60 protein-coding genes (1 of these 60 running past the window's edge) are annotated in these 54,209 nt (G+C 67.7%); 25 read left to right on the top strand and 35 right to left on the bottom strand.

The window, feature by feature from the left end:
* A protein-coding gene (locus I8J34_RS19240; RefSeq protein ID WP_214363258.1) for a GMC family oxidoreductase crosses the window boundary here: on the top strand, positions 1 to 1,031 show its 3' portion. 589 nt of this gene lie to the left of the window's left edge; only the last 1,031 of its 1,620 coding nucleotides appear in the window; the start codon falls outside the window, past its left edge; its stop codon occupies positions 1,029 to 1,031.
* A gap of 143 nt (positions 1,032 to 1,174) precedes the next feature.
* Here I8J34_RS19240 and I8J34_RS19235 read toward each other — a convergent pair whose 3' ends face one another.
* Entirely contained in the window at positions 1,175 to 1,516 is a 342-nt protein-coding gene (locus I8J34_RS19235; RefSeq protein ID WP_214363257.1) for a zinc ribbon domain-containing protein YjdM, read from the bottom strand.
* Positions 1,517 to 1,615: 99 nt separating this feature from the next.
* Between I8J34_RS19235 and I8J34_RS19230 the strand changes: the two genes are divergently transcribed.
* The 4 genes from I8J34_RS19230 (at position 1,616) to I8J34_RS19215 (ending at position 3,017) form a co-directional block, all read left to right on the top strand.
* A complete protein-coding gene (locus I8J34_RS19230) occupies positions 1,616 to 1,852 on the top strand; it encodes a VF530 family protein (protein WP_214363256.1) in 237 nt (78 codons plus the stop codon).
* An 11-nt stretch (positions 1,853 to 1,863) separates the two neighbouring features.
* Positions 1,864 to 2,061 carry a hypothetical protein gene (locus tag I8J34_RS19225; protein ID WP_214363255.1) on the top strand — a complete coding sequence of 66 codons (198 nt, stop codon included), beginning with the start codon at positions 1,864 to 1,866 and terminating at the stop codon, positions 2,059 to 2,061.
* Between the two features lie 307 nt (positions 2,062 to 2,368).
* On the top strand, positions 2,369 to 2,731 hold the full coding sequence (rbp, locus tag I8J34_RS19220) for an RNA-binding regulator (protein ID WP_214363254.1): 363 nt from the start codon (positions 2,369 to 2,371) through the stop codon (positions 2,729 to 2,731).
* A gap of 106 nt (positions 2,732 to 2,837) precedes the next feature.
* The gene (locus tag I8J34_RS19215; protein WP_214363253.1) at positions 2,838 to 3,017 is read left to right on the top strand and encodes a hypothetical protein; all 180 of its coding nucleotides are present in this window, start codon (positions 2,838 to 2,840) and stop codon (positions 3,015 to 3,017) included.
* Between the two features lie 17 nt (positions 3,018 to 3,034).
* On the opposite strand, the gene I8J34_RS19210 is transcribed toward I8J34_RS19215, so the two are convergent.
* A complete protein-coding gene (locus I8J34_RS19210) occupies positions 3,035 to 3,763 on the bottom strand; it encodes a S1 family peptidase (RefSeq protein ID WP_214363252.1) in 729 nt (242 codons plus the stop codon).
* 86 nt (positions 3,764 to 3,849) lie between these two features.
* On the opposite strand from I8J34_RS19210, the gene arfB reads away from it, so the two are divergent.
* The gene (arfB, locus tag I8J34_RS19205) at positions 3,850 to 4,257 is read left to right on the top strand and encodes an alternative ribosome rescue aminoacyl-tRNA hydrolase ArfB (protein ID WP_214363251.1); all 408 of its coding nucleotides are present in this window, start codon (positions 3,850 to 3,852) and stop codon (positions 4,255 to 4,257) included.
* Positions 4,258 to 4,260: 3 nt separating this feature from the next.
* Here the strand turns inward: arfB and fghA are convergent, their stop codons facing one another.
* A complete protein-coding gene (fghA, locus tag I8J34_RS19200; protein ID WP_214363250.1) occupies positions 4,261 to 5,106 on the bottom strand; it encodes an S-formylglutathione hydrolase in 846 nt (281 codons plus the stop codon).
* 13 nt (positions 5,107 to 5,119) lie between these two features.
* A complete protein-coding gene (locus I8J34_RS19195) occupies positions 5,120 to 6,235 on the bottom strand; it encodes an S-(hydroxymethyl)glutathione dehydrogenase/class III alcohol dehydrogenase (RefSeq protein WP_214363249.1) in 1,116 nt (371 codons plus the stop codon).
* A gap of 157 nt (positions 6,236 to 6,392) precedes the next feature.
* On the opposite strand from I8J34_RS19195, the gene I8J34_RS19190 reads away from it, so the two are divergent.
* On the top strand, positions 6,393 to 6,671 hold the full coding sequence (locus I8J34_RS19190; protein ID WP_214363248.1) for a hypothetical protein: 279 nt from the start codon (positions 6,393 to 6,395) through the stop codon (positions 6,669 to 6,671).
* A complete protein-coding gene (locus I8J34_RS19185; RefSeq protein ID WP_214363247.1) occupies positions 6,668 to 7,087 on the top strand; it encodes a hypothetical protein in 420 nt (139 codons plus the stop codon). The genes I8J34_RS19190 and I8J34_RS19185 overlap by 4 nt, the downstream gene beginning before the upstream one ends.
* Here I8J34_RS19185 and I8J34_RS19180 read toward each other — a convergent pair.
* Together I8J34_RS19180 and I8J34_RS19175 are read right to left on the bottom strand one after the other, a co-directional pair.
* A complete protein-coding gene (locus I8J34_RS19180; RefSeq protein WP_214363246.1) occupies positions 7,057 to 7,764 on the bottom strand; it encodes a P-loop NTPase family protein in 708 nt (235 codons plus the stop codon). The genes I8J34_RS19185 and I8J34_RS19180 overlap by 31 nt on opposite strands.
* 63 nt (positions 7,765 to 7,827) lie before the next feature.
* Positions 7,828 to 8,463, bottom strand: a complete 636-nt coding sequence (locus I8J34_RS19175) for a LysE family translocator (RefSeq protein WP_214363245.1) — start codon at positions 8,461 to 8,463, stop codon at positions 7,828 to 7,830.
* Between the two features lie 156 nt (positions 8,464 to 8,619).
* On the opposite strand from I8J34_RS19175, the gene I8J34_RS19170 reads away from it, so the two are divergent.
* Both I8J34_RS19170 and I8J34_RS19165 read left to right on the top strand, forming a co-directional pair.
* Positions 8,620 to 9,762, top strand: coding sequence for a 2-methylaconitate cis-trans isomerase PrpF family protein (locus tag I8J34_RS19170; RefSeq protein ID WP_214363244.1), 1,143 nt, complete (start codon positions 8,620 to 8,622; stop codon positions 9,760 to 9,762).
* 76 nt (positions 9,763 to 9,838) lie between these two features.
* Positions 9,839 to 10,705, top strand: a complete 867-nt coding sequence (locus I8J34_RS19165; protein WP_214363243.1) for a dienelactone hydrolase family protein — start codon at positions 9,839 to 9,841, stop codon at positions 10,703 to 10,705.
* Here I8J34_RS19165 and I8J34_RS19160 read toward each other — a convergent pair.
* The 4 genes from I8J34_RS19160 to rapZ all read right to left on the bottom strand — a co-directional run bounded on the left by I8J34_RS19160 (position 10,693) and on the right by rapZ (position 14,604).
* Positions 10,693 to 12,753: an AsmA family protein gene (locus I8J34_RS19160; protein WP_214363242.1), complete on the bottom strand. Its 2,061-nt coding sequence runs from the start codon at positions 12,751 to 12,753 to the stop codon at positions 10,693 to 10,695. The two genes, I8J34_RS19165 and I8J34_RS19160, sit on opposite strands and share 13 nt — an antisense overlap.
* Before the next feature lie 87 nt (positions 12,754 to 12,840).
* A complete protein-coding gene (locus tag I8J34_RS19155; RefSeq protein ID WP_214363241.1) occupies positions 12,841 to 13,368 on the bottom strand; it encodes a Gx transporter family protein in 528 nt (175 codons plus the stop codon).
* Positions 13,349 to 13,738, bottom strand: a complete 390-nt coding sequence (locus I8J34_RS19150) for a NusG domain II-containing protein (RefSeq protein ID WP_214363240.1) — start codon at positions 13,736 to 13,738, stop codon at positions 13,349 to 13,351. The genes I8J34_RS19155 and I8J34_RS19150 overlap by 20 nt, the downstream gene beginning before the upstream one ends.
* Positions 13,735 to 14,604, bottom strand: coding sequence for an RNase adapter RapZ (gene rapZ, locus I8J34_RS19145; RefSeq protein ID WP_214363239.1), 870 nt, complete (start codon positions 14,602 to 14,604; stop codon positions 13,735 to 13,737). Before rapZ ends, I8J34_RS19150 begins: the two co-directional genes overlap by 4 nt.
* Positions 14,605 to 14,837: 233 nt before the next feature.
* On the opposite strand from rapZ, the gene I8J34_RS19140 reads away from it, so the two are divergent.
* The 9 genes from I8J34_RS19140 to I8J34_RS19100 all read left to right on the top strand — a co-directional run bounded on the left by I8J34_RS19140 (position 14,838) and on the right by I8J34_RS19100 (position 27,131).
* Positions 14,838 to 15,938, top strand: coding sequence for a substrate-binding domain-containing protein (locus tag I8J34_RS19140; protein ID WP_230411918.1), 1,101 nt, complete (start codon positions 14,838 to 14,840; stop codon positions 15,936 to 15,938).
* Positions 15,939 to 16,186: 248 nt separating this feature from the next.
* Positions 16,187 to 18,259: an ATP-binding protein gene (locus I8J34_RS19135; protein WP_214363238.1), complete on the top strand. Its 2,073-nt coding sequence runs from the start codon at positions 16,187 to 16,189 to the stop codon at positions 18,257 to 18,259.
* Between the two features lie 24 nt (positions 18,260 to 18,283).
* Entirely contained in the window at positions 18,284 to 19,420 is a 1,137-nt protein-coding gene (locus I8J34_RS19130) for an HD-GYP domain-containing protein (RefSeq protein WP_214363237.1), read from the top strand.
* Positions 19,421 to 19,687: 267 nt separating this feature from the next.
* Positions 19,688 to 21,595 carry a TonB-dependent receptor plug domain-containing protein gene (locus I8J34_RS19125; protein WP_214363236.1) on the top strand — a complete coding sequence of 636 codons (1,908 nt, stop codon included), beginning with the start codon at positions 19,688 to 19,690 and terminating at the stop codon, positions 21,593 to 21,595.
* The gene (locus tag I8J34_RS19120) at positions 21,592 to 22,134 is read left to right on the top strand and encodes a YfiR family protein (protein WP_214363235.1); all 543 of its coding nucleotides are present in this window, start codon (positions 21,592 to 21,594) and stop codon (positions 22,132 to 22,134) included. Before I8J34_RS19125 ends, I8J34_RS19120 begins: the two co-directional genes overlap by 4 nt.
* Positions 22,131 to 23,399 (top strand): diguanylate cyclase, encoded by a 1,269-nt coding sequence (locus I8J34_RS19115; protein ID WP_214363234.1) that lies wholly within the window; start codon positions 22,131 to 22,133, stop codon positions 23,397 to 23,399. Before I8J34_RS19120 ends, I8J34_RS19115 begins: the two co-directional genes overlap by 4 nt.
* A 292-nt stretch (positions 23,400 to 23,691) precedes the next feature.
* Complete coding sequence (gene dctP, locus I8J34_RS19110) at positions 23,692 to 24,828, top strand: TRAP transporter substrate-binding protein DctP (RefSeq protein WP_214363233.1); 1,137 nt, start codon at positions 23,692 to 23,694, stop codon at positions 24,826 to 24,828.
* A gap of 84 nt (positions 24,829 to 24,912) precedes the next feature.
* Positions 24,913 to 25,602 carry a TRAP transporter small permease subunit gene (locus tag I8J34_RS19105; RefSeq protein WP_214363232.1) on the top strand — a complete coding sequence of 230 codons (690 nt, stop codon included), beginning with the start codon at positions 24,913 to 24,915 and terminating at the stop codon, positions 25,600 to 25,602.
* Positions 25,603 to 25,604: 2 nt separating this feature from the next.
* Positions 25,605 to 27,131, top strand: coding sequence for a TRAP transporter large permease (locus I8J34_RS19100; protein WP_214363231.1), 1,527 nt, complete (start codon positions 25,605 to 25,607; stop codon positions 27,129 to 27,131).
* 143 nt (positions 27,132 to 27,274) lie between these two features.
* Here I8J34_RS19100 and I8J34_RS19095 read toward each other — a convergent pair whose 3' ends face one another.
* From I8J34_RS19095 to I8J34_RS18985, 23 genes are all read right to left on the bottom strand, one after another.
* The gene (locus I8J34_RS19095; protein ID WP_214363230.1) at positions 27,275 to 28,186 is read right to left on the bottom strand and encodes an MBL fold metallo-hydrolase; all 912 of its coding nucleotides are present in this window, start codon (positions 28,184 to 28,186) and stop codon (positions 27,275 to 27,277) included.
* Positions 28,183 to 28,824 (bottom strand): 2-hydroxychromene-2-carboxylate isomerase, encoded by a 642-nt coding sequence (locus I8J34_RS19090; RefSeq protein WP_214363229.1) that lies wholly within the window; start codon positions 28,822 to 28,824, stop codon positions 28,183 to 28,185. The genes I8J34_RS19095 and I8J34_RS19090 overlap by 4 nt, the downstream gene beginning before the upstream one ends.
* Positions 28,825 to 28,868: 44 nt before the next feature.
* Entirely contained in the window at positions 28,869 to 29,051 is a 183-nt protein-coding gene (locus tag I8J34_RS19085; RefSeq protein WP_214363228.1) for a DUF1289 domain-containing protein, read from the bottom strand.
* Positions 29,052 to 29,081: 30 nt separating this feature from the next.
* On the bottom strand, positions 29,082 to 29,393 hold the full coding sequence (locus tag I8J34_RS19080) for a P-II family nitrogen regulator (RefSeq protein ID WP_214363227.1): 312 nt from the start codon (positions 29,391 to 29,393) through the stop codon (positions 29,082 to 29,084).
* 3 nt (positions 29,394 to 29,396) lie between these two features.
* Positions 29,397 to 30,347, bottom strand: a complete 951-nt coding sequence (locus tag I8J34_RS19075) for a sodium-dependent bicarbonate transport family permease (RefSeq protein ID WP_214363226.1) — start codon at positions 30,345 to 30,347, stop codon at positions 29,397 to 29,399.
* 147 nt (positions 30,348 to 30,494) lie between these two features.
* On the bottom strand, positions 30,495 to 30,707 hold the full coding sequence (locus I8J34_RS19070; RefSeq protein ID WP_214363225.1) for a DUF1289 domain-containing protein: 213 nt from the start codon (positions 30,705 to 30,707) through the stop codon (positions 30,495 to 30,497).
* On the bottom strand, positions 30,704 to 31,618 hold the full coding sequence (locus I8J34_RS19065; protein WP_214363224.1) for a hydroxymethylglutaryl-CoA lyase: 915 nt from the start codon (positions 31,616 to 31,618) through the stop codon (positions 30,704 to 30,706). The genes I8J34_RS19070 and I8J34_RS19065 overlap by 4 nt, the downstream gene beginning before the upstream one ends.
* Positions 31,615 to 33,615, bottom strand: a complete 2,001-nt coding sequence (locus I8J34_RS19060) for an acetyl/propionyl/methylcrotonyl-CoA carboxylase subunit alpha (protein WP_214363223.1) — start codon at positions 33,613 to 33,615, stop codon at positions 31,615 to 31,617. Before I8J34_RS19060 ends, I8J34_RS19065 begins: the two co-directional genes overlap by 4 nt.
* The gene (locus I8J34_RS19055; RefSeq protein WP_214363222.1) at positions 33,608 to 33,748 is read right to left on the bottom strand and encodes a hypothetical protein; all 141 of its coding nucleotides are present in this window, start codon (positions 33,746 to 33,748) and stop codon (positions 33,608 to 33,610) included. The genes I8J34_RS19060 and I8J34_RS19055 overlap by 8 nt, the downstream gene beginning before the upstream one ends.
* Before the next feature lie 21 nt (positions 33,749 to 33,769).
* A complete protein-coding gene (locus I8J34_RS19050; protein ID WP_214363221.1) occupies positions 33,770 to 34,414 on the bottom strand; it encodes a VOC family protein in 645 nt (214 codons plus the stop codon).
* Positions 34,411 to 35,067, bottom strand: a complete 657-nt coding sequence (locus I8J34_RS19045) for a DUF4126 domain-containing protein (RefSeq protein ID WP_214363220.1) — start codon at positions 35,065 to 35,067, stop codon at positions 34,411 to 34,413. The genes I8J34_RS19050 and I8J34_RS19045 overlap by 4 nt, the downstream gene beginning before the upstream one ends.
* 16 nt (positions 35,068 to 35,083) lie before the next feature.
* Positions 35,084 to 35,872: an enoyl-CoA hydratase/isomerase family protein gene (locus tag I8J34_RS19040; protein ID WP_214363219.1), complete on the bottom strand. Its 789-nt coding sequence runs from the start codon at positions 35,870 to 35,872 to the stop codon at positions 35,084 to 35,086.
* An 11-nt stretch (positions 35,873 to 35,883) separates the two neighbouring features.
* Positions 35,884 to 37,491, bottom strand: a complete 1,608-nt coding sequence (locus I8J34_RS19035; RefSeq protein ID WP_214363218.1) for a carboxyl transferase domain-containing protein — start codon at positions 37,489 to 37,491, stop codon at positions 35,884 to 35,886.
* Between the two features lie 31 nt (positions 37,492 to 37,522).
* Positions 37,523 to 38,113, bottom strand: coding sequence for an LOG family protein (locus I8J34_RS19030; RefSeq protein ID WP_214363217.1), 591 nt, complete (start codon positions 38,111 to 38,113; stop codon positions 37,523 to 37,525).
* A 13-nt stretch (positions 38,114 to 38,126) separates the two neighbouring features.
* Complete coding sequence (locus I8J34_RS19025; RefSeq protein ID WP_214363216.1) at positions 38,127 to 38,729, bottom strand: 2-hydroxychromene-2-carboxylate isomerase; 603 nt, start codon at positions 38,727 to 38,729, stop codon at positions 38,127 to 38,129.
* A gap of 10 nt (positions 38,730 to 38,739) precedes the next feature.
* Entirely contained in the window at positions 38,740 to 39,366 is a 627-nt protein-coding gene (locus I8J34_RS19020; protein WP_214363215.1) for a LysE family translocator, read from the bottom strand.
* A gap of 16 nt (positions 39,367 to 39,382) precedes the next feature.
* Positions 39,383 to 39,820, bottom strand: a complete 438-nt coding sequence (locus I8J34_RS19015) for a PaaI family thioesterase (protein WP_214363214.1) — start codon at positions 39,818 to 39,820, stop codon at positions 39,383 to 39,385.
* A gap of 29 nt (positions 39,821 to 39,849) precedes the next feature.
* On the bottom strand, positions 39,850 to 40,983 hold the full coding sequence (locus I8J34_RS19010) for an acyl-CoA dehydrogenase (protein WP_214363213.1): 1,134 nt from the start codon (positions 40,981 to 40,983) through the stop codon (positions 39,850 to 39,852).
* 168 nt (positions 40,984 to 41,151) lie between these two features.
* Positions 41,152 to 42,342, bottom strand: coding sequence for an acetyl-CoA C-acetyltransferase (locus I8J34_RS19005; RefSeq protein ID WP_214363212.1), 1,191 nt, complete (start codon positions 42,340 to 42,342; stop codon positions 41,152 to 41,154).
* Positions 42,343 to 42,382: 40 nt separating this feature from the next.
* Entirely contained in the window at positions 42,383 to 43,522 is a 1,140-nt protein-coding gene (gene can, locus I8J34_RS19000) for a carbonate dehydratase (protein WP_214363211.1), read from the bottom strand.
* A 91-nt stretch (positions 43,523 to 43,613) separates the two neighbouring features.
* On the bottom strand, positions 43,614 to 44,786 hold the full coding sequence (locus I8J34_RS18995) for an isovaleryl-CoA dehydrogenase (RefSeq protein WP_214363210.1): 1,173 nt from the start codon (positions 44,784 to 44,786) through the stop codon (positions 43,614 to 43,616).
* A gap of 31 nt (positions 44,787 to 44,817) precedes the next feature.
* Positions 44,818 to 45,276, bottom strand: coding sequence for a PaaI family thioesterase (locus I8J34_RS18990; protein ID WP_214363209.1), 459 nt, complete (start codon positions 45,274 to 45,276; stop codon positions 44,818 to 44,820).
* Positions 45,277 to 45,343: 67 nt separating this feature from the next.
* Complete coding sequence (locus tag I8J34_RS18985; RefSeq protein ID WP_214363208.1) at positions 45,344 to 45,754, bottom strand: MerR family transcriptional regulator; 411 nt, start codon at positions 45,752 to 45,754, stop codon at positions 45,344 to 45,346.
* Positions 45,755 to 45,891: 137 nt separating this feature from the next.
* On the opposite strand from I8J34_RS18985, the gene I8J34_RS18980 reads away from it, so the two are divergent.
* From I8J34_RS18980 to I8J34_RS18970, 3 genes are all read left to right on the top strand, one after another.
* Positions 45,892 to 46,932 carry an MBL fold metallo-hydrolase gene (locus I8J34_RS18980; protein ID WP_214363207.1) on the top strand — a complete coding sequence of 347 codons (1,041 nt, stop codon included), beginning with the start codon at positions 45,892 to 45,894 and terminating at the stop codon, positions 46,930 to 46,932.
* An 11-nt stretch (positions 46,933 to 46,943) separates the two neighbouring features.
* A complete protein-coding gene (locus I8J34_RS18975) occupies positions 46,944 to 48,767 on the top strand; it encodes a PHA/PHB synthase family protein (RefSeq protein WP_214363206.1) in 1,824 nt (607 codons plus the stop codon).
* A 61-nt stretch (positions 48,768 to 48,828) separates the two neighbouring features.
* Positions 48,829 to 49,263, top strand: coding sequence for a putative toxin-antitoxin system toxin component, PIN family (locus I8J34_RS18970; protein WP_214363205.1), 435 nt, complete (start codon positions 48,829 to 48,831; stop codon positions 49,261 to 49,263).
* A gap of 10 nt (positions 49,264 to 49,273) precedes the next feature.
* Here the strand turns inward: I8J34_RS18970 and I8J34_RS18965 are convergent, their stop codons facing one another.
* Complete coding sequence (locus I8J34_RS18965) at positions 49,274 to 50,086, bottom strand: helical backbone metal receptor (RefSeq protein ID WP_214363204.1); 813 nt, start codon at positions 50,084 to 50,086, stop codon at positions 49,274 to 49,276.
* Between the two features lie 95 nt (positions 50,087 to 50,181).
* On the opposite strand from I8J34_RS18965, the gene ald reads away from it, so the two are divergent.
* A complete protein-coding gene (ald, locus tag I8J34_RS18960) occupies positions 50,182 to 51,297 on the top strand; it encodes an alanine dehydrogenase (protein WP_214363203.1) in 1,116 nt (371 codons plus the stop codon).
* Positions 51,298 to 51,310: 13 nt separating this feature from the next.
* Here the strand turns inward: ald and I8J34_RS18955 are convergent, their stop codons facing one another.
* Positions 51,311 to 52,234: a LysR family transcriptional regulator gene (locus tag I8J34_RS18955; protein ID WP_214363202.1), complete on the bottom strand. Its 924-nt coding sequence runs from the start codon at positions 52,232 to 52,234 to the stop codon at positions 51,311 to 51,313.
* A gap of 100 nt (positions 52,235 to 52,334) precedes the next feature.
* Here I8J34_RS18955 and I8J34_RS18950 point away from each other — a divergent pair, with 100 nt between their 5' ends.
* The gene (locus I8J34_RS18950; protein WP_214363201.1) at positions 52,335 to 53,633 is read left to right on the top strand and encodes a D-amino acid dehydrogenase; all 1,299 of its coding nucleotides are present in this window, start codon (positions 52,335 to 52,337) and stop codon (positions 53,631 to 53,633) included.
* Positions 53,634 to 53,827: 194 nt separating this feature from the next.
* A partial coding sequence (locus I8J34_RS18945) for a TAXI family TRAP transporter solute-binding subunit (RefSeq protein WP_214363200.1) occupies positions 53,828 to 54,209 on the top strand: 382 nt, incomplete at its 3' end.

The raw sequence follows: 54,209 nt of genomic DNA, 5'->3' as shown, positions 1-54,209 counted from the left end.
GCTGGAGCGCGGTGCGCGGCTTTCTCGACCCGGTCCGCAAGCGCCCCAACCTGCGCATCGTCACCGCCGCGATGAGCGACCGCGTGGTGCTCGACGGCACCCGCGTCACCGGCCTGCATTTCCGGGTCAATGGCGAGGACTGCGTGGCACGCAGCCGCATCGAGACGGTGCTGGCCGCCGGCTCGATCGGTTCGCCGGCCATCCTGCAGCGCTCGGGCATCGGCGACCCGGCCCTGCTCCAATCGCTCGGCATCCCGGTGGCGCATGCGCTGCCGGGCGTGGGCAACAATCTGCAAGACCACCTGCAGCTGCGCAGCATCTACCGTGTCGAAGGCATCAAGACGCTCAACCAGCAGGCCAACAGCCTGTGGGGCAAGGCCATGATGGGGCTCGAATACGCGCTCTTCCGCCGCGGCCCGCTGACCATGGCGCCGAGCCAGCTCGGGGCGTTCGCGCATTCGGATCCGTCGGTGCCGACGCCGGACCTCGAATACCATGTGCAGCCGCTGTCGCTCGACAAATTCGGCGACCCGCTGCACACCTTTCCGGCCTTTACCGCCAGCGTGTGCGACCTGCGTCCGCAGTCGCGCGGGCATGTCAGCATCCGCGACCGCGACCCGGCCAGCGCGCCGAAGATCGCGCCCTGCTATCTCAGCCACGAGGCCGACCGCCGCAAGGCCGCCGCCGCCATCCGCCTGACCCGGCATATCGTCGCCCAGCCGGCGCTGGCGCCGTTCAAGCCGGTCGAGCAGCTGCCCGGCCCGAGCTACGACACCGACGAAAAGCTGGCCTTTGCCGCCGGCAACATCGGCACCACCATCTTCCACCCGGTGGGCACCTGCAAGATGGGGCGGGCCGACGACGCCTCGGCCGTCACCGACAGCCGCCTGCGGGTGCGCGGCCTGGCCGGGCTGCGGGTGGTGGATGCGTCGATCATGCCGACCATCACCTCGGGCAACACCAGCGCACCGACGCTGATGATCGCCACCCATGGCGCGCAGATGATCCGCGAGGACCGACTGCGCGCTTGAGGCCCGGCACCGGCCGCGGGCGCTACGGCCTGACCGGCCAGGCGCCCCAGGCCGTTGCCGCGGCGGCGAGCACCAACGTGCCGCCCATCAGCAGGCACAGCTGCGGCAGGAACCAGGGCTGTTCGATATCGAGCATGTCAGCCTCAGACCTTCTTCAGGAAACAGGCCTTGAGCATGAAGCTGCCGGCGTCGGTCTTGCAATCGACTTCGTGATCGCCGCCGACCAGGCGGATCTTCTTGATCTTGGTGCCGACCTTGAGCGTGGTGGACGAACCCTTGACCTTCAGGTCCTTGATCAGCACCACCGAGTCGCCATCGGCCAGCACCGTGCCGTTGGCGTCGCGGATCTCGCCCTCGCCTGCGCTCTCGGCACTGGCGGCATCGCCCGGCGACCACTCATGGCCGCATTCGGGACAGACCAGGAACTCGCGGTCGGGGTAGGTGTGTTCGCTCGCACATTGCGGGCACGGCGGCAGATCGCTCATGGTGGCTTCCGGCTTGAAGGTAGAATCGGGGCGTCAGGGTAAGCGCTGGGCCGGCATCGGGCAAGCGACACCCGCCCTATTCTTGAAGCGTAAGGACCGATGGCAGGCACACAGGCCAACAATCCGCTCCACGGCATCACCCTCGAGCGCATCCTCGTCGAGCTGGAGGCCTACTACGGCTGGGACCAGCTCGGCCAGGCGGTGCGCATCCGCTGCTTCACCCACGAGCCGAGCATCGCCTCGAGCCTGAAGTTCCTGCGGCGCACGCCGTGGGCCCGCGAACAGGTCGAGGCGCTGTACCTCGACATGCTGCGCGACATCTCCCCGGACCGATAAGAGCCCTCCGCATGACCTACGAAGAACACCTGGACGAAGTGACCACGCTGATCGTCGAGAAATACGATGTCGAGGACGACGCCGCCATCCAGATGGTGATGCGCGCCCAGGCCGACGATTTCTTCAGCGGCCATGACGACGACCCGTCGATCTGCACGCTCGACCGCGCCCACGTCGATGCCAAGGCGGTGTTCGCCAAGTATCGCTAGGCGCGGCGCCCGACAGACGGACTTGCAGCGGGCATGGCGCGCGAGCGGCCCGATCCCGCGCAACGACGCGGCATTCGCCCGCGCAGCCGCCTTGCCAAAGCCCGGGCGCTCTGCTCCAATAGCCGCACCGAGGTGCAGCACCGACGCCAGAACCGCTTTGCGTTCGAGGCCGGAACACAGAACGTGGCATGCCACACCGCCCCGCGCGGCTCCTCGACCGCTTGACCCACTCCGTGCCCTCCACCCCAGGGATCGTTCCCAAGGTCAAGCCGAGTGTCATGCCTTTTCTATCTTCTGGAGAATTCCCTTGAGCAAGAAGCTTTACGTGGGCAACCTGGCCTACTCCGTAACCGACACCGACCTCGAATCCATGTTTGCCCCCTTCGGCGCCATCGGCTCGGCCAAGGTCATCATGGACCGCGACTCCGGCCGCTCGAAAGGCTTCGGCTTCGTCGAGATGAACTCCGACAAAGAAGCCGAGGACGCCATCGCCGCCCTCAACGGCAAGGATGCCGGCGGCCGCAGCCTGATCGTCAACGAAGCCCGTCCGCAGGCACCGCGCAGCGGTGGCGGTGGCTTCGGCGGTGGCCGTTCCGGCGGCGGCGGTGGTCGCAGTGGTGGCGGCGGCTTCGGCGGCGGTCGCAGCGGTGGGGGTGGCGGCCGCTACTGAGCGCCCCGACCCGACAGCGCCCGCGACCCGCGGGCGCGTTCCCCGGCGCCGCCCAGGCGCCTGAAGCACGCACCGGCAAGCACGCCGACACAAGGAGACGGACCCTTTGGCCAAGCCCAATTATCAATTCGAAAAGCGCCAGCGCGATCTGGCCAAGAAACGCAAGCAGGAAGAAAAGCGTCAGGCCAAGCTGGCCAACAAGTCGGCCGGCAGCAGCCAGCCCGACACCAACGCCTCAGACGCCCCCGACACCGGGCACGACGCCCCGCCGCCGTCCCAGGACTGAGCCGGCCACGGCCGCCCTCAGGCGGTCAGCGTCATCAGGATATCGGCGTACCAGGCGCAGTTGAGCCCCAGCGCCTCGTCCACCTCCAGGTCCCGCTCGCCCACATCGAGCCGGGCCGAATGCACACCCAGCAGCATCCACGGCAGATCGCCCAGTTCAGGGGACGGATCGGCAACGCGCATCACCACCGGCGCGCCGCTGGTGCCACGATGGGTGCGCGCATCGGTCAGAAAATAGCCCTTGCCCTGGAAGCGCAAGCCGAAGGACGAGGCGATGATCGCCTGCCGCACCACCGGCATGTGATTGAGCGTGTCGTGAAAGCCCAGCGGGAACCCCACCACCAGCAGCGATGAGCCGACCTCGACCTGGTCGAGCTGGCCGAGCAGATGCTGCGGGGTGAAGGCGCGGTAGCTCGTGGTGGCCGGCAGGGCGGCGCGGTCGATCTCGAGCACCGCCACATCCACCTCGCCGGCCGAGTCCTCGCCCTGGCGCCAGACGCTCTTGCCGTCCTGGTAGAGCAGCATCGAGAAACCGGTCGATTCGGCGTTGTTGGCCGGGTTGGTGTGCAGCTCGATCTCGATGCGATCGGGGTGATGGCCGCTCGCCTCGTCGCACATCACATGGCGGCTGGTCACCAGGAACAGGCGCGCGTCGCGGGCGAAGAAGAAGCCCGTGGCGTTGGTCAGGCCACGCGTGCCCTGAAAGGTCTGGATGCGTGCGGTGGTGAGGAGAATGGTTTCGATCATCGGCGCGCTCGGCTCGGGGAACAGCGGACAGGGCACGGCGCCCCACGAGCCCCTACAATAGCACCTCCTCCCGACCGGCCCGGCGCATGCGACCGACCATTTCCCTGTCACCCGACGAGATCGAATTCACCGCCATCCGCGCCCAAGGCGCCGGCGGGCAGAACGTCAACAAGGTGTCGAACGCGGTGCATCTGCGCTTCGACATCGCCGCCTCCTCGCTGCCCGAGCCGATCAAGGCGCGGCTCTTGGCGCTGGGCGATCAGCGCATCAACAAGGACGGGGTGGTGATCATCAAGGCGCAGGCCTTTCGCAGCCTGGAGAAGAACCGCGCCGACGCGGTGCGCCGGCTCGAAGACCTGATCGCCAGCGTGGCGGTCGAACCCAAGGCCCGCCGCGCCACCCGCCCGACCCGCAGCGCGGTCAAGAAGCGCCTGGAGAGCAAGGCCCGGCGCGGCGCGATCAAGGCGGGCCGCGGCCGGGTCAGCGGCGACTGAGCGCTACGCCGCCAGCGCCTGCGCATGATGGCGCAGGTGCGACTCGATGAAGCTGGCGATGAAGTAGTAGCTGTGGTCGTAGTCCGGTTGCAGGCGCAGGGTGAGCGGATGGCCGGCGGCACGGGCCGCCACTTCCAGCGCCTCGGGCTTGAGCTGCTCGGCCAGGAAGCCGTCCGCCGCGCCCTGGTCGATGAGGATCGGCAACCGCTCGGCGGCATCGGCGATCAGCTCGGTGGCATCCCAGGCGCGCCAGCGGCTGCGGTCTTCGCCGAGGTAGCGGGAGAGCGCCTTTTCGCCCCATGGGCAGGCCATCGGGTGGCAGATCGGCGAGAAGGCTGACACCGCGCGGTAGCGCCCGGGGTTCTTCAGCGCGCAGATCAAGGCGCCATGGCCACCCATCGAGTGGCCGCTGATGCTGCGTCGGTCGGAGGCCGGGAAATGGGCCTCGATCAGCGCCGGCAGCTCGTCCACCACATAGTCGTACATGCGGTAGTGCTGCGCCCACGGCGCTTCGGTGGCATTCACGTAGAAGCCGGCACCATGGCCGAAATCCCAGGCGCCATCGGGGTCGCCGGGCACGCCCTCGCCACGCGGGCTGGTGTCCGGCGCCACCAGGATGACGCCCAGCTCGGCCGCCACGCGCTGCGCGCCGGCCTTCTGCATGAAGTTCTCGTCGGTGCAGGTCAGGCCCGACAGCCAGTACACCACCGGCAGGCGTTGGCCGGCCTCGGCCTGCGGCGGCAGATAGACCGCGAACACCATGTCGCAGTCGAGGCTGGCGGCGCGATGGCGGTAGCGTTTGTGCCAGCCGCCGAAGCTGCGCTGGCTGGAGAGACATTCGAGGGACATGCGGGGTTCTCGGTTAGAAGTGGATGACGCTGCGGATGCTCTTGCCCTCGTGCATCAACTCGAAGGCATGGTTGATCTCGTCCAGCCCCATGGTGTGGGTGATGAAGGTGTCGAGCGGGATCTCGCCGCGCTGCGCCTTGTCGACATAGCCGGGCAGCTCGGTGCGCCCGCGCACGCCGCCGAAGGCCGAGCCGCGCCACACGCGGCCGGTGACCAGCTGGAAGGGGCGGGTGGAGATCTCCTGCCCCGCGCCGGCCACGCCGATGATGGTCGACTCGCCCCAGCCCTTGTGGCAGCACTCCAGCGCGGCGCGCATCAGCTTGACGTTGCCGACGCATTCGAAGGAGTAGTCCACCCCGCCGTCGGTCATCTCGACGATGACCTCCTGGATCGGCTTGTCGAACTCGCTCGGGTTCACGCAGTCGGTGGCGCCCAACGAGCGGGCGATCTCGAACTTGGCGGGGTTGATGTCGATGGCGATGATGCGCCCGGCCTTGGCCATGGTGGCGCCGATGATCGCCGCCAGGCCGATGCCGCCCAGGCCGAAGATGGCCACCGTGGCGCCGGCCTCGACCTTGGCGGTGTTAAGCACCGCGCCGATGCCGGTGGTCACGCCGCAGCCGAGCAGGCACACCTTTTCGAGCGGCGCCTCCTTGGGGATCTTGGCCAGCGAGATCTCCGGCACCACGGTGTATTCGGAGAAGGTCGAGGTGCCCATGTAGTGGTAAATGGGCTTGCCCTGATAGGAGAAGCGCGTGGTGCCGTCGGGCATCAGGCCCTTGCCCTGAGTGGCGCGCACCGCCTGGCACAGGTTGGTCTTGCCCGATTTGCAGAACTTGCACTCGCGGCATTCGGCCGTGTACAGCGGAATCACATGATCGCCCACGGCCAGCGAGGTGACGCCCTCGCCCACCGCCTCGACGATGCCACCGCCCTCATGGCCGAGGATCGCCGGGAAGATGCCTTCCGGATCATCGCCCGACAGGGTGAAGGCATCGGTATGACAGACACCGCTGGCGACGATGCGCACCAGCACCTCGCCGGCCTTGGGCGGCGCCACGTCCACTTCGACGATCTGCAGGGGTTCGCCGGCGGCAAAGGCCACTGCGGCACGCGACTTGAGGGTCATGACATTTCACTCCGGGCTGACGATGAGTCGACAGTATAGAGAATCATTTCCAACCGCTTTGTGAACGGCCATTCGGCGCGCGCCTCACCACGCCCGCGCCGTTGCGCGATAATGCCGCGCCGGCGACCGTGCCGGCGTCGGGAACCAAGGATCCATCATGCCCATGAAACCCACCGATCTGGCCAAGAGCCACGGCCTCAAGATCAACAACAAGCGCAACGCCGCCGCCAGCCCGGCGCGCTTCGGTGCCGCCGCCCAGGCGGTCGACAAGCGCGAACAGCGCCAGCAGGAGCGCGCCCTCGGCGTGGTGCCCTTCGCCTGCAAGCTGCCGATCGCGTTGGTCAAGCAATTGCAGGAACGCGGCGCCGCACACCAAGGCGGCCTCAACGGCCTGATGGCCGAGCTGCTCACCCGGGCCCTCGCCGACACAAAATGAACCTGATGCGCGCGGGCCTCGCCTGGCTGCCGATGGTCGTCATCGCCATCGCCAACGGCACTGCGCGCGAAGCCTGGCTGCTGGCACCGCTGGGCGAAGCACGCGCCCAGCAGCTGTCGACATTGAGCGCCCTCGCGCTGTTCGGCGTGTACATCTGGTGCGTGCTGCCGCGCCTGCGACCGGCCTCGACCGGCCAGGCGGCGCGCATCGGCGCGCTATGGCTGGCGCTGACGCTGGCCTTCGAATTCGTGTTCGGACACTACGTGGCCGGGCACCGCTGGGCCGATCTCTTGGCCAACTACGACATCACCCACGGACGCCTGTGGCCGCTGATCCCGCTGTGGGTGGCGATTGCGCCCCCCCTCTTTCACCGCCTGCGCGCGCCTTACACCGGCAATTCGTCGAAGCGCTCGTAGATCGCGCGCAACCAGGTCTTGACCCGCTGGCGCTCGAGCAGGCCGAGCGCCTCGGGGCCGCTGCGCAGATTGACGGCGGCCCAGAAGCTGGCGCTCTGGCGATCGATCTTGCGCATGCTCGCCTCGTGCAGCTCGGGCAGGGAGATCACCCGCGCGCCCAGCGCCAGTGCCCCCTGCAGCGCCGCCGAGTTGTCGAGCTGCGAGAAATCGCTGCCGCGCCCGAGGTTCTTGACCACGATGTAGTTGAGCCCCGCGCCGTAGGTATCGATCAGCCGGTTGAGCAGGCTCACCGAATCGGCCCCGGCATCGGCCAGGTGCCAATAGTTGACCGTCACGCCCATCTCGTCGAGCAGGGTCAGCAGGTCGGAATCCTTCACCCAGCGCGCCAGCGGTGCGGCCGTCTGCGCCGCCAGATCGACGATCACGCTCGGCGCCTCGCCATCGTCGGGCGGCGGCTCGTCGAACACCGTGGCGATCAGGTCCAGGCCCTCGTAGGTGTCGACGATCACCGGCGCGGCGTAGTCGGCATAGAAACGGGTGAAGGAGGTGTGCGAGCGGTCGGTGTCGAAGCCGACGAAGGGCCGCCCCTTGTCGATGAAATACTGCGCCAGCACCCGCGCGGTCACGGACTTGCCGACCCCGCCTTTTTCGCCGCCGATGAGATTGAGTGAGCTCATGAAGAAGTCCTGTGGAGAGTGGGCCCTAAGACCGGGTCAGACGATAGCAAAATCGCAAGGCGCTCAGGTGCCCCGCCCGAGCGACAGCAGGCTGGCACCGAGGCCGATGAAGACGCCGCCGGTCACCCGGTTGAAGGCACGCTGACGACGCGGCTCGGCCAGCCAGCGCCCGGCGGAACGCGCCAGCGCGCCATAGGCCAGCAGGCTCATGAACGACAGCGCCATGAAGGTCGCGGTCATCAGCCCGAACTGCAGGGCGAGCGGCCGGCCGGTATCGAGAAACACCGGGAACAAGGCCGTGAAGAAGGCGATCGCCTTGGGGTTGGTCAGGGCGACCAGCGCGCCTTCGCGGAACAACCCGGCCGCCGGCCGCTGCACCGGGCCGTCCACCGCGGCCGCCTGCGAGAGGCTGACCGCCGCCCGGCGGAGCTGCTTGATGCCCAGATAGACCAGATAGGCGGCGCCGATCAGCTTGACCACCAGGAACAACAGGGCCGAGGTCTGGAGCAAGGCGCCCAGGCCGAACACCGACACCCCGGCCACCGCCGCCACGCCGAGGATATTGCCCAGCGAGGACAGCGCCACGGCGCGCAGCCCGCCGCGGCTGCCGTTGGTAATCGCCAGCAGGATCGCCGGCCCGGGGCTGAGGATGGCCAGCGCGGCCACCACGACGAACATCAACCAGGTATCGAATGCCATGAAGGCCCCCTCAACGACGCATTGACGGCCGGCGGCCGTCACAAGACACAGACCGTAGCCCGCTACAATGACAAGCGCAAGCACCACCGCTATAACGAATTGTCGGCAACTGTCAGGCGTGGTTCTGCAGCTGCCACCGACCGGGTACCCCCCACCATGCCCCAGATCCGAATCCCCGCCGCGTGGATGCGCGGCGGCACCAGCAAAGGCGTGTTCTTGCTCGCCAGCGACCTGCCGGCCGAGCCCGCCGAGCGCGACGCCCAGCTCACCCGCCTGCTCGGCAGCCCCGACCCCTACGGCAAGCAGATCGACGGCCTCGGCGGCGCCACCTCAAGCACCAGCAAAGTGGTGATCGTCGCGCCCTCGCAGCAGCCCGACTGCGATGTGGACTACTGGTTCGGCCAGGTGCTGATCGACAGCGGCCGGATCGACTGGTCGGGCAATTGCGGCAACCTCACCGCCGCGGTCGGCCCCTTCGCCCTGTGGCGCGGCCTGCTGCCGGCGGCCGGCGACGGCGAGGTGAACGTGCGCCTGTGGCAAGGCAACGTGGGCAAACGCATCCATGCGCGGGTGCCGGTGCACGAGGGCCGGCCGGTGGAGGACGGCAAGTTCGCGCTCGACGGCGTGGCCTTCGCCTCGGCGCCAATCACGCTCACCTTTCTCGACCCCGGCAGCGCCGAGGGCGGCGGCATCCTGCCGACCGGCCGCGCGGTCGATTCCTTGACGCTCGACGACGGCACGCAGCTCGACGCCTCGCTGGTCAGCGCCGGCAACCCGATGGTCTTCGTCTCCGCCCATGCGCTCGGCCTGGATGCCACCGCCTCGCAGGCCACGCTCAATGCCGACACCCCTCTGCGCGCGCGCTGCGAACAGATCCGCATCGCGGGCGCGCTGGCCATGGGCCTGGCCGACACGGCCGTCGCCGCCGCCGAGCGCCAGCACACGCCCAAGGTGGCGGTGGTCGCACCGCCGGCCGATTGCGTGTCGGTCGATGGCCGGCGTTTTGCCGCCAGCGACCTCGACCTCCTCACCCGGGTGGTATCGATGGGCGCCTTCCACCATGCCATCCCCGGCACCGCGGCGATCGCCATCGCGGCAGCCGCCGGCGTGCCCGGCTCGCTGGTGTCGCGCCAGTTGCAACGCGACCCGGTCGGGCCGCTGCGCATCGGCCACCCCTCGGGGCGCAGCGAAGTGGGCGTCACCACGCACACCAACCAGGGCCGCTGGCTGCTGGAAGCGGCCGTCCTGCGCCGCAGCGCGCGCCTGCTGATGGACGGCTGGGCCTGCCTGCCCGGCTGAACCCGACAGCGGGCCGGGCGGTCACAGGCGAGGCAAGATCCCAATAGCATCCTTCCCCCCACCCCGGAGACGCCCGATGCACAACGATCCCGACTTCGACAGCCTGCTCCCCGCGCCGCGGCTCGACCGCCGCGGCTTCCTTGTCACCGCCTCGGCCGCCGGTTTCGCGCTGGCCGTCCACCCCGTGAGTGCCCAAACCATGATCCACACCGACGACACCGGCCTGCGCACCGGCGACGCCACCATCGACACCGGCACCGGCGCATTGCCGATCTACCACGCCGCCCCAGCAACGGGCGACAAGCTCCCGGTGGTGCTGGTGGTGCAGGAGATCTTCGGCGTCCACGAGCACATCCGCGACGTGTGCCGGCGCCTGGCCAAACTCGGCTACCTGGCCATCGCCCCCGAGCTGTATTTCCGCCAGGGCGATCCGGGCAAGTACGACAACATCCCCACCTTGCTCTCCGAGCTGGTGTCCAAGGTGCCGGACGAGCAGGTGATGTCCGACCTCGACATGAGCGTGCTGTGGGCCGCCGACCAGGGCGGCGACACGGCCCGGCTGGGCATCACCGGCTTTTGCTGGGGTGGGCGCGTGGTGTGGCTGTACGCCGCCCACAACCCCAAGCTCAAGGCCGGCGTGGCCTGGTACGGCCGCCTGCGCGGCCAGCCCTCGGCACTCACACCGCGCCATCCGGTCGACCTGGTGGGCGAGCTCAAGGCGCCAGTGTTGGGCCTCTATGGCGCCGAGGACCAGGGCATTCCGGCCGCCGACGCCGAGGCCATGCGCGACGCGCTCAAGGCCGCCGGCAAGCCGGGCGAGATCGTGATCTACCCAGATGCCGGCCATGCCTTCCATGCCGACTACCGGCCAAGCTACCGCGAAGCGGCGGCCAAAGACGGCGGGCAGCGCCTGCAGGCCTGGTTCAAACGCTACGGGGTGTGATCGCCGGCCTGCCACTGCGGCGCGGCCAGCGTGCCGCTCAGCCGCAGCGGCAGGTGCTGACGCTGCAATTTGGCGAAGGCCGACTTGCGCATGCCCTCGGGCCTCTCGGTCAGCTGGGCGGTCAAGGCCAGATCGAGCGCGCCGTCGGCCAGGCCGACCGTGCCCGTGCCGGTCAGCTGCAGCGCGTCGCTGCGGATCGACAGCGCATCGACCTGCCCCGCGCCATCGCTCACCGTCACATCGGCACTCGCCTGGCGAATCGGTAACGCCGGCCCGGCGCCCGCCCCGGCCAACGCCAGCGCCAAGGGGCCGCCCGGCGCCCGCAAGGCGTCCACCAGGCCCTCGGCCTGCCAGGCCCCGCCGTTCAGGACGAAGCGCATCCGGCCCTGCGCCGTCGGCCAGGGCGCGGCGGCATCTGCGTCGAAGCGCAAGCGCAGGTCGGCATCGAGCCCGCCGCTCAGCATCGCTTTGGCCTCGGCCGCTCGCGGCCACTGCTCGAGCGCCACACCGGTGGCCTTGAGCTCGAGCAGACCGGCCCCCTCGGCGTCATGCGCCAGCTGCCCGCTCACGCGGCCATTGAAGACGGCGCCGTCGAAGGGGCCGAACCGGAGCGCGGCGCCCTCGCCGGCGACCGGCAGCACCACCGATTCGAGCACCCAGCCGTCCGCCTCGACACGGTCGGCACGCACCCGGCCGGCGAAGGGCGGCAAGGAACGGGCCGACCACAAGCCGGCCAGTTCGGCCCGGTAGGCATCCAGCGCCAGGCGCGGCGCATGCAGCTCGAATTGCAGGGCGGGGCTCGCATCGGGGGCGATGCGCACGCTGCCGGCCAGGCGCTGGGCGCCGTCGTTGAAAGCCAGGCTGGCGTCGAGCGGGCCGTTCAGGGGCTGCCACGCCAGCTGGCCGGTGATCTGCAGGCGGCGTGCCGGCGCATCGCCCGCGCCGGGCCAGCCGAACTGCGCGTCGAGCCCGTTGAGCAGCAGGCTGTCGTCGGGGCTTCGCCACTGCGGCACGGCCTGCAGCGAAATCGCATGGCTGCGGCCGTCGCGGCGCAGATTGCCTTCCAGCGACAAGGTGTCGGCCTGCCAGCCCTCTGGCAGCGGGCGCAGATTGGCCAGCCGCGCCGCCAGCGCACCGCCGCGCTCGCCGTCGCGCTGGAAGGTGGCGGCCGCCTGCGCCAGATGCAGGCCGTCTTCCCAGCGCCATGCCGGCACCTCGGCGGTGATGGTGCTGGTGCCGGCCCGCCCCTGCCCATGCACGCGCAAGGCCAGCGCCTTGCCTTGCCAGCGCCCGGCACGATCGATCGCCGCGCCCCCCGAGGTGAGGGCCAGCGTGGTGGCGCGATAGCCCAGCGCTTCGCCGTCGAAATCCACCCCGGCGTTGTTCAGGCTGAGCAGGCCGGTGCGATCGATACCGAAGCCGGCCGTCATGCGGAAGCGCCCCTGCGCCGGCAGCAGGCCATGCGCCACGGCGTCGCCTTCGACACCGAGCACGCCGCGCAGCCCCTTGCCGATCGGCCCGACAAAAGCGGTCACGCGCGACAGCTGAAGCGTCATGCCCTGCACCGGGTCGACCAGTTCGAGCGAGGCATCGGTGACGCTCACGCGATGCACATTGAAGGCCACCGGCGCGTCCTTGATCGACGCCGCGGCCGGCTGGCCCTGCAGCGCTTCGAGCGTCTTGAGCATGTCGCGGGCGAAGTGCAGCTGCACGCCTTCGAGACGCATCTCCTGCACGTCGACACGCCGTGCCAACAAGGGCAGCAGCCCCACATGCACGCGCACGCGCGCCACCCGCGCCGCCAGCACGGTCGGCGCGTCGCGGGCGGACAGGGTGACCTGCTTCGCATCGAGCGCCAGCCGCGGCCAAAACGTGAGGGTGAGCGGCCCGTCGAAGACCAGCGCGCGGCCGTAGCGATCGGCCACCGCCTGGCTCAGCTCGGATTTGACGCGGTCGCTGTCGAAGCTGGTCGACAGATACCACACCGCGCCCGCCGCCAGCACCAGCAGGCTCAGTACGACAAGGGCGACGATTTTCAGCAGGCGCATGACCGGTCCGGGCGCGGGAGAGCAAGACACTGCGCCATCTTAGCCGCAATGACGGCGTCGCGTCCCGCCCGAAAAACGCTCGGGCGCTCAGACCGGGCGCGACGGCGCGTGACGCACCAGGTAGGCGGCCACCAGGCCGTTGACGGTGCCGAACAGCACGGCAGCGAAGGCGAACACCGGCAGCAGGTAAAAGATGCCGTCATGCGGCACCAGCCACAGCCGGGCCACCAGCAGCTGGCCGGCGAAATGCCCGAAGGCGGCCAGCACGCTGTGGCTCACCGGTCCGAACCAGCGCGCCGGCAGATGCTGCGCCAGCGCCAGCACGGCGAGGCTGATCAGCGCGCCGCTGAGGCTGAGGAAGAAGCCCGGCGCCAGGAACTGGCCGAGCACCAACGAGGCGGCAAACACGCGCAGCAAGGCCACCCAGGCCGCCTCGCGCCAGCCCCAGCGCGCCAGCACCATCAGCGTGATGATGTTGCCCAGCCCGGGCTTGACGCCGGGCAGCGGCAGCGGGATGGCCGCCTCGGCCACCGACAGCGCGATCGCCGCCGCCGCATAGCGGGCGATGCGCACATCGGCGGCGGTAACGGGCAGTTCAATAGTTGAGCGTGTCATAGGCCGGGCTGTCGCCGAGCAGACGCAGGCTGACTTCGTTGGGCGCGCAGATGGCCACCGCGCCGGCACGCGTCAGCCAGCCCTGCAATACGCAGTACTGGCGCGGACCGGGGTCGCTGAACACACGGGCGCGGCCGGGTTCGACCTGCACGCGGGTGGGGCCGAGCGGGCCGTCCACGGCGATGTCGGCCGGCTGGTTGAGGCTCAGGCGGGCCACCACCTTGCCGCCGGCGCGCACCTCGGCCCAGCGGGCGACGCCGCCCTGCCACAGGCTCAGCGCCGAGACCACGCACACCAGCAGACCGCCCGCGACCACCAGCGCATCGCCCGGGCGGAAGCCGGCGCGCCACTCATGCCAGGCCAGCTTCATGCGTGGCCCTGGCCGTCCTGCGCCCGGCGCGCCGAGGCACGATGGCGCACCATGACGCGCACACTGCTGCCGAAGGCCTCGGCCAGCCACTCGGCGAAATACACCGAGCGGTGCTGGCCGCCGGTACAGCCGATGGCCACGGTGAGGTAGCTGCGGTTGTCGCGGATGTAGGCCGGCAGCCAGTTGGCGACGAAGCGGCGGATGTCTTCGGCCATGCGGCCGACCTCGGGGATGCGTTCGAGGAAGTCGATCACCGCCTGATCCTTGCCGGTGAGCGGGCGCAGCTTGGGGTCGTAGTGCGGGTTGGGCAGGCAGCGCACGTCGAAGACCAGGTCGGCATCGACCGGGATGCCGTACTTGAAGCCGAAGGACTGGAACAGCAAGGTGAGCCCGGCGGTGGCTTCGAGCTGCATGAAATCCTTGATCCAGGCGCGCAGAGTGTTGGCCTGGGTGTCGCTGGTGTCCATGCGGTAGCCGAGCTGGGCGATCGGGTCGAGCGCCTCGCGCTCGCGCGCAATGGCTTCGGCCAGCGTCACGTTCTCCTCGCCCAGCGGATGGCGACGGCGGGTTTCGGAGAAGCGGGCAATGAGAGTGTCGTCACGCGCGTCGAGGAAGATGAAGCGCACGTCCTCGACCATTTCGCGCAGCCGCTCGACCTCGCCGGGCAGCGCGGCGATCGAGGTGCCCGAGCGCACATCCACCGCCACCGCCACGCGCTGGTAGCCGCTACCGCGCAGGTTCGAGACGAGTTGCGGCAACAGCGTGGCGGGCAGGTTGTCCACCACGTAGTAGCCGGCGTCTTCCAGCACATTGAGGGCAACGCTCTTGCCCGAACCGGACAAGCCGCTGATGAGGACGATCTGCATGGGGCACCCCGCGTGGAGATGCTGCCCAGTGTACAGCCAATGCGTCCATCTGGCACCGAGGCGGCGGCGCCGACAGGCCCACGACCGGCCCAAGCGGCGGTCGTTTGCGCAGTTGTTGGCGCGCCGGCCAAGAAAGCCTGCCGGCGAGTGTGGCTTTGCGGCAATATGGTCGAACCGGAAGAACCGGGTACCCGGGTGCGCCGAAGCGTCGGTTGCCGGGGAGGAGAGTGCTTGTGCAGACGATCCGTGTTGTCCTCCTGATGTTCGCGACGGTCCTGTTGATGTCGCCCCCTGCTGTCGCGTCCCCCGAGCCGACAGCGCACCCGACCTTGGAGCGCATGCGCGAAACGGTCATGCGTGCCAGCGCGCTATCGAGCCGTTGGGAGGGGCCGCAAACCGGCCCGGCGGCGCAGGCCGGAAAGCGCATCGCCGTGATCTGCGAGGACTTGCGCAACGGCGGCGTGCTGGGTGTCGCCCGAGGCGTCGAGGAGGCCGCGCAGGTGGTGGCGTGGGAGGTGCGTCTGTTCGTGGCGCACGGCACGCCCCGGGGGCGCCGCCAGGCGATCGACGCCGCGCTGGCGATGGACCCGGACGGCGTCATCCTGATCGGCAGCGACGCTCGGAGCCTCGATGCCCGGCTGGCGGCGTTTTCCCGGCGCAACATCCCCGTGGTCGGCTGGCATGTGGGCGCCACGGCTGGCGTACGCGCGTCGGAACATGTCGCCATCAATGTGTCGACCGACCCGCTGGAAGTGGCCCGCATCACCGCCATGGCCGCCATCGTGAGCAGCCCGGAGCCGCTCGGCGTGGTCATCTTCACCGACCCGAGTTTCAATATTGCGATGCGCAAGGCCGATGCGATGGCCGGGCTGATCCGGGACTGCCAAGGGTGTACCTTGCTGGCGGTGCGCCCGATTCCGATCTCCTCCTCTGCCCAAACGATGGCCAAGGAGACGCGCGAGCTGCTGGCCCGCTACGGCGCGTCCTGGACCCACGCCCTGGCCATCAACGACATCTACTTCGACTACGCGACCCCCGAACTGACCAAAGCGGGTCGGGACGTTCAGTTGTTTTCGGCCGGCGACGGGAGTTCCGGGGCCTTCCTGCGTATTCAGGCGGGCACCTTCCAGCGCGGCACGGTGGCCGAGCCGCTCAACCTCCAGGGCTGGCAACTGGTGGATGAACTCAATCGCCTGCTCTCCGGCGAGCCCATCAGCGGCTACGTGCCGCCGTTTCAGCTGGTCACGCCCGAGAACGTCGATGCCGGCCCACAGCTGTTCTTCGACCCCGACAACGGTTACCGGCAGGCATACCGGCGGATCTGGCAACGGTAGCGGAGGCCGGTCGCGTGAAACGTCTCGTGCTCCCGTCGCTCTGGCGCCCGCACACCTTGCGGCAGAAGTTTCTGATGGCGACCGTGGTGGGGGCCCTGCTGGTCATGGCCAGCGGCCTCATGGCCATCTATGCCCTGCACGCCTCCGCCGGCACCATCCGGGCCCTGGCCGGCGAGCAGCTCGTCCAGATGCAGGGGGCCCAGGACTTGGTGCAGAACACCTTGCTCATCGAGCGCGAAACCTATCGCTTGAAGGATGCCGGCGCGCTGGATGAGTTGCGCGACAGCTACGACAGCATGCTGACGCATCTGGGCAAATTCGAGGCCTTGGTCGACCTGCTGGCGGCGGACGACCAGAGCACGGTCCTGCTCGAGCTGCGCCATTCGAGCCAGCTGTTCCGCAATACCGCCGACATCGCCGCGCGGCTGCGGGAGCGCCGGCTGCGATCCGACGCAGCGGCGGCGGGGGACGCCCGCGCCACGCCCTCTGACGCCACCGAGCAACGTACGCTCTCGGAGTTGCGCACCCGGGCCGATGCCTTGGTTCGGGTCGCCCAGTCCCAATCGGAGTCGTCGAGCCGGCAGTATCGGGCGACGCTCCAGGAACTGGATCGACTGACCGGTCGTAACGAACGATGGGTGTTCGTGCTGATGGCCGCCAGCTTGATCACGGCCGGGGTCGTTGCCCACTGGTTTCTCGGGCGTCGCGTGCTGGGCCGCCTGCGTGGGGTCAGCGACGCGCTTCGGGCGGACGACCGGACAGGCCCGGTGCCTGCCGGCAAGGGGCGAGACGGCATGTCTGCAACGATCGCCGGCGATGAGATCGACGAAATGGAACGTGCGCTCGCGCGCTTTCAGGAGGACCGGCGCCAGTTGGCGGTGCGCACGACCGAGTTGTTGCTGGCACGGGATGCGGCCGAATCGGCGAACAAGGCGAAGAGCGTCTTCCTGGCCAACATGAGCCATGAGTTGCGCACGCCGCTCAATGCCATCCTCGGGTTCTCCTGCATCCTCCGGGAGGACCCCGGCCTGGAACCGGTCGCGCGCGAGAGCGTGGAAATCATCAATCGCAGCGGCGAGCACCTGCTGGCCCTGATCAACGATGTCCTGGAAATCGCAAAAATCGAATCCGGCAAGCTTCAACTGGTGATCGCCGCCTTCGATCTGGGGGCGATGGTGTGCGGCGTGCACGACAGCATGCGCCTGCGCGCCGAGCAGAAGGGGCTGACGCTGACGCTCGACCAGTCGTCCCGTTTCCCCCGCTACATTCGCGGCGACGAGGCACGCCTTCGCCAGATCCTGTTCAATCTGATCGGCAACGCGGTCAAGTTCACCACGCACGGGGAGATCGTGATACGCCTGGGCGTCAAGAACAACGCGCGCAGCCATCTGCTGATCGAGGTCGAGGATACCGGCCCGGGGATTCCCCCTGAGGCGCTGCCAAGCGTCTTCCAGCCTTTCGTTCAGGTGGGCGACGATTCGGCGCGTGGCGGCACCGGCCTCGGCCTGGCCATTGCGCGCCAGTTCGCCCGTTTGATGGATGGCGACATCCGTGTCGAGAGCACCCCGGGGGTGGGTTCGCTGTTCCGGGTCGATCTGCCGCTTGAATTACCCACCGAGGACGAGGTGCGCCAGCTGGGAAGCGAAAACACCGGCCACGGCACCGCCACCGAACTGGCGCCCGGCCAGCCCGAGCATCGTATTCTCGTCGTCGAGGATCATGCCGAGAACCGGCTCTTGCTCGAACGCCTGATGACCGAACTCGGCCTGCCGGTCCGCAGTGCGTCCAACGGCGAGGAGGGGCTCCGGCTCTTCGAGACATGGCACCCGGACCTGATCTGGATGGATCGGCAGATGCCGGTCATGGACGGGTTGGAAGCGACCCGGCGCATTCGACGGATGCCCGGTGGCGACAAGGTCAAGATCGTCGTGGTCACGGCCTCGGCCTTCAAGGAACAGCACTCCGAAGTTCTCGCCGCCGGCGTCGACGGCCTGATCCGAAAACCCTTCCGGTTCGCCGAGATCCATGCCTGCCTGGCACGACAGCTCGGACTGCGGTTCCGGGCCCCGGCGCACTCGCCGACCCCGGCCGCGCCCCGTGAAGCGCTCACCGCCGAGCGGATGTCGTCCCTGCCCGAGGCGTTGCGCACCGGTTTCAGGGAGGCGCTCGAGCGGCTGGACAACGAAAGCATCGAGGCCATCGTGGAGAAGATTGGCCACACAGATGCCGAACTTGGAGCGATACTGACAGCACGGGTTCACGAATTCGACTACGCAGCCATCCTGTCCGCACTCGAGGCATCGGACCGGCAGGACGGCTAGCGCAGGGCGAATGGGAGGCCATCCATGCGACACAAGGGAGAGATCCTCGCCGTCGACGACACCCCGGCTTCGCTGAGGCTGCTCACCGATATCCTGCGGGGCGAAGGCTACCAAGTACGTTCGGCCATCAGCGGCGAACTGGCGCTGGGGGCCGCAATGAGACAGCCCCCCGAGTTGGTGTTGCTCGACATCAACATGCCGGGCATGGATGGCTTCGAGGTGTGCACGCGACTCAAGCAGGACGAGCGCACCCGCGACTTGCCGGTAATCTTCGTCAGCGCCTCGGCGGAAACCGGAGAAAAGGTCAAGGGCCTGCAGATCGGCGCGGTGGACTACGTGACCAAACCGTTCCAGCGGGAAGAATTACTCGCCCGCGTGCACACCCATCTGGAGCTGTATCGGCTGCGCCATCGGCTTGAGGACGTCGTGGCGGAGCGGACCCACTCGCTCCACCAGAGCGAGTTGAAGCTGAGAAAGACCTTGCTCGATTCGGTCATGGCGATCGCCGCAACCGTCGAAATGCGCGACCCGTACACGGCGGGCCACCAGCGGCGGGTCGCCGAGATCGGCGCGGCCATCGCCCGGGACCTGGGCATGAGCGAGCACCGGGTCGAAGGCCTGCGGCTCGCGTGCGTGGTCCATGACGTGGGCAAGGTGAAGATCCCGGCCGAAATTCTCAACAAGCCCGGCCGTCTGTCCAAGCTGGAGTTCGAGCTGATCAAGAACCATGCGCAGGACGGCTACGAAGTCCTGAAGGAAATCGACTTCCCCTGGCCGATCGCCCAGTTCGTGCTGCAGCACCACGAGCGCCTGGACGGTTCGGGCTATCCCAACGGGCTCAAGGGGGAACAGATTCTGCCCGAATCGCGCATCCTGTCCGTGGCGGACGTGATCGAAGCCATGGCCTCCCACCGCCCCTACCGCCCAGGCCTGGGGATCGAAGCGGCCCTCACGGAGATCGAGGTCAACCGCGGCGATCTGTTCGACTCGGAAGTCGTCGAAGTGGCCCTGAACCTGTTTCGCCACAAGGGCTACCAAATCGACTTCTCCGGCAGAATCTCAACCACGTGGGGCCCGGCCTCGTGCCCACCCCTTGCGCCGACCGATGCGCCTTCCGGTAGCCTCTCCGCAGCATCGAACACATCGCCCTCTCCGGTATGAGCCTGCGCTGAAGGCGCGCCGGGCTGCAGCCGTAGCGACGCGGAGCCGGGAGCCACCCGGTTTCACCCCCGGATCGCTGGGCGAGCCCAGAACAAGCCCTGGCGCCGGAAAATACCGATAGAAATCATCAGGTTTTCGCCAATCTTTCGGGTAAAATCGGCGCCCAACCATGGGCCCGGAGTGGGTACTCCCTTCTGTCGAGGGGCTGCCTTGGGATCGCGTTCTATTTCGCGGCTGGATTCGAGCGGTACGGGGACTGAACAACGAATGCTGGAGCGAGTCAGTGCTGGCATGGCGCGCGCGCAGGCGTGGTCGCGAAAACTGCTGGTTTGTGCCCTTACCCTGGCCATGTGCTCTGCCACGGCCGCATCCGCCCAAGCCCTGGCGCTCTCCGACCGCCCCCTCGAAGAGTTGCTGAACACCGAGATCATCACCGCCGACCGCTTGGCGCGGCAGATCAGCGACGCGCCGTCCGCGGTTTCCATCGTCACGGCCGAAGACATCAGAACCTACGGCTACCGGACGCTGAGCGACATCCTCGACAGCATGCGTGGCGTAGCGATGTCGCACAATCGCTACTACGGCTTTCTCAGCGGGCGGGGATACGGCAACGCGGGGAGCTTCTCGGGCCGGATCACACTGCTGATCGACGGCTACCGGGCCCCCGACAACTACTACGGGCAAACCTATTTCGGCGCCGACGGCCTGCTTGACGTCGAGCTGATCGAACGGGTCGAGTACATTCCCGGCTCGGGGTCGAGCAGCTACGGCGACTCGGCCTTCCTCGGCGTCATCAACGTCATTACGAAAAAGGGCCGTGCCGTCGGCGGCGTGACGCTCGGCGCGGACGCCGGTAGCCATGGATGGCGGCGCAAGCGGGTGGCGTTCGGCCAGCAATTCGACAGCGGGCTCGATCTGCTCGTATCGGCCTCCGGCCTCAGTAGCGATGGCCGCACGATGTCGACAGACGACGTCAGCCCCGGATTCGAAGGAAAAGGCTACGAGAACGACCACAACCGCCGCTATTTCCTGAAAGCGGGCTACGCGGGCTGGACCTTCGAAACCGCGTCGGCCAAACGCTGGGTGCCACATGAGAATGGCCGGGACGTTGACGACAGCACCTTCGCCCGGTTGCGCTACGACGGCGAGCTGGGGCCGGCACTCAAGACATCGGTCGACTTCTACTACGGCCGGTATCGGTGGACATTCCGCGACGGTAGGCACCGCCTGTCCACCGGCGGCGACTGGCGCGGCGTCGATGCGAAGCTCGTCGGGACGTGGTTCGACAAGCACACCATCGTGACCGGCGTCGAATACCGAGATGACTTCCGCCAGGGGTTCAGCGAAGACGATCCGGATTTCGACTATTCGGCGAGCGACTGGACATACCGCCGAACCACCAGCCTGTATGGCTACGACGACATCACCCTCAGCGATGCGCTGCGTTTCAGTTTCGGCGCCAGACTGGATGCCCGACAAGGGCGCCGCTCCAGGCTCAACCCGCGTGCCGCGCTGATCTGGACACCCGGCACAGGCACGACCCTGAAGCTGTCGGCCGGACAGGCGCATCGCCAGCAGACGGCCGCTTCCGAATCCTGGGCGCCCGACCCGCTCGTCGAGCGCGTCTCCACCACCGAGCTGGTACTCGAGCAGATGTTCGGGCCCAGAACGCGTCTGACCGCTTCGGTCTACCGCTACCGCATCGACAACTATATCTACAACCTGCAGCTGGGCTGGGTCGCAGGAAATTTCGGAGCGATCGACTCCCGGGGGTTCGAAACCGAGCTCGAACACGTGTGGGACAACGGTATCCGCCTGCGGGCCAGCTACGCCCATCAGGATGCGAAACGCGAGGATGGCCGCGTGCCCTCCAATCTGGCCCGCCACATCGGCAAACTCAACCTGAGCGCGCCCCTACCGGGCCAACTTCGGATCGGGGCCGCCGTCCGCTACCTCGGTCGCCGCCTCAACGACGCCGACACCTACGAACCGGCACACACGGTCGCCGACCTGACCCTGAGCGGACACTGGGACAACCTCTTTGCGAGTGTGTCCGTTCGCAACGTGGGGAATGCCGACTACCGCGAGATCAGCGAGGCGCAGGTGACCCCGGAAGGCGCCTATCCGGCGGATGGCCGGAACGTGTGGTTCCAGATGGAGTACCGCTTCAAATGAAGCGTCTTCGTCGCGCGCTTCTTTGCCTGGCCTACCTGTGGGCCTGTCAGCCCCTGTCTGGTGCGACGCAGACGGGTGCGGTGCCCGAGTTCGCGATGAAGGCGGCCTATCTCTACAACTTTGCGCAACTGGTCGAGTGGCCGGCCAGCCAGGCCGCAGAAAGCGGGCGTTTCGACCTGTGCATTCTCGGCCAGGACGACATCGTCGACGCGCTCGAACAAATGCGTGGCAAAACGATCGACGGCCGGCCGCTGAACCCTGTGCGGGTCACCTCGACGACCGATGTGGCGGAGTGCCGGCTGTTCTATGTCGGCGAATTCGGTGGTCACCGCGCCACCCGCCTGCTCCGCAGCTTGCACGGCGCCCCAGCGCTGACAGTCGCCGACGATCGGGCGCTGATCGATGTACCGACGATGATCACGCTGCTGCGGGCCGATCGGCGCCTCGGCTTCGAGGTCGATCTCGGCCCCGCCAAGCACGCCCAGATCAGCTTCAGCTCCAAACTGCTCGGCCTGGCCCGACGGGTGAAAACCGAATGAAACTCAAGGATCGTTTCAGCGGCCTGCCGATCCAGAGCAAGTTGTCGTTCATCAACGTCATCGCGGTCATGGTCGCGCTACTCCCGGTCGTCGCGATCACACTTGGCTACGAGTACTACTCGATCCGCCGTTCGATCGTCGCCGAGGCCGAGGTACAGGCGAGCATCATCCGGGACAACATCGTGGCGGCCACCGCGTTTTCCGATGCCGCGGCCGCCGGCGAGATTCTCCATGCGCTTCGCGCCTCCCCCCATGTCAGGCAGGGCGCCGTATTTCTGCCTGACGGTACGGTGCTCGCGCAATACCTCGCGCCCACCGAAGGCACCAAACCACCGCCGAACCCGGTCTTCCCGGACGCGACCTCGGACCTCGGCGGGAGCATCGTCGTGAGCCGGGCGGTTCGCCTCAAGCAGGATATCGTCGGTGCACTGGTCATCGAGACAAGTACCGCGCCGCTGCGGGATCGGCTGACCGTCTACCTGCTCGTGGTCCTGTTCTCCACCGCGGTCGGGGTTGCCATTGCATGGCGGCTTTCCAAGTGGTTGAAGGAGAGCATCACCGGTCCGCTGTCCGAGTTGCTGGCCCTTGCGAACTACGTTTCCGAGCATCAAGACTACCCGCCGCCGCGGCAGGGCGACTACGGCTCCGACGAAATCGGCAAGCTGTCGCACGCGTTCGACGACATGCTCTCGGGCATCCGGCGGCGCGATCTGAAGCTGAGCCAGATGGCCTACTACGACAACGTCACCGGCCTGGCGAATCGCCACTATTTCATGGAGCGCCTCCATCAGGCGGTTGCCAGCACCTCGCGGTATGGCACGCGCTGTTGCCTCATGTTCATTGACCTGGACAACTTCAAGACGGTCAACGATACCCATGGACACGATGTCGGGGACGCCCTCCTCCGAGAGGTCGCTCGCCGGCTGACGCAGGTCTCGCGCAACAACGACTTCGTCTGCCGCATCGGCGGCGACGAGTTTGCCGTCATCGTCGATGGCGTGACCGACCTGAGTGGCCCGAGCGTTCTTGCCGGAAAGATCGTCGACGCGCTGTGCAGCCCCGAGGTGATCGACGGAAAGGAGCTCGTGATCGGGGCCAGCATCGGCCTTGCCGGCTGTCCGGAACACGCGAACACCGTCGACGAATTGCTGCGCACCGCCGACTGCGCCATGTATCGGGCGAAAACGGAAGGCAAGAACGGATTCCGGATCTACTCGCCCGACATGTCGGATACCCCACCACCGCGAGAAGCCACGCGCCCCTAAGCAGGCAAGGCGCAGCTTGACGCCGACGCGAGCGGCCTCGGCGCAGCGCTCAGCGAAGCGCCATCTCCTCACCGGCCGCCCTTGCCAGGGCATTTGCCACACCCTGCCGCACATGGCGCCAGCGGATTGGCCGATGTCGACCTACTCTAAGAAAGTCGGTGCGTCTGGGTCGCAAGGTCGGTTCTGCCGCCCGTGCGACGGGCAGCCGGCAGGCGGCGTCGCCCCGCCGGGACGACGCCGCAGGGCGGGCCGCCGGTCCGTCCCCCTTGTGACTGATCCGGAGGAGACCCCTGTGAAGACAATAATCCCGACACGGGAAGCACAGCCGGCAACATCCGTAGCTGGCCGACGCCGCTTTCTGACCCATGCCGCACTCGGCGGCGCCGCCATCGCCGGCGCGCCGTTCATCGGCAATGCCGAAGCGGCCAAAGGCAAGACCTGGAAAGTGCAATCCACCTGGGACGCCGGCACCACCGGCTACGCCCTGTTCGAGGAATGGTGCAACGGCTTCAAGGAGGCCACCGGCGGCGAGCTGTCGATCCAGCCCTTCGGCGCCAAGGCGGTCGCGGCCGACAACAACGCCTTGTTCGAATCGGTGCAGACCGGCGTGCTCGACGGCATGAACCCCTTCACCCTGTACTGGGCGGGCAAGATGCCGGCCAGTGTCTTCCTCTCCTCCTACCCGGTGGGGCCGGACCAGCCGGCGCAGTGGGACACCATGTTCTACGGGCTCGGCCTGCTGGAGATGACCCGCAAGATCTATGAGAAATTCGGCCTGGTGTATGTGGGGCCGATCCAGCATGACGCCAACATCATCCACTCCAAGAAGCCGGTGACCAGCGTGGCGGACTTCCAGGGCCTCAAGCTGCGCGTGCCCGGCGGCATGGTGTCGGAGGTGTTCCAGGCCTTCGGCGCGAGCACGGTGAGCCTGCCGGGCTCGGACATCTTCCCGGCGCTCGAAAAGGGCACCATCGACGCGGCCGACTATGTGGGCCCGGCAGTGAACTGGGACCTGGGCTTCGCGCAGGTGACCAAGTACATCCTGTTCGGCCCGCCGGGGCTGATGTCGGTGTACCAGCCGGTCGACCTGATGGACCTGACGGTCAACATGCGCGCCTGGAAAGGCCTGTCGCCGCAGATGCAGCGGATGGTCGAGGACCGCGTGAAGACCTACTCGGTGAATCACTATGTGTCGATCCAGAAGCGCAATGTCGAGGCGCTCGAGAAGTTCGAGAAGGCCGGCAGCGTGATCAACCGGATGAGCACGCAGGATCTGGACGCCTTCCGCCGGGCGGCAATCCCGATCTGGTACAAGTGGGCCAAGAAGGACAAGGCCGCCTCGGAGGTGTTCAAGCTCCAGCTCGACTACATGATGAATCCGATCATGGGTTACGTGACCGCCGCCGACATCAAGGGGCAGAGCCTCTAGATCCGTTCCGACCCGAAGCACCGCACCGCCCGGCCTGCCCGGCGCGGTGCGGCCTGCGCGCGCCACGCTGGAGGAGACGCATCCATGAACACAGAACCCGACTTCGGCTTCGTGCTGCCGCATCTGGTGTATTGGGGCTGGCTGGCCATCATGCCGCTGATCTTCATCCCCTGGGCCCGCTGGCAGGAGGCCCGCCAGCCGCAAGCGCCGACGCCGGACGAAAAACTCGCCACCGAGCTGCTCGCCGAGGAAGACCCGGCGCTGCATGTCGAGACTGGCGTGACCCGCGTGATCGATGCGCTCAGCAAGTGGTCGGGCATCTTCGTTGCGTTCTGGACGGTGAATGCGGTGGTCGCCTACTTCTACGAAGTGATCATGCGCTATGTGTTCAACCAACCGACCATCTGGGTGCATGAGTCGTGCTTTTTGCTGTTCGGCATGCAATACCTGCTGGCCGGCGCCTACACCCTGCTCACCGGCGGGCATGTGCGGGTCGACGTGCTCTACATCAAGCTGCCGCCGCGCGGGCGCGTGGGCATGGACATCTTCACCTCGGTGTTCTTCTTCATCTTCGCCATCGCGCTGTTCGGCACCTCATGGGGCTTCTTCATGTCCTCCTACGGCATGGGCGAGACCACGGTGGAGACCTGGGGCATCCAGTACTGGCCGGTCAAGGCCACCATGGTGATCGGCGCCAGCTTGCTGCTCTTGGCCGGCATCTCAAAGCTGATCAAGGACATCGTCCTGTTCCGGCGCATGGGACGGGAGGGTTGAACATGGCCGCATCCACCGCCTCGCGCAGTCTCTCCGGCCGCCTCGGCACCGCCGCCCTCATCCTCTCCACCGGCGCCGCCCTGTTCGTCTTCGGCGTCGAGCTGATCAACGTATTGTTCTACGACCCCTACGAGGACGCGCGCTTCCTGTTCACCACCGCCGGCCTGCTCGAAGACGTGGAGATTCGCGAACTCACCTACATCATGTTCGGCTCGCTGCTGGTGCTGCTCATGCTCGGCCTGCCCCTGGCCTTCGTCACCGGCGGCCTCGGCGTGGTGTTCATCTACCTTATCGGCGGCCAGGTGATGGTCAACATCATCCCCTCGCGCATCTTCCCGATGATGACCAACTCCGACCTGGCGGCCATTCCGCTGTTCATCTTCATGGCCTCGATGCTCGAACGCGCCGGGCTGATCGAGGAGATGTTCGACGTCATCTACCAGTGGATGGGCGGGCTGCGCGGCGGTCTGGCGGCCGCCACCATCATCGCCTCGACCATCCTCGCCGCCATGGTCGGCGTGATCGGCGCGGCGGTAGTGACCATGGGCATCATCGCCCTGCCCGCCATGCTCAAACGCAACTACGACCCGCGGATCGCCCTGGGTTCGATCATGGCTGGCGGCACCCTGGGCATCCTGATTCCGCCCTCGATCCTGGCCATTCTGTATGCCGTGGTGGCGCAGCAGTCGGTCGGCGAGCTGTACCTGGGTTCGCTGCTGCCGGGGCTGATGCTCTCCGGCCTGTATGTGGCCTACGTGCTGCTGCGCACCTGGCTGCGCCCGGAGATGGGCCCGGCAGTGCCGCCCGAAGAGCGCATCTCGCTGGGGCAGAAACTGCGCTTGCTGCTCAAGCTGGTGGCACCGGTGATCTTGGTGATCCTGGTACTCGGCCTGCTCTTCGCCGGCATCGCCACGCCCGTCGAAGCAGCCGGCATCGGCTCCTTCGGCGCCATCATCGTCGCCATCATGCACCGGCGCTTCAACCTCATCGCGCTCAAAGAGGCCTCGGTCAGCACCGTCAAAGCCTCGGCCATGGTGCTGTGGATCATCTTCGGCGCCTCGATCTTCGTCGGCTTCTACATCCTGCAAGGCGGCCAGACCTTCATCAGCGACGCCATCCTCGGCACGGGGCTGTCGCCCTACGGCATCCTGTTCCTGATGATGGTGCTGCTGGTGATCCTCGGCATGTTCCTCGACTGGGTCGGCATCCTGCTGCTGGCGGTGCCGATCTTCGTGCCGATCATCAAGGCGCTCACCTTCGACGGCCTGTTCGGCCTGCCCGCCGTGCCCGGCGACAAGGTCGCCCTGTGGTTCGGCGTGATTTACCTGGTCAACATGCAGATGAGCTTCCTCAGCCCACCCTTCGGCTACGCCCTGTTCTACATCCGCGGCGTCACGCCGGAGTCGATCAGCATGGCCACCATCTTCCGCTCGGCGCTGGTTTTCCTGGCGCTGCAGGTGCTCGGGCTGCTGCTGTGCATCTTGCTGCCGGGGATCGTGACCTATCTGCCGACGCTGGTGTATGGGTAGGCGTCACATGTAGCCCGGATGCAGGCCGAAGGCCGGAATCCGGGATGGGCGGTTGATCGACCCGAACTACATGTTGCTCGCACAACGACTGCACCCGGATTCCGCTGCGCTGTATCCGGGCGACGCCCTGCCGACGGTGAGCGTCAGGCAGCCACCAACCACTCACCTTCGCGCTTTGCCACGCCGGCCTTGACCAGACTGTCGATCAGCCAGTCGGCGAGGCGCTCGGGGGTTTCGTGGAGGAAGCGTTGGTTGGCGATGCGGAACAGCGGCGTTCGCTCGAGCCAGTCGGGGAGGTCGGCCAGGGGCATGCGGCGCATGTCGAGCAGGGAGAAGGTGGTGCAGCCGCGGATGGCGTTGCGGGCCATGCGGCGGCCGTCTTCTTCGAAGGCGCGCAGGCGGGCGTAGGCGGCGGCGAGGGCTTCGTCGACTTCGACGAAGGGGGCGCCGTGGCCGGGGATGACATGGCGCACCGGCAGGCGGGCGATGGCATCGAGGGTACGACGCGCTTCGCCGATGCCGTCGCCGGTGCCGAGCACGTCGGCGAACAGGATGCCGAAGCCCTCGCGCCACAGGGCGTCGCCGGAGATCAGCACACCGTGGTCGCGGTTGAAGAACATCAGCGCGTCCATGTCGTGGCCGGGCGCGGCCAGCGCCTCCCAATGCAGGCCGCCCATGTCGCGCTCGAAACCGGGGTGGATCTTGGCATCGGCGCTGAAGCGCTCGCCGGTCTGCTTGGCGACGGTGAGCAGCAGGGCGTTTTCATCCCATTGCTGGACGGCGTCATGCATGCCGGCGGGCACGGTGATGCGGCAACCGAAGGCGCGCTGTACGGCGGCGTTGCCGCCGATGTGGTCGGAGTGCGAATGGGTGTTGACGATGTCGGTGAGCTGGCGGCCGTCGAGCGCACTGCGCACCAGGGCGACGGTCTGCTCGGCATGGCTGACATAGCCGGTGTCGACCAGCACCGCGCGGTCGCCGTCGAACAACAGGATGTTGTTGGACGACAGCCAGCCGCGCTCGAGCACACGGATGGATGCGGGCAGGCGGCTCATGACGGGCGCCGCCCCGCCGCCTCGGGCAGCGTGTCGAGCCGGCGGTACTCGGCCGAGGCGAAATGCGCCGGGTCGGCGAGCGCGGCCAGCGCCATGGCCGTGGCGTCCACGCCCCAGAAGGGTTCGCCGTCGACCAGCAGCGTGGGCACGCCGAACACCCCGGTAGCCAGTGCGGCCTCACCGTTGGCGCGCAGGCGCGCCTTGCAGTCGGGCTGCGCCACCGCCTCGCGGGCCGCCTCGGGCGACAAGCCGGCCGCGGCGCTCAATGCCGCCCAGCCGGCTTCGCTGTTGGGGTCCAGCCCCTCGCCCCAGATGACGCGAAACATGGCCTGGATCGCGGCCAGCTCATCGGCCACCACGGCCAGGCGCAGCGCGGCGATGGGGTTGAACGGATGCGCCGGCGGAAACACCAGCGGCAGCCCGGCCTGCTCGGCCAGCCAGCGCACATGGCGGTAGGTGAAGCGCCGCTTGGCCGGGATCTCGGCCGGGCCACGCTGGCCCCAGTGGTCGAGCAGACCGGCGAAGACCACCGGCACCGGGCGCACCGCCGCCACTGCGGTCACGGCGGACAGCTGCTGCGACTGCAGGTAGGCGAAGGGCGAGATGAAGTCGAATATCCAATCGACGGAGGGGCGCATGGGGGTCTCCTCGGGGGGCGCGGCGGCGTCACGAAGCGGATTCGTCAGTCGACGGGCTGCGCATCGTCCGGCGTGATCGGCACATGATCGGCCGGCGGCGGCTGGACGTCGGCGTCTGTCGGGTCGTCGCTGTGGTCGTTGCCGAAGATCTCGTCGGCCGAACGGCCGCAGCCGATACAGGTTTCGGAATCGGGGTCGATCTCGCAAATGCCGATGCATTCGGACATGGGCGCTCCTGGCTGGCGAGCCGCGCGGGCTCAGAATTTTTCGGGCCGCAGCACCTCGACCTCGCTCGCCCACAGGATCATCGCGTAGTTGTCGTAGTACTGCGCCTGCAGGTGGGCGGCGATGGCGGCCGCGGTGTCGTCGTTGCACACCACCTCGATGCGGATGTTGCTGCTCGCATCCCAGCCGGCGTTGCGCACCCCGCGACGCCCTTTGCCACGCGCCTCGGTGATGGTGTAGCCATGCGCGCCGAGCCGGTCGAGGTCGCGCACCAGCGCGCTCTCGATCGCCCCTTCGGTGACGATGGTCAGCAGCTTGCGGATACGGTCGTTGGCCAGGCTCATGGCTCAGGCTCCCAGGAAGGCGTGCACACGCTCGGCCATCGCATGATAAAGCGGCACGCCGATCAGCACATTGAACGGAAAGGTGATGCCCAGCGAGGCGGTGAGCGACAGCGTCGGGTTGGCCTCGGGCACCGACACCCGCATGGCCGCCGGCACCGCGATGTACGAAGCCGAGGCCGCCAGCGTGGCGAGCACCGCCGTGCCGCCCATCGACAGCCCCAGCGCCCAGCCGAGCAGCGCGCCGATCAGTGCCGAGCCCACCGGCATGAGCATGCCGAAACTGAGCAGGAACAGGCCGTACTGGCGCAAGGACCCGATCTGCGCCGCGGTGATCAGGCCCATTTCGAGCAGGAAGATGGCCAGGATGCCCTTGAACAGGTCGAAGAACAGCGGCTTGATCGACACCACGCCCTCGGGCCCGGCGATCCAGCCGATGAGCAGGCCGCCGAGCAACAGCACGATGCCCTTGCCGAGAAACACTTCGTGCATCACCGCGCCCCAGCGCGTCTCGCGGCTCATGCCGCGCGCCAGCACGATGCCGACCAGGATGGCCGGCACTTCGAGCACCACCAGCAGGAGCGGCATGTGGGCTTCGAAGAAGATCTCGCGGGTGCCGAAGTAGGCCACCGCCACCGCGTAGGTGCCGACGCTGACCGAGCCGTAGTGGGCGGCGATCGAGGCCGCATCGGCGCGCTGGAAGCGCCCGAGGTGGCGCAGCACCGGATAGGCCACCAACGGCAGCGCGAAGCCCATCGCCAGCACGGCGAGGATTTGCGGCAGCAGATCGCCAAAGGGCTGCTTGGCCAGCTCGATGCCGCCCTTCAGGCCGATGGCGAGCAGCAGCAGGATGCTGACGAAATCATAGATGGCCGCCGGCAGCCGCAGCTCGGCGCGCGCCAGGCCCGCGATGAGGCCGAGCAGGAAAAACAGGATGATCGGATCGATCGGATTCATCGTCGCTCACAGACAAATCGGGGCAACGCGCCCCCGGGCCGCGACCCCACCGGCCGCACGGCCCGACAAACTGACGGCCGTCGGCGCAAAAGGTTCCGGCGCGGCGGGCGGTGCGCCCTCCTCCCCCCGCCTGGCGAAACACCCCAGTTAGGACGTGCGCCCGCCGCTCGCCTGCGGATCGTGGTCGAACACATCGAGCGCCGCTTCGCGCTCGGCCACCCGCGCCAGGATCGCCCGCTTCTCGTCGTCGCCGATGCGACTCCAGGCGGTGATCTCGTCGATCGTGCGGGCACAACCCACGCACAGACCGGTGCGGGGGTCCATTTTACAGATGTCGATGCACGGCGACGCCACGCTCATACGCAGGCGCCCCGCTTGGCCAGCACCGCGCGCGCCACTTTCGAGGCCGGCTCGCGGCCCAGTTGGGCGCTGATCCATGCTGCGGTGTCGACCAGACGGTTCAGGTCGATGCCGGTGTCGATGCCCAGCCCGTCGAGCAGGTAGACCACATCCTCGGTCGCCACATTGCCCGAGGCACCGGCCGCGTAGGGGCAACCGCCCAGCCCGCCGACCGAGGCGTCGAACACCGCCACGCCCCTCTCCAGCGACGCGTAGATATTGGCCAGCGCCTGGCCGTAGGTGTCGTGATAGTGGCCGGCCAGTTTACCCACCGGCACCCGCGCCGCTACGGCGTCGAGCATGCGCTGCGTCTTGCCCGGCGTGCCGGTGCCGATGGTGTCGCCGAGGCTGACCTCGTAGCAGCCCATGTCGAACAGCGTGGCGGCCACCTCGGCCACCGCGGCCGGGGCGATCTCGCCCTCGTAAGGACAGCCGAGCACGCAGGACACATAGCCGCGCACCTTCACGCCGGCCGCCTGGGCCGCCGCCATCACCGGTTCGAAGCGTTGCAGCGATTCGGCGATCGAACAGTTGATGTTCTTCTGACTGAAGGACTCGGAGGCCGCACCGAACACCGCCACCTCCTCGGCGCCGGCAGCCAGCGCCGCCTCGAAGCCTTTCAGGTTCGGCGTCAGCACCGGATACCCCACGCCGGGCAGGCGCTGGATGCTTGCCATGACTTCGGCGTTGTCACCCATCTGCGGCACCCACTTGGGCGACACGAAGGAGGTCGCCTCGATGCTCTTCAACCCGGCCGCACCGAGCCGGGCGATCAGCTCGACCTTGACCGCCGTGTCGATCACCTGCTTTTCGTTCTGCAGCCCGTCGCGCGGACCGACGTCGACGATGCGGACCTGTGTCGGAAGATTCATGCCTTCACCTCGAACTCAACCAGCTCATCACCATCGCCCACCTGGTCGCCGACCGCGAAGCGGAAGGCCTTGACCGTGCCGGCGGCGGGGGCGGCGATGGTGTGTTCCATCTTCATCGCTTCGAGAATCAACAGCGGCGCGCCCTTGTCGACCGCGGCGCCGGCCTGGGCGATGAGCGCGATCACCTTGCCCGGCATCGGCGCCAGCAGGCCGCCTTCGGCGCCACCGCCCTCGCCGGCGAAGTGCAGCGGGTCGACATTGGACAGCTGCCAGGCACGACCGTGGAAGAACACATGGCGCTTCTCGTTGGCGGCCACCACGGTGGCGTCCATGCGCATGCCGTCGAGCTCGACGCGCAGCAGGCCGCGGTCGTTCAGCTCACCGCGCGCCTCGACCGACTTGCCGTCGACCGTCAGCGTGTAGCCGTCGGCACGGTAGGCCACATTCACGGTTTTCTGGTCTTCGCCAAGGCGGAAGATCAGGTCGCGCTTGGCCGAGGCGTTCAGGCGCCAGCCGTCGCGGGCATGCCAGGGCGAGAGCGGGTCTTCGTCACGGCGGGCTTTGGCCGCGCCGCGGTTGGCCTCGCGCAGCAGTTCGGCCAACGCAGCCACGTACCAGACCTCGGCCGGCGTGGCCTTGGCTTCGGGGAAGAGGTAGGCCTTTTCGCGCTCGATCAGGCCGGTGTCGAGGTCGGCGTTGGCAAAGGCCGGGCAGGCGGTCAGGCGCGACAGGAAGCTGATGTTGTTCGATACGCCGACCACGCGGTACTCGGCCAGCGCCTGCAGCATGCGCGCCAGGGCGCGCTCGCGGCTGTGGTCCCAGACGATGAGCTTGGCGATCATCGGATCGTAGTGCGGGCTGATCTCGTCGCCCTCTTCGACGCCGGTGTCGACCCGCACATGCAGGTTCTCGGCCGGCGGCGACAGGTGGAGCAGCGCGCCGGTGGAGGGCAAAAAGCCCTTGTCCGGGTCTTCGGCATAGATGCGCGCTTCGAGCGCATGGCCGCGGATCTGCAACTGCTCCTGCGCCAGCGGCAGCGGCTCGCCCGAAGCGACACGCAGCTGCCACTCGACCAGGTCGAGGCCGGTGATCATCTCGGTGACCGGGTGCTCGACCTGCAGGCGGGTGTTCATCTCCATGAAATAGAAGCTGCCGTCCTGGTTGGCGATGAACTCCACCGTGCCGGCGCCGACATAGCCGACCGCCTTGGCCGCGTCGACCGCCGCCTGGCCCATGGCGGCGCGGCGCTCGGGCGTCATGCCCGGCGCGGGCGCCTCTTCGAGCACCTTCTGGTGGCGGCGCTGCACCGAGCAATCGCGCTCGAACAGGTACACGCAGTTGCCCTGGGTGTCGCCGAACACCTGGATCTCGATGTGGCGCGGGCGGGTGATGTATTTCTCGATCAGCACATGGTCGTCGCCGAAGCTGGAGATGGCCTCGCGCTTGCACGAGCCGAGCAGATCGAGGAAGTCCTCGGCCTTCTCCACCAGGCGCATGCCCTTGCCGCCACCGCCGGCGGCGGCCTTGATCAGCACCGGGTAGCCGATGCCGTCGGCCTCGCGCTTGAGGAGCTCCGGGTCCTGGTCGTCGCCGTGGTAGCCCGGGGTGAGCGGCACGCCGGCCGCGCCCATGATCTTCTTGGCTTCGGACTTGGAGCCCATGGCCTGGATCGCCGACACCGGCGGGCCGATGAAGACGATGCCGGCCTCGTCGCAGGCATGGCAGAAGTCTTCGTTCTCCGACAGGAAGCCGTAGCCCGGGTGGATCGCCTGCGCGCCGGTCTGCTTGGCGGCGGCGATGATCTTGTCGATCACCAGGTAGCTTTCCTTGACCGCGGCCGGGCCGATCAGCACCGCCTCGTCGGCCAGGCGTACATGACGCGCGTTGGCGTCGGCCTCGGAATACACCGCCACGGTCTTGATGCCCATGCGTCGCGCGGTCTTGATGACGCGGCAGGCGATTTCACCGCGGTTGGCGATAAGAATCTTCTCAAACATGGTGCACCTCCGCGGTGAAATCGACGCAAACACACCCTTGGCTCTGCTGTGCCATGGCGGCCCCGGCGTCGCTGCGCTCGGCCGGGCTACGCGGCTGGTCACCGCGGTTCGCGATCAGGATTTTTTCAAACATGTGTCTTCTCCACCGTTTCTGTCATTGTTCTGTTCCGCCGAGCGTCACCCGCCCGGCCGGGGTATCGAGTTCGGCGCTCAAGCACGGGGTCTGCCCCGGCATGAGCGTCTGCCATTCGAGGCAGGCATCCAGCCCGAGCCGGGCCAGTGGCGCCTGCAGGGCGCCGGCCTGCGGATGTGCGCAGACCAACCGCAGCAGGCGGCAACCGACGTCGGCCAGGGAGTCGGCCGGATGACGCGCGTCGGCCCACTGGATCAGCGTTGGCTGCACGCCGTCGGCCACCAGCCGGCCGTCGGCGGGCACCGAGATCTGCCACCGGAAATCGCCGCGCGCCATGGGCATCACCGCCCCCGGCGAGATGGCGAAGGCCGCCACATCGGCCGCGATGTCGTCCGTGCGCAGCACCCAGGTGGCCAGCCGCGGAGCGGCATCGGGGGCCAGCGCATCGAGTCCGAACCAGCGCGGGTGCGCCGGGGGCGGCGCGGCCGGATTTACCGCGATCACTTCCAGGTACACGCCGGGGCCGAGTGACAACAGGGCGTTGTGGGTGCCCATGCGCACATGCTCGCCACCGGCCTGCATCGGCACGCCCAGCGTCGCTTCGACCCAGGCCACGCCGGCGGCGAGACTCGGGGCGGTGACGACCAGATGATCGATGGCCCTCATGCGGCCACCTCGTGCTGCCGCGGGCGCAGCCGGCGCCGCACGAAGCGCCACAGGCTCACCACCAGCCACAGCGCCAGTGCCATGAACACGCCCAGCGCCACCAGGAAGAGCACCGGATGGTTGAAGAGCGTCCACACCCCGCCGACGAACAGCGCGTCTTCGCCGAGCGAGGTGACGACATTGCTCACCGGCTCCGGCGAGGTGTTGATCGCCGCGCGGGCGCCGGCCTTGGCAAAGTGCGTGCCGGCCGCCAGCGAACCGCCGAGCAGGGCGGCGAGGATCTGCGCATTGCCCGACTGGTCGCCCATCACCGCCGCCGCCAGCGCGGCGCCGGCCGGAATGCGGATGAAGGTATGCACCGCATCCCACACCGAATCGAGCCAGGGCAGCTTGTCGGCAAAGAACTCGGCGAGCAGCATCAGGCCCGCCAGCCCGAGCACCAGCGGATGGGTCAGCATGTCGAGTTCGCCGGGCAGTTGCACCCCGCCGAAACGCCCTACCACACCGAGCACGAACACCAGCGCATACAGCCGCAAGCCGCTGGCCCAGCCCAGGCCGGCCGCCAGGGCGGCGAGCGAGGCCATGTCGACCGGCAGGTCGCGCCAGTCGAGCAGGGGCTGCACTCTGTCGAGCAGGACGGGCAGTTCGTTCATGACCGGCAACGGCCGCTCAGGCCTGCGGCACCCAGGCCGCCGGGCGCTTGTCAAGGAAAGCGCTCAGGCCTTCCTTGGCTTCCGGCGTGCTGCGCAGCGTGGCGATACGGCGTGAGGTGTCCTCGACCACGGCGTCGGACACCGGCTGGTTGGCCACGGCACGGATCAGGGCCTTGGCCGCCGCCTGCGCCTTGGGCCCGCCCTGCAGCAGCGCGGCGACGATCTCGGCCACCTTGTCGTCCAGCGCCTCGGGCGCCACCACTTCGTGGGCCAGGCCCAGCTCGCCGGCGCGCGCAGCGCTGATGCGCTCGGCGGTCTGGAAATAGCGGTAGCTCTGGCGCTCGCCGATGGCGCGGATCACATAGGGGCTGATGGCCGAGGGGATGATGCCGAACTTGACTTCCGAGGTGGCGAAGATGGCCTTTTCGCTGGCCACGCAGATGTCGCAGGCCGAGGCCAGGCCCATGCCGCCGCCCAGGGCCGCGCCCTGCACGCGGGCGATGGTCGGCGTGTCCATCTCGGACAGCGTGCGCAGCATGCCGGCGAGCCGGCGCGCGTCGGCCAGATTCTCGTCCACACTGGCCTCGCCGGCGGCCTTCATCCAGTTCAGATCGGCACCGGCCGAGAAGCTCTTGCCGCGCCCGGCCAGCACCACCACGCGCACCGATTCGTCGGCGTCGAGCTGGACGCAGGCGGCGGTGAGGTCGGCGATCAGCTGGGCGTTGAAGGCGTTGTGCACGTCCGGCCGGTTCATCCAGACGGTGGCAATGCCGCCGTCACGTTCAATGTCGAGGGTCTCAAACATGGTCATCTCTCTTACATGCGGAACACGCCGAAGCGGGTCGGCTGGATCGGGGCGTTGAGCGAGGCGGACAGCGACAGGCCGAGCATGCGCCGGGTCTGGGCCGGGTCGACCACGCCGTCGTCCCACAGGCGGGCGGTGGCGTAGTAGGGGTGGCCCTGGGCTTCGTACTGCTCGCGGATCGGCGCCTTGAAGGCTTCTTCGTCCGCGGCGCTCCAGCTGCCGCCCTTGGCCTCGATGCCGTCGCGGCGCACGGTCGAGAGCACGCTGGCGGCTTGCTCGCCGCCCATCACCGAGATGCGGCTGTTGGGCCACATCCACAAGAAGCGCGGGCTGTAGGCGCGGCCGCACATGCCGTAGTTGCCGGCGCCGAAGCTGCCGCCGATGAGCACGGTGATCTTGGGCACCTGGGCGGTGGCCACGGCGGTGACCATCTTGGCGCCGTCCTTGGCGATGCCGCCGTTCTCGTACTTGCGACCGACCATGAAGCCGGTGATGTTCTGCAAGAAGAGCAGCGGAATGCCGCGCTGGGCGCACAGCTCGATGAAGTGCGCACCTTTCTGCGCCGATTCGCCGAACAGGATGCCGTTGTTGGCGACGATGCCGACCGGGTAGCCGTAGAGCTGGGCGAAGCCGCACACCAGGGTGCTGCCGTAGCGCGCCTTGAATTCGTCGAAGCGCGAGCCGTCGACCACACGGGCGATGATCTCGCGCACGTCGTAGGGCTTGCGGGTGTCGGAGGGGATGATGCCGTAGATCTCGGACGGGTCGTAGATCGGCTCCTCGCCGGTGCCCAGGGCCAGACTCACCGGCTTGACCCGGTTGAGGTTGCCGACGATGCGCCGCGCGATGTTGAGCGCATGGCTGTCGTTCTCGGCCAGGTGGTCGGCCACGCCCGAGATGCGGGTGTGCACATCGCCGCCGCCCAGGTCTTCGGCCGTGACCACCTCGCCGGTGGCCGCCTTCACCAGCGGCGGGCCGCCGAGGAAGATGGTGCCCTGGTTCTTGACGATGACGGTCTCATCCGACATGGCCGGCACATAGGCGCCGCCGGCGGTGCACGAGCCCATCACCACGGCGATCTGCGGGATGCCCTTGGCCGACATGTTGGCCTGGTTGAAGAAGATGCGGCCGAAGTGGTCGCGGTCGGGGAAGACTTCGTCCTGCTTGGGCAGGAAGGCGCCGCCGGAGTCGACCAGATAGACGCAGGGCAGGTTGTTCTGCTCGGCGATCTCCTGCGCGCGCAGGTGCTTCTTGACCGTCATCGGGTAGTAGGTGCCGCCCTTCACGGTGGCATCGTTGGCGACGATCATGCACTCGGTGCCCTTGATGCGGCCGATGCCGGTGATCACGCCGGCCGAGGGCGCGTCGTTGTCGTACATGCCGAAGGCGGCCAGCTGGCCGACCTCGAGGAAGGGCGTGCCCGGGTCGAGCAGGTGGCCGACACGATCGCGCGGCAGCAGCTTGCCGCGCGCCAGGTGCTTGTCGCGCGCGCTCTCGCCGCCGCCGAGCGCCACCTGGGCGGCCTTGTCGCGCAGGTCGTCCACCACCGCCTGCATGCTCTCGGCGTTGGCGCGGAATTCCTCCGAGCGCGTGTTGATCTTCGATTTGATCGTGCTCATGTCTCCTCGTCCTTGTCGTTGGTGCAGCTGTTTACAGCTGCTTTTCGTTCTGGATGCGCGGGGCGGTGGCCGGCGCGCGGTAGTCGGCCATCGCACGCAGCAGGGTGTCGATGTCGTCGCCGCGGATCAGCAGCGACGCGTTTTCGGGCTTCATGAAACCCTCTTCCACGCCGTTGGCGAGCATCTGCGCCAGCGGGGTGTAGTAGTTGGCCACGTCGAGCAGGCCGATCGGTTTGCGGTGGAAGCCCAGTTGCGACCAGGTGAGCACCTCGAACAGCTCCTCGAAGGTCCCTAACCCGCCGGGCAGGGCGATGAAGCCGTCGGACAGCTCGGCCATGCGTGCCTTGCGGGTGTGCATGGAGTCGACCACTTCGAGCCGGGTGAGCGCCCGGTGGCCCACTTCCCATTCGAGCATCGCCTCCGGAATCACGCCGATCACCGAACCGCCGGCCGTCATGCAGGCATCGGCCACCACGCCCATCAGGCCGACGTTGCCGCCGCCATAGACCAGCTCGATGCCGCGCTCGGCCAGGGTGCGGCCCATCCTCTCGGCCGCCGCCGCATACTCGGGGCGGGCGCCGTGGCGGGCCCCGCAGAAGACGCACAGTCGCTTGAAGCGCATGGATCGGTTCCGTTCAAAAAGCGCCGCCATCGAGCCAGCGCTCGATCTGCGGCAGGCGGTCGACGCCCCAGAAGGGCTCGCCGTCGATGATCACGAAGGGCGAGCCGAACACCCCCTTGGCAATGGCCTCGTTGCAGGCGGCCTTGAGCCGCGCCTTGAGCGGATCGCTCTTCAGCGCAGCGGCCAGCGCGGCACCGTCCGCCCCGAGCGATTCGGCGATATCGACCACCACTTCGGGCGAAGAGATATCGCGCCCCAGCTTGAAGTAGGCGCGATACACGGCATGGGCGAAGCGGCGCGCCAGCGTGCAGTCCTGCTCATGCAGCCAGTAGAAGGCGCGGGCCGCCGCCTGGGTGGCGACCGGGAACGGGCTGGGCATGGCGAAATCCACGCCATGAAAGCGTGCCGAGCGCGCGATGTCGCGCACCGCGTAGTCGCCCTTGAGCGGCACGTCGGTGAGCGGCTTGCCTTCCGAGACGGCATACACCACGCCGAGCAGGATCGGATGCCAGCGCACCTTGCGGCCGACGCCGGCGGCGATGCCGTCGATCTTCTCGCTCATGAAATAGCCATAGGGCGAGGAGAAGTCGAAGTAGAAATCGATGGGCTCTGCCATGTGCGGTCTCCTAGGGATGCTTCATGCTGGCCACCTTCAGCCCGGAGGCGATGAAGGCACTGCCGGCCCCGATGTTGAGCCACTTGATCACCGCCGGCCGCGCCTGCAGGAAGTCGCGCAGGCGCGCGGCACCGGCGCCCATCAGCGACATCAGCACCAGGGTGATGAGCGCATAGGTGGCGCCGAGCAAAAAGATCTGCAAGCCGAGATGGCCCAGCGCCGGCCGCGCGTATTGCGGCAGGAAGGCGAGCATGAACACCGCCACCTTGGGGTTGAGCAGATTGACCGTTAGGCTGCTCAGGAACACCCGCTTGAGCGGCAGCGGCGCGGCGCCCTTGAGCGGGATCAGCCCGTGCCGGCGAATCGCCTGAATGCCGACCCACACCAGATACACCGCACCGACGGCGCGCAGCACGAAGAACAGGGTTTCGGAAGCGGCCACCACCGCCGACAACCCGGCGGCGACCAGCACCGAGGTGATCAGGATACCCAGCGCACAGCCGGCGGCCGCAGCCACCCCAGCCAACCGCCCCTGCCCGAGGGCGCGGCCGAGCAGCATGAGGCTGTCCGGCCCCGGCGCGAGGGTGAACAGCGCGGCCACCGGAATGAACAGGAGCAGGAGCTGGGTGTCGAGCATGTCGGCCGTCCCGGGCTCAGGCCGCCTTCGGCCAGAGGATCATCTGCGTGCAGCGGAACAGCGCCAGCTTGCGACCGGTGCTGCCGATCACCTCGGCGTCCCACACCTGCGTGTTGCGGCCGGTGTGCACGGCGGTGGCGGTGCAGCTGATCTCGCCTTCGGTCTGGGTGCCGAGAAAATTGCTCTTGAGCTCGATGGTGGTGAAGCTGCTCGCGCCTTCGGGCAGGTGCGCGATGGTGGCGAAACCGGCCGCGGTATCGGCCAGGGCGATCACCGAAGCGGCATGCAGATAGCCGTTGGGTGCCAGCATCTCGGGGCGAATGCTCATGCCTGCGGTGAGCCGGCCGGGTTCGAGCGCGGTCACGGCCAGGCCGAACCAGCCCGGCAGCGTGCCGGGCGTGCGGGCGTTGAGCCTGTCGATGGACGCGTCGGGGTGCAGTCTGTAGCTGCTCATGGTGTGCTCTCTGAGTTGGGGACCAAGATTCAGTCGGCCAGCGCGCGGCCGATGACCAGGCGCTGGATGTCGCTGGCGCCTTCGTAGATCTGGCACACGCGCACGTCGCGGTAGATGCGCTCGACCGGGAAGTCGGTCACATAGCCGTAGCCGCCGTGGATCTGGATCGCGTCGGAGCACACCTTCTCGGCCATCTCGGAGGCGAACAGCTTGGCCATCGAGGCCTCCTTGAGGCAGGGCCGACCGGCGTCCTTGAGACTGGCGGCATGCCACACCAGCTGGCGCGCCGCTTCGAGCTGCGTGGCCATGTCGGCGAGGCGGAAGTTGACCGCCTGGTGCTCGAAGATCGGTTTGCCGAAGGTCTCGCGTTCATGGGCGTATTTCACCGCCGCTTCGAGCGCGGCGCGCGCCATCCCGAGGCACTGCGAGGCGATGCCGATGCGGCCCGCTTCGAGGTTGGACAGCGCGATCTTGTAGCCCTGCCCTTCTTCGCCGAGCAGCGCGTCGGCCGGCACGCGGCAGTTCTCGAACAGGATCTGCGCGGTGTCGGAGGCCTTCTGGCCCATCTTCTCTTCGATGCGCGCGACGATGTAGCCCGGCGTCTGGGTCGGCACCAGGAAGCAGGAGATGCCCTTCTTGCCGGCGGCCTTGTCGGTGACGGCGAACACGATGGCCACGTCGGCCTCGCGGCCGGTGGTGATGAACTGCTTGACGCCGTTGATCACCCATTCGTCGCCGTCTTTCACGGCCGTGGTCTTGATCGCCCCGGCGTCGGAGCCGACATGCGGCTCGGTGAGGCAGAAGCAGCCGAGCATCTGGCCGCTGGCCAGCGGCTTGAGCCATTTCTCCTTCTGCGCATCGTTGCCGTAGCGGTTGGGAATGCCGCAGGCCAGCGAGTTCTGCACGCTGACGATGGTCGAGGTGGCGCCGTCGCCGGCGGCGATCTCTTCGAGCGCCAGCACCAGGCTCATGTAGTCCATGCCGGCGCCGCCCCATTGCTCGGGCACCACCATGCCCAGCGCGCCAAGCTCGGCCAGCTCCTTGAGCGCTTCGCGCGGGAAGGTGTGCTTGCGGTCCCATTCCTCGGCAAACGGCGCCAGGCGCTCCTGCGCGAAGGCGCGCAGCGAGTCGCGGATCATTTCCTGTTCCTGGGTCAGGATCATGGTGCTGTTCTCCTCTTGCTCTTTTCTTTATGGCGGGCGATCGGTCGCCCGTCCTTGGTTCTGTCACGTAGCCCGGATGCAGCGCAGCGGAATCCGGGGTCATCGGTTCATGTGCCACCGCTCCCGGAGTCAGCCTGCGGCTTCGTCCGGGCTACACGTGGGTGATCTTCAGACCATCTCGATGGCCATCGCGGTGGCTTCGCCGCCGCCGATGCACAGGCTGGCCACGCCGCGCTTGAGGCCGCGGGCGCGCAGCGCGCCGAGCAGGGTGACGAGGATGCGCGCGCCCGAGGCGCCGATCGGGTGGCCCAGCGCGCAGGCGCCGCCGTTGACGTTGACCTTGGCGTGATCGAGTTCTAGCTCTTTCATGGCCGCCATGGTGACCACGGCGAAGGCCTCGTTGATCTCCCACAGATCCACGTCGCCGACGTTCCAGCCCACCTTGCCCAGCACCTTCTGCATGGCACCGACCGGCGCGGTGGTGAACCAGCGCGGCTCCTGCGCATGGGTGGCATGGCCGAGAATCGTGGCGATCGGCTTGAGGCCGAGGGCTTCGGCGGTGGAGCGGCGCATCAGCGTGAGCGCGGCGGCGCCGTCGGAGATCGACGAGGAGTTGGCGGCGGTGACGGTGCCGTCTTTCGAGAAGGCCGGCTTGAGCGTGCCGATCTTGTCGAGATTGGCCTTGAGCGGCTGCTCGTCCTTGTCGACCACCACCTCGCCCTTGCGGCTGGCGACGGTGACGGGGGTCACCTCCCAGTCGAAACCGGTGCCGTTGATGGCGTCCTGCGCGCGGGTGGTGGAGGCGATGGCGAATTCGTCCTGGGCCTGGCGCGAGAAGCTGTAGTGCCCGGCGCAGTCTTCGGCGAAGGTGCCCATCAGGCGGCCGTTGGTCTCCTTGCCGTAGCGGTCTTCGAGGCCGTCGAAGAACATGTGGTCGATCAGCTGGCCATGGCCGAGGCGATAGCCGCCGCGCGCCTTGGGCAGCAGGTAGGGCGCGTTGCTCATCGACTCCATGCCCCCGGCGACGATTACCTGGTTGGAGCCGGCGAGCAGCATGTCGTGGGCCAGCATGGTGGCCTTCATGCCCGAGCCGCACACCTTGCTGACGGTGGCGCAGGTGGTCGACATCGGCAGACCGGCGCCCAGCGCCGCCTGACGCGCCGGGGCCTGGCCGAGGCCGGCCGGCAGCACGCAGCCGAGAATGACCTCTTCGACCTGTTCCGGCTTGAGCCCGGCGCGCTCGACGGCCGCGGCAATCGCGGCCGCCCCCAATTGCGCCGCGCTCAGACTGGACAGCTCGCCCTGGAAGCCGCCCATCGGCGTGCGGGCGGCGGAAACGATAACGACGGGATCATTCATGCTGGACTCCTGATGCTCTGTAGATGTCGGGGCGCGCCGCTCAGCGCAGCGCTTCAAGGGCCGCGGCGTAGCGCGGCACCAGGTCCTGCGAGCGACTGACCGTCAGCCCGAGGTCGTTCATGAGGCCGTCCTTGAGGCCATACACCCAGCCATGGACGGTCAATTTCTGGCCGCGCGCCCAGGCGTCCTGGACGACCACGGTCTGGCACACGTTGATGACTTGCTCGATGACATTGAGCTCGCACAGGCGGTCATGGCGCATCTCGGGCGGCAGTTCGCCAACCCGCGACATGTGCTTGGTGTGCACGTCCTGCACATGGCGCAGCCACAGGTCGACCAGACCGACACGGTCGCGGTTGAGCGCAGCGCGCACGCCGCCGCAGCCATAGTGACCGACCACCATGACATGCTTGACCTTGAGCACGTCGACCGCGAACTGGATCACCGACAGGCAGTTGAGATCGGTATGCACCACCACGTTGGCCACATTGCGATGGACAAACACCTCGCCCGGCAGCAGGCCGACGATCTGGTTGGCCGGCACGCGCGAGTCGGCGCAGCCGATCCACAGGTACTCGGGCGCCTGCAGATGCGCCAGCTTTTCGAAGAACTGCGGATCGACCTCGCTCATCTGCCGCGCCCAGGCGCGGTTGTAGTCGAACAGGTGGAAGAGATTCTCGTTCTTGACCGCGTCTTCGGACCAGTCCGACAGATCGAGCGAGAGGAAGATGGTGCCTTCGATCGGCGTCGGGTAATAGGCCGGCGCTTCGGTGAAACCCAGCTCGCGATAGAGCTTCACGGCAATGCGCATGGCCGGCAGGGTGTCGAGCATGATGCGCTTGTAGCCCAACTCCTTGGCGGTGCGGATCGCCGCCAGCGCCAGATCGCGCCCCACGCCCAGGCCCCGCATCGACGGCTCGACGTACAGCCGCTTCATCTCGCACACGCCGTCGGAGAACTTGCGGATCCCCACACAACCGGCCGGCTGGCCATCGACCTCGGCCAGAAACAGCCGGCCGCCCGGCGCCGAATAGGCGCCCGGCAGCGCGGCCATCTCGGCATCGAAGTTCTGGAAGCACAGGTCCACCCCCAGCCAGGCCGCGTAATTGCGAAAGAACTGGCGCACATGCTCCAGTTCGGCGGTGTGGGTGGTGTCGAGGACGCGAAGTGTGGTTGCCATGAAGATGCTCATACAGGATTGAAGACAATCCGGAACGATACCGGAGGGCGGGGGCTCGCGCGCGAACGTTCGGTCACCCGCCCACCGGCCTTCACATCGATTCGGCGAACAGTTCGCGACCGATCAGCATGCGGCGGATCTCGCTGGTGCCGGCACCGATCTCGTACAGCTTGGCATCACGCCACAGACGGCCGACCGGGTACTCGTTGGTGTAGCCGACGCCACCCAAGGCCTGGATCGCCTCACCGGCCATCCAGGTGGCCTTCTCGGCCGAGTAGAGGATCGCGCCGGCGGCGTCCTTGCGCAGCGTGCGCGCATGGTCGGCGCGGTCGCAGGCGCGGCCCACGGCATACACATAGGCGCGGGTCGCCATCCAGGTGGAGTACATGTCGGCGAGCTTGCCCTGCATCAGCTGGAACTCGCCGATGGCCTGGCCGAACTGCTTGCGCTCATGCACGAACGGGACGACCGCATCCATGCACGCAGCCATGATGCCCAGCGGGCCGCCGCACAGCACGGCACGCTCGTAGTCGAGACCGCTCATCAACACCTTGACGCCGCCACCGACCGTGCCCAGCACGTTCTCTTCGGGCACTTCGACATCATCGAAGAACAGCGGATAGGTGTTCGAGCCGCGCATGCCCAGCTTGTCCAGGTGCGTGCCGCAGGAGAAGCCCTTCATGCCCTTCTCGATGATGAAGGCGGTCATGCCCTTGGGGCCGGCGTTGATGTCGGTCTTGGCGTACACCACCAGCGTGTCGGCATCGCCACCGTTGGTGATCCACATCTTCGAGCCGTTGAGCACATAGCGGTCACCCTTCTTCTCGGCGCGCAGCTTCATGCTCACCACGTCAGAGCCGGCGTTCGGCTCGCTCATCGCCAGGGCGCCCACGTGCTCGCCGGAGACCAGCTTGGGCAGGTACTTCTGCTTCTGTGCAGCATTGCCGTTGCGGCGGATCTGGTTCACGCACAGATTGGAGTGGGCGCCATAGGACAGGCCGACAGAGGCCGAGGCGCGCGAGACTTCCTCGAGCGCCACGATGTGCGCCAGATAGCCCATCTGCGTGCCACCGTACTCCTCCTCGACTGTCATGCCATGCAGACCGAGGTCGCCCAGCTTCTTCCACAGGTCGGCGGGGAATTCGTTCTTCTGGTCGATCTCGGCGGCGCGCGGAGCGATCTCGTTGCTGGCGAAGTCCCACACTGCATCGCGCAGCATGTCGATGGTTTCGCCCAGGTCGAAGTTCAGGCTCGGAATGTTCATCAATCGGTCTCCTCGTTCAGTCTCGTCCGGTTCAGGCGACGCCCTTGCCGTGCATGGTCATCAGTGTCTGTTGCATTGTGGCACAGTGAATTTTCCCTGCCGGGCCAAGGACATACACCTCGGCGCGCGACACCACCAGCGAGCGCCCGGCGCGCAGCACCTGCCCTTCGGCAATCAGCCGTTCGCCCTGCGCCGGGGCCATCAGGTTCAACTTGTACTCCACCGTCAGCACCCCGGCGTCGGCCGCCATCAGGGTGTAGCCGGCAAAGCCGCCGGCGTTGTCGGCCAGCGTGCCGACGATGCCGCCGTGGAAGAAGCCGTTCTGCTGCGCCAGCTCGGGCCGGAACGGCAGCTCGATGACGCAGCGCCCCGCCTCGACCGAGCTCAGCGTCGCGCCGATGAAGGCCATCATCGGCTGTGCGTCGAAACCGGCGCGCACGCGCACGGCGAAATCGGGGTCTCGCGGGGTGAAGTGTTGGCCGGCGTTCATGGCGTCCTCGCTGGGCTTGTATTTACGTTTACGTAAACGTAAAGTAAATTGCAAAAAAAACCAAGACCTATGTGCCCTGGTTCTTGGATTCGTCCGACGTCCGGTGGTCGAGCAGATCGCGGCACTGGCGCTCGAGCATGTCGATTTCTCCCAGCACCACTTCGATATCCTCGAGCTGCTGGGCCAGCGCGGCGCGGCGCTCGCCGAGCACCTTGAGAAAGCGGTCGAGCTGGGGCGCGGTGTTGCTGGCGCCGCCGTACATGTCGAGGATTTCCTTGATCTCGGCCAGCGTCAGGCCGAGGCGCTTGCCACGCAGCGACAGCTTGAGGCGGGTGCGATCGGCGCGCGAATAGACCCGGGTGCGGCCGGCGCGGTCGGGCGTGAGCAGGCCCTGGTCTTCGTAAAAACGGATGGCGCGTGGCGTGATGTCGAACTCGCGCGCCAGTTCGGTGATGGTGTAGGTACGTTCGGCAGTCATGGATGTTGCGCCGCAAGAAAAATCTGCAGCCACTCGGCTAGTTAATTGTTTTTTATGGAACAATCGGCAATAAACGATTTATCCAGTTAATCAGAATTCGCGCATCGAAGCAATCACCACGCGCAAGGAGAACCCCAATGAACGCGCCCCAGGCCCTGAACTATCCGATCGACGCAGTGCCCGACGCCGGCCAGTGGCTGACCGTCGCGCCGGGCGTCCACTGGCTGCGCATGCCCCTGCCCTTCGCCCTCGACCATATCAACCTGTGGATCCTCGACGACGGCGATGCCGTCACCTTGGTCGACACCGGCTTCGGTCTGCCGGAGATCCAGGCCCTGTGGGCGGCGGCGCTCGATCGGCTGGGCAAGCCGGTGTCGCGCATCGTGGTGACGCATTTCCATCCGGACCATCTCGGCCTGGCCGACTGGCTGTCGCAACGCACCGGCGCGCCCATCTGGATGACCCAGGGCGAGTTCCTCATGGGCCACGCGCTGTGGCACCAGCTGCCCGGCTTCGCCGTGGAAGACACCATTGCCCAGTTCCGCCGCCACGGCCTCGATGCCGAACGGCTCGACGCCCTCGCCCAGCGCGGCAATGGCTACCGGCGCGGGGTCCCCAGCCTGCCACGGACCTATCGCCGCTTGATCGACGGCGACCGGCTGAACATCGGCAGCCACGATTGGGAGGTCATCGTCGGCTACGGGCATGCGCCGGAACACGCCGCCCTGTGGTGTCCCGCGCTCGATCTGCTGATCTCGGGCGACATGCTGTTGCCGCGCATCTCGACCAATGTGAGCGTCTTTGCTGCAACGCCTCATGACAATCCCTTGGGCCGTTTTCTCAATTCGATACGTGACTTCAACAACTTGCCGGACAGCACGCTCGTGCTACCATCCCATGGCAGGCCTTTCCAAGGGATTCGGGCGAGAGTCGAGCAGCTGGTCACCCATCACCGCGAGCGTTGCGATGAGCTGCTGGCCGCCTGCCAGACATCTCGCAGTGCAGCAGAATTGCTCGAAACCCTGTTCCCCCGCGAGCTGGATACCCACCAGGTATTCTTCGCGATGGGGGAGGCCATTGCCCACCTGAATTACCTCGTGCGGGAGAGGGACTTGCGCGAGGCGGACGAGGGCGGCGATGTGGCCCGCTTCATATCAACCGCTCTACCCAAGCATTGAGGACTGAACGCATGGCACCCCCCAAGACAGAAGACAGGACTATGGAACTGCCCGACCCGAGTGAGCTTGCCCAGACCTACTCCGAAGTGGCCCAGCGCGCCTCACACCTGATCAGCGAGCATGTCCAGCGTCAGCTCAAGAAGGGCGTCGCCGCCCCGGCCGACGAACTGGGCATCGCCCAGGCCTTCATGGACATGATGGCCAAGCTGCTGGCCAACCCGTACAAACTTGCCCAGACCCAGATGAACCTGGTGTGGGACTATTTCTCGCTGTGGCAGCACTCCATGCTGCGCTTCGCCGGCATGCAGGCCCCGCCGGTGGCCGCCCCGGCCAAGGACGACAAACGCTTCAAGGACGAGCAGTGGCAAGAGCACTTCCTGTTCGACTTCATCAAGCAGTCCTACCTGATCACCGCCCGCCACATCCATGACACCGTCTGTGGCGTCGAAGGGCTGGAAGAGCAGACCCAGAAAAAGGTCAACTTCTACACCCGCCAGTATGTCGACGCGCTGAGCCCGTCGAACTTCGCGCTGACCAACCCCGAAGTGTTCCGCGAAACGGTCAAGAGCCATGGCCAGAACCTGGTCAAGGGCCTCAACAACCTGCTGCGCGACGTCGAAGACGGCGGCGGCAACCTGCGCGTCAAGATGACCGACACCACGGCCTTCGAGCTGGGCAAGAACGTCGCCACCACGCCGGGCAAGGTGGTCTTCCAGACCGAGATGATGCAGCTCCTCCAGTACACGCCATCGACCACCAAGGTGCTCAAGCGCCCGCTGCTGATCGTGCCGCCCTGGATCAACAAGTTCTACATTCTCGATCTGCGCGAGAAGAACTCCTACATCAAGTGGGCCGTCGACCAGGGCCACACAGTGTTCGTCATCTCCTGGGTGAACCCCGACGAGAAGCTGGCCGAACGCAGCTTCGACGCCTATGTGACCGACGGCATCCTGGCCGCTCTCGACGCCATCGAGGCGCAGACCGGCGAGAAGGAAATCAATGCGGCCGGCTACTGCCTGGGCGGCACGCTGCTGGCCACCACGCTGGCCTACCTGGCCGCCAAGCGTCGCAAGCGCATCGCCAGCGCCACCTTCTTCACCACCATGACCGACTTCTCCGAGCCGGGCGAGCTGGGCGTGTTCATCGACGAAGGCCAGGTCTCCAGCCTCGAGAAGAAGATGGCCGAGCGCGGCTACCTCGAAGGCTCCGAAATGGCCGGCACCTTCAACATGCTGCGCGCCAACGACTTGATCTGGTCCTTCGTGGTGAACAACTACCTGCTGGGCAAGGATCCCTTCCCCTTCGATCTGCTCTACTGGAACTCCGACTCCACGCGCATGCCGGCCAAGATGCACAGCTTCTACCTGCGCAACCTGTACATGGAGAACCGGCTGGTGGAGCCGGGCGGCATCGAGATCGACGGCGTCAAGATCGATCTGTCGAAGATCAAGGTCCCGTGCTACTTCATCTCCACCCTCGAAGACCACATCGCGCCGTGGAAGAGCACCTACACCGGTGCGCGCAACTTCGGCGGTCCGGTGCGCTTCGTGCTGGGCGGCTCCGGCCACATCGCCGGCATCGTCAATCCGCCGGCGGCCAACAAATACGGCTACTTCGTGTGCGAGGACGGCGCCCTGCCCGACACCGCCCAGGAATGGTTCGACGCCTCGGTGCAGCATGAAGGCTCGTGGTGGACCGACTGGCAGGCTTGGGTCACCGGCCACAACCAGGTGCAGGTCGACGCACGCGACCCGGCCAAGGGCACGCTGGCCGTCATCGAAGAGGCGCCGGGCAGCTACGTGAAAACCCGTCTCGATGCACAGAAGGCGGCCTGAAACACGTCTCGACCAGCCCGATGAAAAAGGGGCCGACCGGCCCCTTTTTCACGCGCCGATCATGACCCCGACCGTTCTCGACACCAACACCATCATGGCGCTGTGGTTCTTCGACGACCCGGCGCTCGGCATCTTGCGCGCCTGGATCGCCGCCGGCCACGCGCGATTGCTGACACGCGAGGACGCGCTCGAAGAGCTGCGCCGCGTGCTCGCCTATCGCCAGTTCGCCTGCCCGCCCGATCGCCAGGCCGGGATCTTCGACACCTACCGTGCCCAAGCCACGTGCGTGCCGCCCGCCGCGCCCGCCGCCGACCTGCCGCGCTGCCGCGACGCCGACGACCAGAAGTTTCTCGAAATCGCCCATGACGGCCAGGCCCGCTGGCTGCTCACCCGCGACAAGGCCTTGCTGCGCGCCGGCCGCCACCGCCTGATGCGCGAGCGCTGCGCGGTGATCACGCCCGAAGCCTGGCAGAAGGCCTTCCCCGCCAGCGACTGAGGCCGTCGCCTCAAGCGGCCAGCGCGCGCCGCAGCCGGGCCAGTTCGCGCAGCCCGGCGATCGCCCGGCTGCCATACCACGAGGTCCATTCCCCGTCGATCAGCTGCACCGGCCGGCCGCACAGGGCCGCCACTTCGGCCACGTGCTTGTCCTGAAAGCGATAAGGCTCGGTCGACAGCAGCACCCGCGAGACACCGGCCAGCCACGGCGCCTGCCAGTCGAAGGCTGGATAGCGCTCGCCGGCCGCGGCCGGTTCGGTGTGCCAGCCGACGGCCGCCAGCGTGGCGGCGATGTAGGTGTCACGCGACACCGTCATCCACGGCTCACGCCAGATCAGGTACAACACCCGCTCGGCCGGCAGCGCGGCACCCACCGCTCGCGCTTCGGCCAAGGCCGCCGTCAGCGAGTCCGACAAGGCCGCGGCCGCCGGCGCGCAAGCGAACAGATGCCCCATCAGCCGGTACAGGGCGTGGTTGTCCTCCGGCACGCAGGGATGGGTGACCACCACGTTGGGCACGAAGTCGGCCAACGCCTCGGCCACGGCGCGCGGATTTTCGTCGATGTTGACGATCACATGCGTCGGCGCCAGTTCGCGGATGCGCTCGAGCTTCACATCCTTGGTGCCGCCCACCTTGGGCACCGCGCGCAACGCCTCGCGCGGGTGGATGCAGAAGCCGGTGCGGCCGACGAGTTGATCGATCAGCCCCAGATCGCACAGCAACTCGGTGATCGACGGCACCAGGCAGACAATACGGGCATCGCGGCCGAGCGCGGCATGGCGCTGGCCGAGGGCGTCGACGGGAATCGGATCGGAAGCAGTCATCGGCGCATTCTAGCGTGGCACCTTCGTCGGCGCCCCCGCCGAACTTTCGCCCCCGGGAGGGCATCCAACCGGCATCGACGCATCCGGAGAAGATCATGCGCATCGGCGTCCCCAGGGAAATCAAGAACAACGAATACCGCGTCGGCCTGACCCCCGCCAGCGTCCGCGAACTGCATGCCCACGGCCATGAGCTCATCGTCGAAACCGGGGCCGGCCTCGGCATCGGCGCCGACGATGCGGTCTACCGCGCCGCCGGCGCCCGCATCGCGGACGATGCCGAGGCCGTCTTCGACGCCGCCGAGATGATCGTCAAGGTCAAGGAGCCGCAAGCGGTCGAGCGCGCCCGCCTGCGCGCCGACCAGGTGCTGTTCACCTATCTGCACCTGGCCCCCGACCCGGATCAGGCGCGCGAGTTGTGCGCCAGCGGCGTGACCGCCATTGCCTATGAAACCGTCACCGCACCGGACGGTAGCCTGCCGCTGCTGGCGCCGATGTCGGAAGTGGCCGGCCGCATGAGCATCCAGGCCGGCGCCCACTGCCTGGAGACGGAAGCGGGCGGGCGCGGCATCCTGCTCGGCGGGGTGCCCGGCGTGCTTCCGGCGCGGGTGGTGATCCTCGGCGGCGGCGTGGTCGGCCGCAATGCGGCGGCGATGGCCTGTGGCCTGGGCGCCGACGTGACCCTGATCGATCGCGACGCCGCGGTACTGCGCCGGCTCGATGCCCAATTCGGCGCCCGCCTCAAAACCCTGCATGCCACCGCCGAGGCCATCGAGCAGGCAGTGTTGGCCGCCGATCTGATAGTCGGCGCCGTGCTCATCCCCGGCGCCGCCGCCCCGCATCTGGTCAGCGCCGAGATGGTGCGGCAGATGCGTGAGGGCGCGGTGATCGTGGACGTGGCCATCGACCAGGGCGGCTGCTGCGAAACCGCCCGGCCAACCACCCATGCCGACCCGACCTACGTGGTCGACGGCGTGGTGCACTACTGCGTGGCCAACATGCCGGGCGCGGTCGCACACACCTCCACCTACGCCCTCAACGCCGCCACCCTGCCCTGCGTGCTGGCCCTTGCCGACAAGGGCTGGCAACAGGCGCTGCGCGACGACACGCATCTGCGCGGCGGGCTGAACGTGTGCCGCGGCCAGCTGGTGCATCCGGCAGCCGCCGCGGCGCTCGGGCAGACGCCGGTCGCCGCCGAGACGATGCTGGCCTGAGCGCGACCGGCGCTCAGGCCAAGGACAACCGGGTGGCGCCCGCCAGCCAGCGGGTCTGCGCGTCGGCCGCCTCGTGCAGGCCATCCACCAGGCGGCTGACCAGCACCGACGAGGTGGTGCCGGCGGCGCGCATCAGCTGCAAGCGGCAAGGCACTGCCGGCGCCAGCGGCAGGCGCACCACCCGCGCCGGATCGAGCCCCGCGGCGGTAAAACTGTCGACGAAGGCAAAGCCCAGTCCGTGGCTCACCAGCGTGGCGGCCAGGGCATAGGTCTGCACCCGCAAGGCGGCCGGCGGCTCCCAGCCGGCCGCCTCCATGGCCTGCGCCAGACGCTGGCCCAGCGGGGTGTCCGACGCCAGCGCAATGTAGGGGCGGCCGTCGAGCCAGCCGCGCTCGTCCACACGCAACACCCCGTCGCACCACGGCCGCGGCGCCACCAGCACCACTTCGCCCGCGGCCACCGGCGACAGGCTCACCGTCACCTGCGCCACCGGATCGATCGCCAGACCGGCATCCACCTCGTAGGCCAGCAGGGCATCCTCGATCTGCCGGGTATGCACCGCCCACAAGTCGTAGACCACGTCCGGATGGGCCGCGCGCAGGGCATGCAGGGCAACCGGCAGCAAGTGAGTGGCCAGCGAGGGCGTGGCCGCCACGCGCAGCAACCCCGACGCGCCGCGGCGCAGGTTGGCGGCCATCGCATCGACCCGCTCGATTTCACCCCAGGCACGCTTGACCTGGGCAAACAGCGCGCCGGCCTCGGGCGTGGGCGACAGGCGCCCGCCGACCCGCTCGAACAGCGCAAACCCCAGCTGCGTTTCGGCATGGCGGATGACGCGCGAGACCACCGGTTGCGACACGTTCAGCCAGCGCGCCGCGGCACTGGCCGATCCGGTCAGCATCACTGCGCGAAACACTTCGATCTGGCGAAGTCGCATGACACGCTCCATGTTCAATCAACATACCTGATGGCCAACATAGCATGTTGCTGGCGCATTGCCGATGCCAGACTCACGGGATCGATTCTCAGGAGCACGTATGCACATCACCGTCATCGGCGCCGGCATCGTCGGCCTGGCCACCGCCTGGTTTCTGCGCCAGGACGGCCATTCCGTGACCGTCATCGACCGGCGCGAAACCGTCGGTCAGGGCACCAGCCAGGCCAACGGCGGCCAGCTGAGCTACCGCTACATCGCACCGCTGGCCGATCCGGACGTGCTGCCCAAGGTGCCGGGCTGGATGCTCCAGGCCGACTCGCCGATCCGCTTCCAGCCCCGCTTCGACCGCGACCAATGGCGCTGGATCGCCAGCTTCATGAAGGCCTGCAACGCCAACGACAAACAACGCACCGTCGCCGCCCTGCTGCCGCTATCGCTGCTCAGCCAGCGGCTGGTGCATGACTGGGTGACGACCGAGGCGCTGGATTTCGACTTTCGGCACAAAGGCAAGCTGGTGGTCTATCGCGACGCAGCCGGGTTTCGCAGCGCGCGTACCCTGATCGAATCGCGCCCCGAGCTGGCCAGCCAGCAGCATGCCCTCGACCGCGCCGCCTGCCTGGCGCTGGAGCCGGCCATCGCCGGCATGGGTGCCGATGTGGTGGGCGGCATCCACACGCCCTCGGAAGACGTCGGCGACTGCTTCAAGCTGTGCCAGGCGCTGGCCCGGCGCATGGGCGAAGGCGCCAATCCGGTGCGCTTCCACCTCGGCCACTTGGTCGAATCGCTGATCGTCAGCGGCGGCCGGGTGGTGGCGCTGCGGACCGACCGCGGCGATATCCCCACCGACGCCTGCGTGGCCGCCGGCGGGGTCGAGGCGGTCGCCCTGCTGCGCCCGCTGGGCATCGAGGTGCCGGTCTATCCGCTCAAGGGCTACAGCATCAGCGCACCGATCGCCGATCCGGCCAAGGTGCCCGACATCAGCATCACCGACTACCAGCGCAAGATCGTCTATGCCCGGCTCGGCGCGCAGCTGCGCGTGGCGGGCATGGCCGATATCGTCGGTCATGATGAGAGCCTGCAGGCCGACCGGCTCGCCACCCTGATCCGGGAGACCCGGCAGAACTTCGGCGACGGCGTGCAGCTCGACACCGTCGCCCCCTGGGCCGGCCTGCGCCCTGCCACGCCGACCGGCCGCCCGGTGGTCGACGCCACCGCCCTCCCCAATCTGTGGCTCAACCTCGGCCACGGCGCCCTGGGCTTCACCCTCGCCGCCGGCTGCGCCCGGCTGGTCGCCGACCGCATCGCCGGCCGGCCCCGCGCCGTGCCGGACGAGGAGTTCACCCTGGCGCACAGCGGCGCCTCCGGCTGGCGCAAGGCGGTCGGCGCCTCCTCGCGCTGAGGCGGCGCAACGCTGCCGATGCGTCGGAGAGCCGCACCAGGCAAGGCGCTTCAGGGTTTGGCATTCATATCGTCATTGTGTAGAGTTGGCGGGCAATGCTTCATTCCCTCAGGCGCAAAACACGCGTCGCCCGCCCAACCGGGTCGCGACGCGCCACTTCGTCATCAGAACAATACCCACAAGGAGTCACATCAATGAAGAAGCTGACCGTTCTCGCCGCCGCACTCGCCCTCGGCGCAGGCTTTGGCACGCCCGCCCAGGCTGAAACCAAGTTCGTCACCATCGGCACCGGCGGTGTCACCGGCGTGTACTACGCCGCCGGCGGCGCCATCTGCCGCCTGATGAACAAGGACCGCGCCACCCACGGCATCCGCTGCTCGGTCGAAAGTACCGGCGGCTCGGTGTACAACGTCAACACCATCCGCGCCGGCGAGCTGGACTTCGGCGTCGCCCAGTCCGACTGGCAGTATCACGCCGTCAAGGGCACCAGCAAGTTCGCCGAGGCCGGCCCGTTCAAGGAATTGCGCGCGGTGTTCTCGATCCACCCCGAGCCGTTCACCGTGGTGGCCCGGGCCG

Origin of the sequence: Denitromonas iodatirespirans, assembly GCF_018524365.1 — a bacterium.
Classification (GTDB): Bacteria; Pseudomonadota; Gammaproteobacteria; order Burkholderiales; family Rhodocyclaceae; genus Nitrogeniibacter; species Nitrogeniibacter iodatirespirans.
The sequence above is the reverse complement of the archived record's forward strand: the minus strand, read 5'-3'. Positions and strand labels throughout refer to the sequence as shown.

What these genes read in the sequence shown, in the direction of transcription:
- I8J34_RS19105 (WP_214363232.1), top strand. Translation starts at nt 24,913, where the DNA reads ATGAACACAGAACCCGACTTCGGCTTCGTGCTGCCGCATCTGGTGTAT.
- I8J34_RS19055 (WP_214363222.1), bottom strand. Translation starts at nt 33,748, where the DNA reads ATGTTTGAAAAAATCCTGATCGCGAACCGCGGTGACCAGCCGCGTAGC.
- I8J34_RS19065 (WP_214363224.1), bottom strand. Translation starts at nt 31,618, where the DNA reads ATGAATCTTCCGACACAGGTCCGCATCGTCGACGTCGGTCCGCGCGAC.
- I8J34_RS19025 (WP_214363216.1), bottom strand. Translation starts at nt 38,729, where the DNA reads ATGGCAGAGCCCATCGATTTCTACTTCGACTTCTCCTCGCCCTATGGC.
- I8J34_RS19015 (WP_214363214.1), bottom strand. Translation starts at nt 39,820, where the DNA reads ATGAGCAGCTACAGACTGCACCCCGACGCGTCCATCGACAGGCTCAAC.
- can (WP_214363211.1), bottom strand. Translation starts at nt 43,522, where the DNA reads ATGGCAACCACACTTCGCGTCCTCGACACCACCCACACCGCCGAACTG.
- I8J34_RS19045 (WP_214363220.1), bottom strand. Translation starts at nt 35,067, where the DNA reads ATGAACGAACTGCCCGTCCTGCTCGACAGAGTGCAGCCCCTGCTCGAC.
- I8J34_RS19040 (WP_214363219.1), bottom strand. Translation starts at nt 35,872, where the DNA reads ATGTTTGAGACCCTCGACATTGAACGTGACGGCGGCATTGCCACCGTC.
- I8J34_RS19150 (WP_214363240.1), bottom strand. Translation starts at nt 13,738, where the DNA reads ATGAAGCTGGCCTGGCATGAGTGGCGCGCCGGCTTCCGCCCGGGCGAT.
- fghA (WP_214363250.1), bottom strand. Translation starts at nt 5,106, where the DNA reads ATGTCCCTCGAATGTCTCTCCAGCCAGCGCAGCTTCGGCGGCTGGCAC.
- I8J34_RS18950 (WP_214363201.1), top strand. Translation starts at nt 52,335, where the DNA reads ATGCACATCACCGTCATCGGCGCCGGCATCGTCGGCCTGGCCACCGCC.
- I8J34_RS19180 (WP_214363246.1), bottom strand. Translation starts at nt 7,764, where the DNA reads ATGAGCTCACTCAATCTCATCGGCGGCGAAAAAGGCGGGGTCGGCAAG.
- I8J34_RS19160 (WP_214363242.1), bottom strand. Translation starts at nt 12,753, where the DNA reads ATGCGCCTGCTGAAAATCGTCGCCCTTGTCGTACTGAGCCTGCTGGTG.
- I8J34_RS19195 (WP_214363249.1), bottom strand. Translation starts at nt 6,235, where the DNA reads ATGACCCTCAAGTCGCGTGCCGCAGTGGCCTTTGCCGCCGGCGAACCC.
- I8J34_RS19060 (WP_214363223.1), bottom strand. Translation starts at nt 33,615, where the DNA reads ATGTTTGAGAAGATTCTTATCGCCAACCGCGGTGAAATCGCCTGCCGC.
- I8J34_RS18975 (WP_214363206.1), top strand. Translation starts at nt 46,944, where the DNA reads ATGGCACCCCCCAAGACAGAAGACAGGACTATGGAACTGCCCGACCCG.
- I8J34_RS19230 (WP_214363256.1), top strand. Translation starts at nt 1,616, where the DNA reads ATGGCAGGCACACAGGCCAACAATCCGCTCCACGGCATCACCCTCGAG.
- I8J34_RS19070 (WP_214363225.1), bottom strand. Translation starts at nt 30,707, where the DNA reads ATGAGCGTGGCGTCGCCGTGCATCGACATCTGTAAAATGGACCCCCGC.
- I8J34_RS19030 (WP_214363217.1), bottom strand. Translation starts at nt 38,113, where the DNA reads ATGCGCTTCAAGCGACTGTGCGTCTTCTGCGGGGCCCGCCACGGCGCC.
- rapZ (WP_214363239.1), bottom strand. Translation starts at nt 14,604, where the DNA reads ATGCAGATCGTCCTCATCAGCGGCTTGTCCGGTTCGGGCAAGAGCGTT.
- I8J34_RS18995 (WP_214363210.1), bottom strand. Translation starts at nt 44,786, where the DNA reads ATGAACATTCCGAGCCTGAACTTCGACCTGGGCGAAACCATCGACATG.
- I8J34_RS19020 (WP_214363215.1), bottom strand. Translation starts at nt 39,366, where the DNA reads ATGCTCGACACCCAGCTCCTGCTCCTGTTCATTCCGGTGGCCGCGCTG.
- I8J34_RS19035 (WP_214363218.1), bottom strand. Translation starts at nt 37,491, where the DNA reads ATGAGCACGATCAAATCGAAGATCAACACGCGCTCGGAGGAATTCCGC.
- I8J34_RS18980 (WP_214363207.1), top strand. Translation starts at nt 45,892, where the DNA reads ATGAACGCGCCCCAGGCCCTGAACTATCCGATCGACGCAGTGCCCGAC.
- I8J34_RS18970 (WP_214363205.1), top strand. Translation starts at nt 48,829, where the DNA reads ATGACCCCGACCGTTCTCGACACCAACACCATCATGGCGCTGTGGTTC.
- I8J34_RS19155 (WP_214363241.1), bottom strand. Translation starts at nt 13,368, where the DNA reads ATGACACGCTCAACTATTGAACTGCCCGTTACCGCCGCCGATGTGCGC.
- I8J34_RS19225 (WP_214363255.1), top strand. Translation starts at nt 1,864, where the DNA reads ATGACCTACGAAGAACACCTGGACGAAGTGACCACGCTGATCGTCGAG.
- I8J34_RS19130 (WP_214363237.1), top strand. Translation starts at nt 18,284, where the DNA reads ATGCGACACAAGGGAGAGATCCTCGCCGTCGACGACACCCCGGCTTCG.
- I8J34_RS19090 (WP_214363229.1), bottom strand. Translation starts at nt 28,824, where the DNA reads ATGCGCCCCTCCGTCGATTGGATATTCGACTTCATCTCGCCCTTCGCC.
- I8J34_RS19010 (WP_214363213.1), bottom strand. Translation starts at nt 40,983, where the DNA reads ATGATCCTGACCCAGGAACAGGAAATGATCCGCGACTCGCTGCGCGCC.
- I8J34_RS19210 (WP_214363252.1), bottom strand. Translation starts at nt 3,763, where the DNA reads ATGATCGAAACCATTCTCCTCACCACCGCACGCATCCAGACCTTTCAG.
- I8J34_RS19095 (WP_214363230.1), bottom strand. Translation starts at nt 28,186, where the DNA reads ATGAGCCGCCTGCCCGCATCCATCCGTGTGCTCGAGCGCGGCTGGCTG.
- I8J34_RS19175 (WP_214363245.1), bottom strand. Translation starts at nt 8,463, where the DNA reads ATGGCATTCGATACCTGGTTGATGTTCGTCGTGGTGGCCGCGCTGGCC.
- I8J34_RS19165 (WP_214363243.1), top strand. Translation starts at nt 9,839, where the DNA reads ATGCACAACGATCCCGACTTCGACAGCCTGCTCCCCGCGCCGCGGCTC.
- I8J34_RS18965 (WP_214363204.1), bottom strand. Translation starts at nt 50,086, where the DNA reads ATGACTGCTTCCGATCCGATTCCCGTCGACGCCCTCGGCCAGCGCCAT.
- I8J34_RS19080 (WP_214363227.1), bottom strand. Translation starts at nt 29,393, where the DNA reads ATGAGCCTGGCCAACGACCGTATCCGCAAGCTGCTGACCATCGTCACC.
- I8J34_RS19235 (WP_214363257.1), bottom strand. Translation starts at nt 1,516, where the DNA reads ATGAGCGATCTGCCGCCGTGCCCGCAATGTGCGAGCGAACACACCTAC.
- I8J34_RS19185 (WP_214363247.1), top strand. Translation starts at nt 6,668, where the DNA reads ATGAACCTGATGCGCGCGGGCCTCGCCTGGCTGCCGATGGTCGTCATC.
- arfB (WP_214363251.1), top strand. Translation starts at nt 3,850, where the DNA reads ATGCGACCGACCATTTCCCTGTCACCCGACGAGATCGAATTCACCGCC.
- I8J34_RS18990 (WP_214363209.1), bottom strand. Translation starts at nt 45,276, where the DNA reads ATGAACGCCGGCCAACACTTCACCCCGCGAGACCCCGATTTCGCCGTG.
- I8J34_RS19190 (WP_214363248.1), top strand. Translation starts at nt 6,393, where the DNA reads ATGCCCATGAAACCCACCGATCTGGCCAAGAGCCACGGCCTCAAGATC.
- I8J34_RS19005 (WP_214363212.1), bottom strand. Translation starts at nt 42,342, where the DNA reads ATGAATGATCCCGTCGTTATCGTTTCCGCCGCCCGCACGCCGATGGGC.
- I8J34_RS19170 (WP_214363244.1), top strand. Translation starts at nt 8,620, where the DNA reads ATGCCCCAGATCCGAATCCCCGCCGCGTGGATGCGCGGCGGCACCAGC.
- I8J34_RS19125 (WP_214363236.1), top strand. Translation starts at nt 19,688, where the DNA reads ATGCTGGAGCGAGTCAGTGCTGGCATGGCGCGCGCGCAGGCGTGGTCG.
- I8J34_RS19120 (WP_214363235.1), top strand. Translation starts at nt 21,592, where the DNA reads ATGAAGCGTCTTCGTCGCGCGCTTCTTTGCCTGGCCTACCTGTGGGCC.
- I8J34_RS18985 (WP_214363208.1), bottom strand. Translation starts at nt 45,754, where the DNA reads ATGACTGCCGAACGTACCTACACCATCACCGAACTGGCGCGCGAGTTC.
- I8J34_RS19100 (WP_214363231.1), top strand. Translation starts at nt 25,605, where the DNA reads ATGGCCGCATCCACCGCCTCGCGCAGTCTCTCCGGCCGCCTCGGCACC.
- I8J34_RS19050 (WP_214363221.1), bottom strand. Translation starts at nt 34,414, where the DNA reads ATGAGGGCCATCGATCATCTGGTCGTCACCGCCCCGAGTCTCGCCGCC.
- I8J34_RS19115 (WP_214363234.1), top strand. Translation starts at nt 22,131, where the DNA reads ATGAAACTCAAGGATCGTTTCAGCGGCCTGCCGATCCAGAGCAAGTTG.
- ald (WP_214363203.1), top strand. Translation starts at nt 50,182, where the DNA reads ATGCGCATCGGCGTCCCCAGGGAAATCAAGAACAACGAATACCGCGTC.
- I8J34_RS19085 (WP_214363228.1), bottom strand. Translation starts at nt 29,051, where the DNA reads ATGTCCGAATGCATCGGCATTTGCGAGATCGACCCCGATTCCGAAACC.
- I8J34_RS18955 (WP_214363202.1), bottom strand. Translation starts at nt 52,234, where the DNA reads ATGCGACTTCGCCAGATCGAAGTGTTTCGCGCAGTGATGCTGACCGGA.
- I8J34_RS19075 (WP_214363226.1), bottom strand. Translation starts at nt 30,347, where the DNA reads ATGAATCCGATCGATCCGATCATCCTGTTTTTCCTGCTCGGCCTCATC.